Source organism: Enterococcus devriesei, assembly GCF_001885905.1.
Classification (GTDB): domain Bacteria; phylum Bacillota; class Bacilli; order Lactobacillales; family Enterococcaceae; genus Enterococcus_A; species Enterococcus_A devriesei.
In genome coordinates this window covers 1-57,671 of record NZ_JXKM01000010.1, presented here as the reverse complement: position 1 = coordinate 57,671, position 57,671 = coordinate 1, and the positions used below count along the sequence as shown (strand labels likewise).

Sequence of the window (57,671 nt, the reverse complement as noted above, 5' to 3'; positions counted from 1 at the left end):
AATCCGGCCAACTTCCTGGTTCAACGTTCGCAGCTCCGAGTAATCGACATGGACGATCTCGCCGGTAATCAACATGATTCGAGCAAAATTTTGAAAATTATTGTACGGACTTTGGTCTATTTTATTTTTCAGATAGCCCCATTCTTCTTGACTAAAGCGGACTTTTTTTTGAATTGGTCTTTTGCGTTTAGGTTCTTTTTCCATCTTCAGTTCTCCTTTTCCTATTGACTCCGCAAATCTAGGAACGGTAGACTAACCCTTTTGCGAGCAGAGCAAGTGGGTACCCACTCGCTATATTTTACAAAAGAGCCGTCAATTTTGACGACTCCTTTCTAAATGTTTGGGGGTTCCCCCAATCCCCCTTTTGCTGAACGACTGACTTTCACTGACGTTCATTTGACCATTTTTGACGTATTTTTCCGCTTCACTGAAGCGAGTGTCCATTCTAAACAGACGACCGTTTACTTTTTTGTTTTTCTTGTGACTCGATTTCTTCCTTTTTCGTCATCTCTTTGACGATTTTCAGTTCGTTTTTCCGTTCGATCGTTACACCAAAGTCCGGATCATAACTATCGACGACTTCTTGAATCAACTCATTGTATTCATGAGTCGCTTTAATTTTTTTCAAGTGTGCGATTGTCTCTTTATATTCAGTAAGATCGATTTCGATTTCTAATTCTTCCATTTCTTGAACCAGCAACTCTAATCTTAGAATCAATTGTCGCTTAGAAATAGATTTCCTTTTATTATGGATTCTCGGTGTTTCACTTGCAGGATCAACTAATAAAATTTGCGAAAGCGTGTGTACGATCGTTTCGTTTTTCATTGGCATTTTTTCTTAATTCTCCTTCTCAGGTTTCTTTATTTTGTCTAAAAGCGATTGGTTTGTCGTCCTCAGCCGTCCATTTAGCGAGTCAGTCGAAGACTCTTTTCTTTTGGGTTCGGCGGCTCGACCTCCTTGGTTTCTTTCTTAGCCGGCACTTTTTCAACTTGCTTCTCTTCTGCTTTTTTAGGTTCCACAAATCGTCCTTGTGCCCTGGCAATTCGTTCTTCAAACTTGTTGGCTGGTTCTGCCATTGCGAAAGATAGAGCTAACGACTTGTCCAATGACTCGATGATTTGTTGCGCTTCTTTTGTAATTCTATCCAACGACTCAGTAAAAGAATCAATCGTTTTTCCTTGTTCCGTCCATGAAGCTAGATAGCCAAAGGAGTAGCTGCTTGTGTCGATTCCCAAATGGTTGCTGACGATATAGGCGACCGATTCCGCTTCGAATTCTTGTTGGCTATACGTTGGATCTCCAAACGAACTTGTTGAATCTGCATGAAGTTTTGCGTGAGTGATCTCATGAATCATTGTCTTCAATGTCATATATTCGCCTAGTCCAGTATTGATAACAATTTCCTTTTCGACCTTATGATAATAGCCATTCGCACTGCTAGGGAATTCCTCAATTTTTAGCGGCACCGGTGAAATAGCCTCAACCGCTTTGAACACCTTGACGAATTGCTCCGGCGTTTCAAAGTTGCCTTCCAATTCATGAATCGGTTTTGGTATCGGTTCGCCGCTGGTCTGGCTAACATCAAAAACCGGAGTAAGAAAGAAGTAGGTTTCCTTCACAACTTTTCCATTTTCATCTTTGATCGGCTTTCCATCTTTATCTTTCTTGATTGCTGAAGCCGGAGCATAAACGTACAACGCCTTTGATCCTTTCTTAACTGTTCGCCCTACTTCTTTCCACTTATTGAAACCAGCAACACGAGAAACAGCGGGATTCTGACTAAGCAATAAACGGACATTCTTTTGAGAATATTTATGGAATTTCGAAACGAAATTCAAATAGTTTTTGAAGAGATCGGTTTCTAAATAGGAAGAAACCCTCTCCTTCAAATGAGCGGACAGGGCTTTGTAATCTTTTGCTTTGATAATCTCTTGAATTGATTTTTCGTTTTGAACATCGGGGATCTCAACAACAGTAGAACCATTTTCTTCTTTCTTCGCTGCCACATCATTCAAATGATTGAAGAGTGTCTCTTGTTTCATTGTTCCTTTTTCTGATGTATTGTTCATTGATTTCTTCACCTCGTCTTGCATCTTTTTGATTTGTTGTATCCCCTCCGGAAAAAGCGGCACGGTTGAAAATTGATAGTTCGTAGATTTTTTATCGAGCCGATCCAAGCTTAAAACATATGATTCGAACGACTCTCTAATTTCGTCTTGCTTCGAAAAAATGAGAGCAGATTGTTCTTCTGGCAGCGTGTTTCTGATCTCTATCGTGTACTCAGCTGGAACAAAAATCGACTTTTGATAGTCTAATCCCGGTCGCTTGAAGTGAGGATTGTTAGTGGGGAAATGTGTTTCAAAGTATGCCCCTTCAGGTTTTTTGTTTCCCAAATTTGCCCGTAAAGGAATGTACCAGTTTTCATCCTGGCTATACAATCCAACAAAACTTCGAGCGACTTTATCTAGTAATTGCTCGCTTCCAGTCCGAGCGATCGTCTCAGCGATAAACCGCTGATTAATGGTAACTAGCTGGTAAATTGACATTGTTTTCTCCTTTTGCTATAGTTAGGTTGCTGAAGATGTACAGGCAGAACAGGCCTTGACTGTTCCATTAGGTAAGGCATCTTCAGGAGCGAACCTTTTAGGTTCGCTTCTTTTTTTTCTTTAAATCCAACAAAAAAAGTACGCGTGAGAGACACACGTACTCATGAATAGTTTTAGCTCATTGTCCTTATTTTATGTGATAAAATGAAGCGTCGCCTTCCTACAAGTCTTAGCGACTGAAGGAGGTGTTTTGAATGTTCGACGTGTTCGTTTGCCCCCTTCTTGTCGGAATAATCGTTTCCTTATTCAGTTATTGGCTGAATAACCGAAGCAAGAAGTAAAACTAAAAAAGGCGACATCAGCCCACGAAAAAAGCCCTGGAGAATCCTACCTCTCCAGGGCTTACGTGTTTCAAATGTTCGATCGTTTGCCCCTTCAGTATAGCACGAATGTAGTTAATTCTCAATTATAGGATTTCTATTTCATCCTTGGGCTTTCATTAACCGCTCGTTTGTCTGTTGACTTCTCAACGTTCTTTTCGATCAACTTATTCAACTCAGTTGCTTTCATGACTCTTTCTTCAAACTTATTCTTAGGCCTAGAACTTTGTTGTTCATGCGGCAAAGGTTCGTCTGAAGGAGGACGTGTAAGCTCTTCCGCTGGTGCCTGTTCATTATGAATCGGTTGTTCCTTTGCCCCAACTTCATTGGTCAAATTTTCTTGCATGGCTTTGGCCATATGATCATCATAAAGAGTCTGAAATTTCTCCACTGCTGCTTCTGTATATTGTAATGGCGTACCATCCTTTTTCATTGCATCGTATGCTTCTTTTCCGCCTTCGTAAAAGAAATCATAGTATTCTTTCTCCCAAGTTTCGGTAAGTTCTGAACTTCCAACAAGTGACAAATTATCTTTTATCCCCCAGGCATCCTTCAGAAAGACTTCCCAGGCTTTATCCAAATCTTCCGTTCCGAACCGCTTAGTATGTGCTTCCCAATTATGCTCTGGATCGGCCGCTCGTTTATTGAAAGCAACTTCAGCGACATGACCAAAATCAAATAGCCTTTCCGGGCTCTTTGAAGAATTTTGTGTTTCTTCCTCTTTAGCTTTCTCATTATTCGTGAGATTGATGTCTTTTTGACTAATGCTCTGGTTATAAATTTCTTTTACGCTCTCTACATCGATATTGAAGTGGCCCTCGTACTCATTGTCTTCAACTACTCTCTCTCCATCCATTTCATACTCTCGTTCAACAGGTTCAAAATCCTTTAATGTTTGTATGTTTCTTTCTATCACTTCGATTATTGGTGTTGTGACTTCATTCAGTTCTATATCCTGTTTATTATTTGAGTAAAATTCTTTCAAGTTAGCAAATTCAATATCGGCATAATACCCGACTGCATTTTTATCCCAATCAATATAAGCATTTACGACTTTTTCTATTTTCCCTACAAATTCATTTGTCTTGCTGGAGTTTTCATTTCGAACCTTTTCAACTTCTTGCTCTCCACTTTGTCCTCCTTGTTTAGCAACTCGTGGATCTACTCTGACAACTTTTTCTTCGATCGCAAAACGTTTGTCGATTTTAGCACCTAGATTTTGCATTTTCGCACTAACATTCAAGAATTTTTGGTTGATCCCGTTTTTGATAGATAGGCGTATATCGTCCGTTGTGTCTGCAATCAAATATTTCACAACAGCATTAAATTCACTAAATGCTTCCTTTATTCTAGTTAAGAATCCGTTGGACTTCTTTTCAAGCTCTTCTTTTGTCGTTGCTTCAGGCAGTCCATCTATCTGCTTCTCATAGTTGCCAATAAGAGCCTCGATTTTAGAAAAATGGGAAGCTAAAATTGAATCGATTTCCTCTTTCGTCACATATGTTTTCGGTTCTTCAGCTGTCAGATTGTCAATCGGGGAAGCTTGCTGCTGAACCTCTTTTTGCTCGATGACTTTGTTTAGTGCTGACACACACTCTGAAGCTGCTTCCATATACTCTTTTTGTTTGGGTTCCATAGTATCGCTCCTATTTTTACTTATTTCATTCGAACTGAACGAGTGATTCTTTCTGTTGATTCTGTCTCTCCACGAGGCACAGTCCGGTTGATTCTCGGCTTCTTTTTTTCCCTATTCGCTGTCACTGCTTGTTTGATACGAGCATTAAAGATTTTCTCTTCAGGCTTTTTTATCCGTTGCAACACCTGGTTCCAATCCGATTTCGTTTCGCCTTCCAGCAGCGCCGGCACCTGTGGCGTAACTTCAAATGACTGAACGCCAAAAGCAGAAATGAAATTCTTGCCGGCTCGATCATTATCGACAGCAAGCACAATCTGTATGAGTTTATTTGGTTTACTCTTCTTGCTTAAATCATCCAAAAAGTCCGGTTTGTCTGCTTCTTTCATTTCTATTCCTAATTGATTGACTATACATTTTGATATTGTGCCTTTTCTTAACCCGTTCATTGAAACCAAAATCGCATGATCAATCGTGTTTTTGAATAGCTCATAATAACTCATTAAATCTATCGGCCCTTCAAAAGCGATTACTTTTAATGGGCGTTCTTCAGACAATTCATTCGCTTTCGGTGGCTGGCCAACTTTCATGATGAAGCCTGAAAATCCGTCACCATGAGTTCTCTTTAAATAAGGTCGTTCTTCACCTTTTTGTTCCCAAACACCTTGAACAGTCATTCCTTTGATACGATTCTCTTGATCCATTGATTTAAAAACGATCACAGGTTGAATTTTATTCGTTTTGAAATCTCTGTAAGTTGCTTGAGCGAGTGCACCAGCGGACAGGAATTGATCAATCGTTTCGTTTGATAGCAAACGTTCTTCAGTAAGGTACTTCCGGCCAGTCGAAAAGGTTTTATGATCCTTTAAAAAGTAGCTGAAGGGTTTCTGTGGCGAGTTCTCAATCTTCGCCGCTGCTATATCCGTTCCAGTAAGATAATTGACTGCTTCTTTAAAGCTGCATTCTTTAATCGTCTCAACTAATTTGATAGGATCTCCACCAAAACCTTGCGAATTCCAATAGAAGAAATTTTTCTTGGTATCGATCATAAAACTATCGTGTTGATCCCAACAGTAATTTCTTCCTTGCCGCACTAGCCCCATTCCTAAACTTGTGGCCACATCGACAATATTTTTCCCTTTCGCTTCAGCAAATAGTTTTTCTCGTTCAGCATGGGATCTCATAATTTGATTTTTCTTCATTTAGTTCACCTCTGCTTCTACAAAATTAAAAAGCAGCTTGTTTAAGCTGCTTTCTAATATGTTTATGCTGCATCAGAATAAATCACTCCGTGATCGATGAGTTGGTCTGGTGTGATCTTATCCAACAATTCTTCCGCTTCGTTTCTATATCGCTTGTAGTTATACCAGTTAGGATCTCCTGGTTTATCACCTAGCAAATGTGCTTTCGGATGATTTTCCAACGGATATTTTCTATCCTTAAAAACGTATTCCTTAGATACAAACAAAAGACACTCCATACCATTCATTCGGCCTATTTCGTCCGGTGTCAACAAATCTCGGCCTTGCTTTTGTTTACTGATCGATCCGCCAGATGTTCGGCTATTTTGTTCTGTCGTATTTCTGATCGTGATCGTTTGTTTTCCGGCTCGTTGGGAAAGATACTTCATTGTTGCTTCCTCTTCTCCGCCCAGGAACAACAAGCTCGCACAAAGTGTAACCATCGAAGCCCAGCCTTTCTCATACATCTTCTTCAGCTGATCTAACGCTTGAAGAATGATCACGATTGACATATTCCGACTCCGGAACGTTCCCAGGGCTTTATCAATATTAGGAATCCTCCCAATATTGGCAAATTCATCTAAAATCCAGCGTACATGCAGCAAGGATTTACCTGGTGCCAAAGATTGCGCGCCGGATAAAATGTTATCGACTTTATGCCGCAGAGTTTCCATTGCCGTAGCAAGGAAAATAGCTGACAGGAAGTTGTAGGAATCGCTGGTTTCTGGAATCGTGATAAATACTGCTGTTTTCTCTTCGTTCCAGCTCTCAATATCCATCGTATCTTCTTTAACCATATCCACGACTTGCTCGTGATCAAATACGGAATACCGAGCCGCAGCGATCGCTAGAACGCTGGCCCTTGTTTCTGATTCGTACAAGTCATTAAATAGTGACCATTGATTGTAAGCATAGTTGTTCGGATGAAGTTCATTTTGTTCTTCAAACCATTGTTCGACCGGACTAGGTATTTTAGGGTCTTTACGCTTCGTAAACCGCAGCATATCCCCGATCATTGATAAGTTGGGTAAATATTCGTTGTCTTGGCCGTCGAACCACAGATAGGCAATGAACGCCCTTGAAAGCAGCGCTTCCGCCTTGACCCAAAAATCCTCACCTTGCTTATCTCCTTTTTTGGTTCCTTCAGTTATTGCTTCTAGTACCCTATCAACATCAAGCTCCGTTTTAATGTATTTAAACACGTTAAAATGATCACTGTTAGCAAGGTTAGCTAGATCAAATATTTTTATCTTATATCCGGCATCCTCTAACGCTTTCCCCGTCTCACGAACAAGCAGGCCTTTAGGATCAGTAGTAATGTAACTGCCTTGCATTTGAAGCAAGTTCGGCTTTACATAAAAGCGTGTTTTACCGGAACCTGGATCTCCGAAGATACAGGTATTCTTATTTCGTTGAACCGCAATTGGAAGACGTTCATTCAAGATCCCCATACGCGCGTGTTCAGTTTGGATGATATTGTATTCCTCTTCTTTATCAGCGTATTTTTCCATATCTTCAACCTTGGCAAATCTCGCTGATCCGTGTTCTTCCTCGTTTCGATAAATACCTTTATCATTCTTGTAGACGTAACCTAGCAGACCACAAAAAAATCCCGTTAAGCCAGCAGCTAACGAGATTGGTTTAAACATCAATAGGTAAATATGGAAATTACTAGCGAGATCATTCAAGCCATCTAAAGAAAAAGCAAAATTGATCACTTCAATTATATCAGCATTCGTAAAGGAAAACAGCCAATTACTGATTGTATAAAAAAGAACGAACAAAACTGCGGATAGGATCAAATAGGGGGTTAACGACTTTTTATATGTTTGCATATTCCACCGCCTTTATTTTGTGAACTTTTTCAACATTCATTCAACGCTATGGCTTTTGTTATTTCCTTGCATGGGAAACAATTTGTTCCATTCTCGTCAAAATCGTTCGTAATATATATCGGAGTAAGATTCCCATTTTCTTCATGAATCGTAAAATAATCCTCTTGGTTTTCTCTACACACAATGTAGACACCCAGCGCTGGATTTTCCCTAATGAAGAATTCATCTGATTCAAAACCCTCTTCAGACAACATTTCTCTGATTCTAAATAAATGATCTTTTTCCAAACAATAAGGGATACTATTAATTCTTTCTTCAGTCAGTGATCCCTCAATCTTTCTCCAATCATCTAAGTAATTCTTCATTTAATTCCCTCTATTCTTTTTTTAGTAGTTACAATATTAGATCCTTTTATTCCAATTTTTTGAAAGTCGATGAATCAAACCCTAGATTTTTGATTCTTTCTCGGTAAAATCTATGCACTTCCGCATTTTGGTGTTAGTATCAAATCTTAGACAACTTTTCGTGGAGACAGAAATAAATTAAACTTATCTACGAGAGGATGAATTTTATGAACCGATACGAAGAAAATTTCAAACAGATGATTGTTGATCTGAATCAAACTGGACGTTCTGTTCGAGGGCTAGCGAAAGAATATGGCTTATCTGAAGCAACGATTTACAAATGGAAGAATTTATATTTACCTAATCAGTCCACAGGACTGACTGGAAAAGAAGTGGCTGAATTGAGAAAAGAAAATGCTCGTTTAAAAGAGGAACTTGAAATCTTAAAAAAAGCCGCAGCCATATTCTCTCGAAAGACCTAAATTCGCTTGTTCAATTTATAGAAAAATGGTGTAAGGATTACACTGTTTCTTTGTTGTGTCGGTTATTAGAAATTCCCAGAAGTGTCTATTATTTCTATAAAAATAAACCTTTAACTGCTACGCAAATAAAAAATAATTTCTTGAAACGGAAAATTACTGATATCTTTTTTGAAAACAAACAGCGATATGGTGCGACAAAAATCTATCATGTATTGCTCAAAGAAAACATTTCAGTTTCACTTAGACACGTACAAAAACTAATGCGACAACTGAGTTTACGTTCTATTACTATTAGAAAATACAAACCACAAAGTAATAAACAAGCAGTGGTATCCAGAGTAAATATCTTAAACCAAGATTTTTCTACTAAAACGATTTGTGAAAAATGGGTGGCTGATATCACTTACATTCCTACCAAGAAAAATAGTTGGTGCTACTTGTCTTCAATCATGGATTTACATACTAAAAAAATTATTAGCTATACATTTTCAAAACGAATGACTGTAGATTGTGTGATCCAAACATTGAATAAAGCAAAAAAGCATTATCCCATTCCAGAAGGAATGATTCTACACACTGATTTAGGCAGCCAATATACAGCAATTGACGTGGAAAACTGGCTTAAATCCAACAAAATAAGACATTCCTATAGCCTAAAAGGAACGCCTTATGATAATGCGGGAATCGAATCTTTCCATGCCTCATTGAAAAAAGAAGAAGTATATACGACTACTTACTCAGATTTTGAAGAAGCAAATCGGTCGTTATTTAGCTACATTGAAGGATTCTATAATCGAAATCGAATCCATAGTTCGATTGGTTATCTAACTCCACAGGAGTTTGAAGATCTGTCAAGAGAGGAAATGGCATAGCCGTCTCTACTAAAATTTGTCCAAGATATTGACTCAAATCCATATATTCATGATTATTTCCAATCCAACCTCTTTATCTTGTCTATAATTTTTCGTTAGAATATAGTGATAACTAATATATGAGACAAATATTGCTTGCGTTAATGCTGTTGTTCCGTTATTTTGAACCACCTTAATGCCTCTATTTACTAACCAATTGTTGAAGTCCTTAAAAGTAAAACTCTTACCAAAGTGATTGCTGCAATACTGATCTATTAGCCTTGTGTACCCTCTGCTATCTGTTTTGATTGTTTTAACAGATACCTCGTCTTTGGGATTAACCATTAATACCCTTTTATCATTTAGTAATTCATTATTCGATTGGACAATACTTTCTTGTTTCATTCTTTCCCTCCTTGAAGTTTTACGCTTGCTAGCTAAGTTGATAATTCATCTAAGTTTTTCAATATTTTTTCCTCTACTAAATCAATTTTATATCCAAGTAACTGAACTATCTCTACAAACTCCCTATCTCAGCCTTCGGGCATCAAAAACTGTTTACGATTTTTGTCGATAATTCCGCTCATTTTCTCTATAATCTCTTGTCTCTTAATTTCATCTCTAGTTTGCTGATACAATCGGTAGTAACCTCGTAAATAGAGTAATGGATGACCCTACGTGGATCCAACTAGACTTTTCATTGCTAAATCTCCTTTCCTCCGTTAGCGGACGTATCCTCTCTGAACGTTAAAATTCCACCTCAAAACTGTGTTAGACTTAAGATGTACGAAAACAGCCTCATGAAACATTTCTCTGAGAACAAATCTATACAAAAACTAAAATTGAAATGGAGTTGGAATTATGAAATTAGGTTTTATAAAGTCAAATTTTCCAAATGAGCGTCGCGTCCCTTTGTTACCTGAACATATCAAGCAATTCGCCAATTCAATTTATATCGAGAATGGTTTTGGTGACTCGCTAAGTATCCCTGATGATAATTATCGAAAAGCAGGTTGCACTATTTTAACCCGTTCTGAAATTTTTGCCTCTTGTGAGGGAATCTTCTCTCTCAAACTCCTCCAACCATCTGATTACGACTTGATTCGTCAAAATCAGATGATTATTGGTTGGACTCATCCACTGGGATCAGGTAAAGAATTTATGGAGACTCAAGCAATTCCTAAAAATCTCTATATTCTTGATATCGATAATCAAAGACCCATGATGTACTATCAGGAAAATGCTTATCCTACACAGTTGATTCCTAGAAACTTCGTTTATCAAAACAGCTTCTATGCTGGTTATGCCGGAGTATTACATGCTCTCTTGAATTTTGGCTTATTACCAAATAGTAATTGTGAGATTGCTATTTTAGGGTCCGGAAATGCAGCTCAAGGTGCTTTCCATGCGATCTCAAAAATTTCTTCTTCTGTCCGACTTTTTTATCGAAAAACACTTCCGCAATTCAAACAACAACTTTCTAAATACTCGATTATCATTAACGGCATTGAAGTGGGCGATTCGGGTAAGCCCATTATGACTATTGCAGAGCAAGGGCAGTTAAAAACGGGGGCCTTTATTATTGATATAGCAGCGGACGCTGGAAATGCAATTGAAGGAAATCAGACAACGACCGTACCTGATCCGATCTATCAAAAAAATGGTATTTATTACTATACTTTACCTAACACGCCTACCTTCGCTTACCGAAATGTCAGCCAAATCCTAAGCGAACAATTTAGTAAGTACATTTTCAAAAATGATATTTCAGTCTTCATTGATGAAATTGAAGACAAATAGTAATGTTGAACAATAGTTCAACTCCACTGGCAATATTTTTCAAATCTTATTTCAGATATTATTGCTAGGTTGAGTAGCCGACTCATCTGATGTTCGTTAGAACATTTATAAACTTCTCAAAAATATACGTGTTATACTAATGCAGAGCTAAAGAAACAGTCGAAGTACATCATTTTAGCTCTAAGCCAGTTGCGGAAACAGCTGGTTTTATTCATCCTTCATGGTCCTTATTACGTTTTACTTACGTTGTTCCTCGTATTCACATTAAAGGGCTTTTTAATGTTATGGTTATTGAATACCACGAGGATGTGAAAACAATGATTAACTTTTATCCTGTACACGTTTATGTTTCTAATTACCGAATGTACTCTTCCCTAGAAAAGGCCCACTTCAATAATTCTAAATCCAAAAATATTACAAGTATATTTGCCGTTTTAAATTTGAAGGAAATCAAATCAATGAAAATGAATCTGTTTATCTACGACATTGATATCAATAGTTTTGATACAATGAAAAGCGCTGTGAATAATTGTAAAAAAATTATGAATAAATAGGTCCTGTCTTTTACACTGAGTTAACTGCTCAGTGTTTTTTCTTCAATAAACTGAGTTAGTTGGTTTATTAAAACTATCTTTTTACCCCTTTAAAAAAATTGCTTGTGGTAAAAATAATTCGCAGAAGGTGAGTATCTGTGTCCATTGAATTAGAACGTTCTCTTGAATTAAGAAAGATGCACTTAGAAAAAGAAGATCAAGAGTGTAATCATGAGTATGAAAAAGAGGTTTTTAACGATATTCCCACTGGAGATTACGCTTGTAAAAAATGTGGTAAATCTATTTCTAAATCCTTTTACATTGGACTAATGAAGGTTAAACAAGCACTAGATTAGTTTAATGCTTCTTCTTTATTGACTTGGGTTACCGGATAGTTCCAGATAGTTCTATTCAATTATGTTACACTCAACAGAAGAGGTGATTTTTATGTTAAGAACACAAATTGATGTTATTTCTTTAATGAAATCAGTTTCATTGCGCATAGCTGATTCTTTCGACAGCGCTTCTGTTATTGCAGAATTTAAAACTCCTGAAGAATTGCTAGCATATTCAGAAAAAAATTTTGATTTCTTTTCTGAGGAATTTCTAAAGTCCTTCCGTAAAGATTTTCAAGACGCTTATGTCACTGAGATAATCAAACAATTAAAAGAACAAAGTGTGTCCTTTAATTAGACTCTAAAGCAGAGTCTTTTTTATTTATGCAACTTCTGCCTTGATTCCCGTCGTTACTAGACTTTTTATCCTAATTTGTATAACCTTATTTAAAAGGGAGTGATTCCGTGTTAAAAAGAGTACTAACATCAATTTGGGTAACATTCATCTATCTTTTTGTCTCCAACCTTGGCAATTTGTTCTTCGGAGTTAGCAAAACTTTCAGTTGGACGACAACTCTGTGGGAATCTCTATTTTTCTTTATCTTTGTATTTTTACTTTTGCAGTTTAAAAAGAAGTGATATTCTCCTATTCTCCGTTAGCATACTTTCCATTTAATTTCTGATATCATGTTAGTGAAGGTGTCAATGTGAATTTTTTTATGTTTTTTTCAGCTTCTTGACTAGTTTAGGTATTCTACTAATGATTTATGCTTTTTATCGTGACTTCAAAAATTTAACTTTACTTCAAAAGATTTCACTCATAATCATTACTATTGGCGGGACAACTTTCCAAAGCTTTGACACTAAATCGTCAAATCGTTCAATCAGATACGCTTCCGTATCGTTTTCTAAAAGCCAATCAATTTCTATTTTCCAAACTGCTCCTTTTTTCGCTGCGTTAAAGATGTGCCCTTGGAAATCTTGTGGAATAGCTATGAAACATTCTTTGAGCTCAACAACAATCGCTGTAAAAACTGTTTCATCTATACCGCAATTCTGTTCATAGAAAACAATTCTGATAATGTCTCCTGACTTAAGTTGTTCACTCTTCGTTAACGCCTGCTGCATCATTCGATTTTCTCCCTCAAATAAAAATCCGTAATTTCTATTTGTAAATGTTTCTCAAACTTCAGCTGAACATAAATCTTGTCAATTTATTTGTGATCTCATAAGAGCACTTTCGATAATCTTTGCGAAAATATAGGACAGGATCGTACAAAAAGCAGAAACTATATAACCCGTGCCGACAAAATACAAACCAATAGTTAAAACAGCGCTAAATACTGATAAAAACTTTGCGTTTCTCAAATCTTTTCTTAACTCCCTCATAGAAACACGATTGATCATTTGAACGAGTTCATGTCTTTCCGAAGGCTTTTTGTATGATGTATGCATTTTCTATCAACTCCTCTACAACTTCATATGGATAAACTTTTTTCTTTGAATTCTTATTCTGTTGATCTACTAACCAATCAAGCTTTTCGCTCGTTCCTTTTTTGAAGACAAATTTCCTTCGCGGATTCTTAGTAGGCAAGGTGGGCCCTCCTTCACTATAGGGTGGCCCCTACTTTTTCTTCTTCATACGAGGTAACACTAATTCGCCACGATTGATATTCACGTCATCAGTGACGTAGCAGCGATAGCTGCCGTCAACTGCTAAAACAACCTGCTTAATAGGGATTTCTGTTTGCTTTTTGTACTTTGTAACTAAAACAATCCTCTCTAAGTTATAAATGGATTGACCGTCTAGTACCTCATTTTCAAATAGTGACAAGCTCATGTTTGGCATGACTTTGATTGCTACCATGATATTCTTTTTATCCCAAATCGGATCGACTGTTTTTCCGATTGGAAGTGTGATCGTTTTTCTTTCTCGCATTGGTATGCTCCCTTCTTAGTATCCTGGATACATAGTGTCTAGTTAAACGTTTATTGTTTACTAAATAATTGTGTATTCGTAGAACAAAAAGCTTTCGCAGATTTTTACAACCGGAGAAATCTAACTCCTATTGAGGCCGGATATTCGCTCAGTATCGATTATACGTCTTCGCAAATCCTCAAATGTTTGGTGGCTCACCATTCCTTTTGAATGGTTACTCCAAATCCCTTAGTAGCCATGCTGATTAATTTGGAGGGGGTTCTACTTCCCGAACTTCATCTATTCAGTTTTGGTTCCGAAAGCCCTCGTCATCAGCGCTTTTCGGATAATGTGTTAGAAAGATAATTGCTAGTGGTTATCTAGCAAACAATAAACGTTTAACCTTGATTCTTTAATCTTGTTAAGCGATCAATCATTTTTTACTGTAATAATGTGCTAGCATTTGCTTTGCATACTCCGTATCTTCAATCCGCTGGATCATTTGATAAAAATACAACGCACGATTGTTTCCAGAGCCATTCCCTACTGAAAGCCACTTATTTTTTCTAGTCGTTCGTAGCCTTGTGTCTGGACAAGCTCTCTCAGCGATCACTTGATTCTTTTGATCAAAGATAAAACGAATCTTGGGAAATATTTCCTCGACGCTCACACGATCTACCTGAACAGGTACTTTCCGTCCATGTTCAAAGAAATAGCAATACTTCACCGCAAATCCTTCTTCCAAAAACCAAATTTGATTATTCAACAATTTAATTTTTGTACTGACTGTTTCTAAATCTTTTGCTCGTACCTCAATCCCAATTGCACCCATAGGACACCTCCAACTATTTTTTATTAAGAATCAGCTCTTGTCTAAAACAACAAAAAAAGGGATACGTAGTCTACACTACGTATCCCTTACTCGACTCACGGGGCATTTATCCAACATTCGCATTTAAAAAATATCAATAGAAGTCCTATTACTCGAAAATTCGTTCCCTTTTGGGGTGAAATATTCTAACAATACTATTCTAATTTTGATATAATGACGAATGTCTGGAGAAATCCATGACAGCCGAGGGTTAACGTAGTAAGGGTCTTGTCTTACTACCTCAGCTGATCGCTGACGGAGCCTGAGAAACTCCCGAGATCAGTTGAGCCTTTTGTTATTTTTTTCAAACAATATAGCATCCTGCTTGAGAGGCAAGAACTAATTCGCTTTCAGTTTAAGCCTTTCATTCCTGTTAAGTCAAGAAGTAGTTCTAAAAAAGAATCATTCTAACAAACTCTCAAGTATAAATTACTTAGCCAAGCATACTAATTCTCTGTTTTTTTATCCCCTTTCTTTCTGTTCTCTTATTCGATACTTCACATGATCAATTCCTACATAAAACGGCATATTCATCCAATCAACTAGCAAGTCAACGTTATTTATATTTAACCTCGTAACTATATTAAGCACAATAAGAATTTTGAAAAATAAATTGTCAGAATAGTTGCGAATCAGAATATTTTTACATAGACAAATAATCAAAATAGCTTTCAAATGAGATAGACGTCTTAATCTCACAGATAATTATAACAGAGTTCTAACCGAAAGCGAACACATGTTCGGTTTATTTTTTTACCTTTTAGGATTGAAAAACACCCGTTCATGATATTTTTGGAATATCCACGCAAAATGTGCTAAAATCCCGCCTCTCAAAAAAGAGTTATCAGATTCAATTTCACGCCTAATCTTTTCGTTTTCGAATCACAAAATCGTGGACTTCTCGATTGAACTCTTTATCTGCTCCGTCCCTGGCTTTTCCTTTTTTAACGGATTCAGACTGTCTGTTCTCCTTTGGCATGGTTGGCGATTTTGTTTTCTTGACTTCTTTATGCTCCTTGACTACATCTGCGTATTTCATTTTCTTATAGCCCTTTTCCGTCTTTTTATACAACCAACTCACGGGTCTTCGTCTTGTATTCATGAATCGCTGTTTCTGTGACGCATTCTCAATAATCCGTTGAACTAAAACATATAGTTTCTCTTTCCGGCCGTCCTTCGTATGCAATATGATAGGCACAATATCCCCTTTAGAGATCTTGTCATTGATCTTCTCTGAAGACTTGAACTTTAAGTTTTTGTCAGTCCGTTTGAATTTCTTATCAACCAATTCAACAATAATTCCTGTATAAACAACCTTTTCAAAAGCTGACCTTTTTTGCTGCTCGATGGCTTTTTCACCTGACTTTATGGCCGGATCTTCATCAAATATTTTCGTCAAGACCCCAGTGTATGCAGCTTCTTCTTCAGGCGTTCGATCATCGATTACTTCGAGAACGTAAACAAGCTGTCCATCTGAAGAAAAAGCGAGCGTTCCAGGCTTCAAATCCTCAGCAATCTTCTGTTGATCCACTCTAAAATAATATTCTGTATTTCTTAATTTAACGGCTCCATTGATCTTTCTGTCTTCAAGAACAACGTGTACAGTTTTTGCTAACACTAAAATCACTCCCCCATAAACTATTTTTAAACCACTCTGTCTCAACCCTACCCTAGCGATCGCCAGCAGTAAAGCTTAATCAAAAAGTCTAGATATGTTCACAACGACGAAAAAGTACACGGAACGTCCTTGGGCTAAGGCCCAGCTAAAAATTAGTAACCCCTGGTAACTTAGGACAGTCCAAATAGTTGCTAAGGCAACCAGCGCTAAGGCGCATACTCAAACGTGCAAAAATCCGAGGACACGTATCATAGATATAATGTATAGGCAGTTTGCGGGTTTAACTTTTAGCCTGATTCTAAACTGATTAGTTCGATTTCTGTGTAAGCTTTTTTAGCTGGTAACAACTGATAAAATACCTTTTGAACTAACGTACCTGGCACAAGGAAAGCCTCTCTAATCGCCTCAAAATAAGCCTCACGTACTTCTTTCTTCGTTAAGATGATCGTTCTCATAAGAGCCTTGACTGAAGCGATCATAATTCCGCCGCCGCGGCCACGAGTCACACGATAAAATACCTGGTTCTTTTCCTTCAGCGTTTTAAGCGCTGCGTCGAAAGATCGTTCTGGTACTCCGATTTCTTCGCGGATCTCTTTCTTTGTAGAATAGACAAACGGTTTATACGTATAACTTTGGCTCGACAAATAGGCAAGGATATCTTGTTGCCACTCTTTTGAATGAGATTTCACACGTTCCTTACGATCCTTTTTGAATTTATACCAGCCTTTTGGTTGTGAAAACAACTGATCATCAGTCAAACTCGAATCAATCCAGATATGGCAGATTTCCCTAATATAGTCTTTTGATGCTGCTTCGTATTTTGATGAATACGCGCTCTTAATAATCCGTTTGATCTCAGACTCTTTGAGTGGATTTTTTAAACGATCATTCAGCATGATCATGTTGTATTCGCATGTTTCAATTGGTGACTTTGAAGCGTAGTAAGCCAAAGAAAGGGTAAAAATAGCGTTGTTTCGACCTAGTACACCCTTTGAGCCGATTAATTTTTCGGAGTTCATCAATAGATCCACCCACTTTTCATCTAGCTGGCGGATCTCATTTTTTTGATGGGGAAACGGAATGACTTCCGCTTTGTTATCTTCAGCTTGAGTCATTGACCAATTCAACCACTCTTGAAACGAATAAGAGTACGACTCTTCGAAAAAGAGAACATTGTCATTTCGCGGAATTCTAGCGATTCCAAAATGATTACACCCTACATCGATGCCTGGAAGGTCTTTCGCTAATTCTTTGCGGATATTTTCAGAGATACGTTTTGCAACGTTGATCACTTTAAAATTACTCTTTTTAGTCACGTACGCAGCGTCACGTAAAACGAAATAAACCTGATATCCTTTTGGAGTATCTAAAATCATTGTTGGCAACAAGCCCAAACGATCATACGCCGCAAGAACGATTTCACCGTGATTAAATTTTTCGCCGGTAATATCAATATCAACAACAAAAGTGTTGATTTGACGCAGATTATTTTCATTGTGTCCTTTGACGAATTGACGGTCGCTGTTGGTGTACGTGCCATAACTGAAGACGTTTGGCGTCCAATGAGTGAACTGATCCTCGTTTTCACTCAAGCCCTCTTCTGAAGTAATCACAACACCTCGCCCCTGGATCATGAGATCCTTCGATCGATAACCGAAAATCGCGCCTTTATTACCTTCAGACGAACCTACAGGTTTTTGTTTGCTATTTCTAAATTTATATTTTCTTAATCCATTTTTCAGGGTATGATTAATCACTACATCCACATCACTCATGAAATCACCAACTTTCAACAAGATACAAAAAAGAGCGTAACTTCAAAAGTCACGCCCTACAATAATTTACTCGTTTTTGGGTACAACAAATAAGCCTAAAAACATTGAATTTTTAGCGAAATTTTGCTATATTTATCCCAACATAGTAATAAGACGTGAGCTATCGAAATTCGAGGTCAGAGTTGAATTTTTTGATTAGCTCTTTTTTTGTTCACTATCTAATCCATGAAACAACAATTGTGCTCCTAGACTGATTCATATTTAAAATACACTTCCCAAAAATGAAAAACAAGTTAAAAAAAAGGCAGCACACATTGTGTACTACCTTAATAACTTATTAAAAACTACCTTAAATCATGATAATCTACTACCTTAATTAAGTTTAAATATATTTACCAACTACCTTAATTGCAGATTGAAGTAGTACATAATTAATTAATCAGGATAGTTTATTACTACCTTTATTCAGCAATAGATACTACCCTAATAACAATTACAATTCGAATAGGTACTACCTTAAATCCAAATTATCTACTACCATTATTAGAACTTTATTGTCTGTTCTTTTTTTTAATATGATCGGTGTTGAAAGCGGAATTACGATTGATTACTAACAAATCAGCTTTTTTCAGTTTTGAATAGCATCAGCTATTAATCATCTGATCAAATTAACGACTACTTTAATTCGTTTTTAAGTTTATTAACAACTACCTTTATAGATAATTGTACACTACCATAACCTAGGTATTTTTATGATTTAACGACTACCTTTATTGCTGATTATCTACTACTATAATTCGAAATATAAATGAAATGTCTACTACTATAATACCTAATTATTGACTACCTTAATACTGAGACTCAGTTGATTATTGACTACCATATCGTTCAATTATGGTAGTTTATTATTGGCTTTTTAGTGAATAAAAAACTACCTTAATTATTAAGGTAGTCGTTAATTATTAGTTATCAATTCCCCATCGTTTTCGTAGATCACTCTCGGTTTCATCTTCAATCTGCTTCGCAGTCTTAATTACATTTCCCTCTTCATCTACTATTTCAATAGTAGGATTCTTCTCACGAAAAATATCTAGATCTCTTGTTACGTCTCGCAATAAATCGATTTTGTCTTCTTTAGTAAGATTTTGCTTTATATAAAAATCCAAAGCTTTTCTAAGCAATTCATCCTTATTCAAACTCGTTTCATATTTTTCGACCATTGACCGAGACGTTGAGTTGAGAATAGTCGATAATTTGATGGGTTGCTTTGAAGCATGGGTGCGGTCATAGTTCTTAATTGGCGCTCCAACGCTTCTTTTTGCTCTAGATTTTGTTTTTTCTTTAGGGATTGTTACTCTTTGAACTTCATGTTCCTTTTTCTCCTCACTTGGAGTAGGGGAAGGGGGTAAAGAACTTTTTTGACCCTTAGCATCTTTGATTGCCTTCATTCCATTGTTGGTGTTGTTGAATATACTCAAACCTTTGATATCAGCCATCAATAATTACCACCTTTCTAATCAAACCAAGTTTTATGGATCTCTAACTCATCATAAATATCTTTGAAAATTTTGTGAGTACGGCGATCCCAATATTCAGTCTTACCAGTTTTAGTTTTCTCTAAAGTAATTCCAGATCCATCATAACGCTTGAGCCGGGCATTTTTCAGCACTACAGTATTTAAAAGATGCTCTTCATATATTTCTTGTGCTTGTGCGTACATCTCTTTGTCAACAGCATCTGCAGCTTCAAGCATGAATGGGATGACTCCTACTACTTTTAGATTGGTATTGAATTCATTAACAAAGTATTCCATGTATTCCATGTACTGGAGTCCATTACGCATTGACTTGACTTGTGTCTGCAGTATGACAATTACCCAATCAGCCATATACATAGCTGCCTTAGTATAAACAGAAATTGATGGTGGAACATCGAAATAAATTCTATCGTATTTATTAAAAAGAGGACTTAATTTTTCTTCGATATATTTGAATTGGTCCGTAGATTCTGGAAATTGCTTTTTTACCCACCCATCAAACATTTCAAAAGCTATGTTTGCAGGCAACACATCTAAATTATTGATTATCGGATAAACAGCTTCTTCTACGGGAATATCGTACATTAGAACATCATTGATTGTCTTATCGAAGGTAAGCATTTCACCACCGCCGTCTTCCTCACTATAATTCATGTGAGTAAGATTCAGAACATCAGATGTATTTCCCTGCATATCTAGATCGACTACTAAAGTTTTCAAGTTACGAGCAAATGCAGATTCGAAACTAAGCATCTGTACAGTGGTTGATTTTCCAACTCCACCTTTGAAATTTCCAACAACATATTTTTCAGCACTTTTATTTACTGCCATAGTTTTACCTCCAATAAATATATTATGTACTACCACAACAAAAATAATAATATACTACCTAAAATAAAACAATGGTTTAATTACGTACTACTACAATTATTCGACTGTCAAATATCTATAAATCAATGATGATTTAAGTTGTTTACATACTACCTTATTCAATCATTTGTAAACTACCTTAATTATTATATTCTATCTATTAGCTTTTAGACAAAAAGTTTACACTTTGTCATACTGCTAAACTCTTGCTAAGAAGGGGACGCTTTGTCGCAAATGAGGTTCAGCTAAACCTATTGTGTTATACTAAAAACGCATCAAATTTAAGTACATCAGAAAAAGGCCAACTCCTGATCCTGGGGTTGGCCTTTTTTCTTGGAAGATAAAATGGCTTTCATGTCCTCAATTTTTTTTGTTACATTCGCTAATTAGAGAATCTCGATTCAAATCATCACTAACTATTATACAATTTTTTTGCATGCTTGAAAGATTGAGTCTAGTTCGAGTTTATGCTATTATTGTATTGTAGATAAGAACAATGTGTACACAAAACCCCTAGAGAGGTCGGATTCTCTAGGGGTTCTTTTTTTGGCTAATGCCGCCATAATTGTTTTACTTCTTGTTTTTCGTATTTAGCCAATACTCAAATAAAAGGCTATTATTAGCCCAAAAGAAGGGGGCAGATAAATGAATAGAACAACATGTACACCTCCTTCCAGTCGCAAGACTGTCGGATAGGCCGACTATTTATTTTAGCATTTCATCTGTCCATTATCTATAAAAGTAAGAATACAATCATTAGCTGTACGTCTATTATCACTATTTTACTTCCAATTTATTTAAGTATCTATATATGGTGGTACGAGATACATTCCATCGTTCAGCTATGGTTTTAATAGGTGTTCCGTTATCAACCAATGTCTTCAGTAACTCTAAATCCTGGGCAGTAAGTTTTTCAGGTCGACCACCGAATCTACCACGTGCTCTTGCCGCGGCTCGACCAGCCGCGGAACGTTCTAAAATTAGATTACGTTCAAATTCTGCAAACGCAGCAAACAAATGAAACATCAACTGGCCAGTAGAACTTGATTTGTCCATTGTGATATTTTCTTGCAGGCTATGAAAACCGACTCCTCGTTCATTTAATCTATTTACGATAGAAATTAAATCTTCCATATTTCTTCCCAAGCGATCTAATCGCCAAACAACTAAAATATCTCCAGCTCGAACAAAATCAATTGCAGTTTCTAAACCTGGGCGATTATTTTTTGCTCCACTCATATGATCGGTGAAAATTTTATCGCAACCAAATTTTTTAAGGCTATCTTCCTGTAAATCCAAATTTTGTAATCCGGTAGAGACCCGGGCGTATCCTATTTTCAAAAAAATCACTCCATTCTCAAAATTATTGTAACATAACTTTAGAGTAGGGGTATTAGTTGAACATAGATTTTGCTACGGGTTTATGAACACGAAATAACTATTTTTTATTTGATAATGGGTAAAAAAAGAAAGTGTACAGAAATGGACCATTTTATGTACACTTCAAACCAGAATATATATATTGCGTGACTAAATGTTGCGTGATATAATATATCGATAGAGGTGATACTATGATTATTACAAAATCTAGATTACAAGGTAGTTCTGTAGTGATAACTCTGCCCTCGGATAACGGTAAGAAACCTTCGGAAAATAAAGAATATATTGTTGTCTATTCTGATGACGGGACAATTACGTTAGTTCCAAAAATTGAAGATCCATTTAGTGGTGGAGAAGAAGCGGAGTATTACGAAAAAGATGAGTGGGAAGATTTATCTCCTGAAGGAAGAGAGATTTTATAATGAATGAAGAAAGAAATTACATTCCCAAAAAAGGAGATATTGTTTGGATTGATTTTGATCCTTCCGCAGGAAAGGAGATTCAAAAAAGACGTCCTGGATTAGTCGTTTCTAAATATGATTTTAATCGCAAAACAATGTTTGCAGTAATATGTCCGATTACTTCTACGATAAAAAATTTACCGACACGCTATCCATTACCCGATGAATTAGACACTACAGGACAAATACTTGTTTCTCAGTTGAAATCACTCGATTTCAAAGTGAGAAAACTAAAAAAAATTGAATCCTTGCCTATACAAAATATGGCAAAAATCGATCAAATTATCGAATATATATTTTAATCATAGTAACGAGCTGTTGTTCTTAATGCAACGAGTTCATTACTATGATTTTTTTGGATTTGAGTCAATATCCATTTATATTAACCCAGTGTTTTGTACTAAACTAAATCGATTTTAGCAATTACCGAATCATTCGTTCGCATTTTATTGTTCGTATTATTGACATAGGTGCCTTGTTCAGTTGATCGATTCATACCTACAAAATTATCCTATATGTAATTTTTTTAATGAATCTTTTATTAAATTTATATACTATCCGCAAGCACAACACTACTGGTATCGATAGCATATTTTAATCCGCGCATGGATTGATATTCATAATAGTGTTTGTTAATAACTATTAAGTCCTGGATGTAGGATAGAAGTTGAGACAGATTTTGAGAGAGGGTAAACTAATCTCAAAGGAAGGTGTCTCGTCATGCCAAAACGCTACACGAAAGAATTTAAGAAACGATTTTAGAGTTGCACAAACAAGGAAAATAAGCACGACAATTATCCTTAGAATACGAAGTTGGATATTCTACTATACTAAAGTGGGTTCAAGGTACAACCAGAATAAGTCCGGGCGGACTTACTCCGGACGAAGCTAAAGCTTTAAAAAAGCAATTAAAAGAAAAAGACGAGGAACTCCTCATCTTAAAAAAATCACTCGGCCTGCTGGCAAAGAAATAGAAATCATTGAATTCATCCGTCAAGAAAGAGAAGCAGGCCATCACAGTGTGTCAAAAATGTGTCGTCTGCTTGGCATATCTAGAGCTGTGTACTATCGTAAAATTAATCCGACCCCATCCAAAAGAGCTAACGAACAAGTTTTGTTGGATCGTCGAGTCCTCCGTGTCTACCACGAAAGTGGTCGTGTCTACGGTGCTGGGAAAATTCATTATATACTCGCACAAAACTATTCAGACTATCGAAAAATCAGCATGAAATGTATTCAGAGATCAATGAGGCGTCAAAAGATCCGATCTATTGTCATTAAGAAATTCAAAGCAGGCAAGCCTGCCAAGAAACTCTTGAAAAACTATCAAAATTTATTGAAGCAAGATTTTTCTACTACTAGGTTGAATCAGAAATGGGTAGCTGATATCACATACATCCATACGTTAGACGATGTATGGTGCTATCTCTCAACCATCATGGACCTTCATTCAAGAAAAATTATCGGTTATCACTTTGATCGTAATATGACGACTGTTATTGTAGAAAAAGCCCTTGAGGACGCTGTTTCAAATAGAAATGTTGAAAATGGGCTGATTTTGCATACCGATTTAGGGTCGCAGTATACAAGTAATGAATACGAAGAACGGCTGAAAGAATTAACTATCACCATTCCTACAGCCGTAAAGGCTGTCCCTACGATAACGAAGGAATCGAATCATTCCATGCATTATTGAAGAAAGAACATGTGTCCCAACGACCAATATATCAAACTTTTGAAGAAGCAAGGCGACAAATTTTCAGTTACGTTCAAGGATTTTATAACAACCACAGAATTCACAGTGCTTTAGCATATCTGTCTCCGGTTGAATTTTAGAAAAAGATACTGGCTGCTTAACATAAAAAATCTCTCGTAAAAAGTGTCTCAGCTATTGACTCTAATCCAAAAAGCATTATCACATTCCAGGAGGAATGGTTCTACAAACGGATTTATGCAGCCAGTATACAATAATCGAATCTTCCTATGCATCATTGAAAAAAGAAGAGGTCTATACGACTACTTACTCAGATTTTGAAGAAGCCAAACGAGCGCTATTTAGCTACATTAGTTCGATTGGTTATCTAACTCCACAGGAGTTTGAAGACCTGTCAAGAGAGGAAATAGCATAACCATCTCTATNCTTACTCAGATTTTGAAGAAGCCAAACGAGCGCTATTTAGCTACATTAGTTCGATTGGTTATCTAACTCCACAGGAGTTTGAAGACCTGTCAAGAGAGGAAATAGCATAACCATCTCTATTAAAATTTGTCCAAGATATTGACCCAAATACATATTATCTGCAATATTTACTTAATAACTGTAATTGAGATTGGAGAATTTTTAACCATATAAGTAGCATGCGAACCAAAATATCCTTTAATCCCATGCATTGATCGCGATCCAATGATTAAGATATCTGCAGATGTTGCTGGCAAAATCGTCTTAGTAATTTCCTCGGCCGGATCACCTTCTCCACTGTACAGCTGAATGTTTTTTACACCGCTATTTTCTGCATATTGTTTGTACTTTTCCAAATTAAGTAACAATTGACTTTGTTTCTGGCTCAAGTACTCAGGGTCTAACGCTTCATAAACATTCAACTCTTCAATTTCTAAAATTGAGGCAATCAGTAATGCGGCTCCAGTTTTACTCGCTTGCTTTACAGCATATTGAAAGGCTTTTTGAGCTCCTTCTGATTCATCTACCCCAACTAAAATATTTTTAAATTCATCAAATCCTTCCATAGTGCATCTTACCTTTCATTAATTAATTGATTATATTTTTTATTTCCTTTATACAGTTCAATAATTGTCCACGCTAACAGTAGTAATACTGCGACGATAATGACATAGGCAATAGAATCAGCTAGTACAAGTTGGCTTGATGTCACCTTTTCACCAAAAAAACCTTCAATTTGGCCGGGCAATCCAATCAAATTTAAATATGTCAATCCAATTACTGAACCCCATCCTAGTATCCGAATAACTATCGAATTTTTAAACCGGCTTCCCATTTCCACCTCACTATTGGTCATCATTAATAATGGTACCATCGAAAATGGTAACGCAAAAGCTAAGAAGACTTGTGAATTATTCATTAGTGTATTTAACGCTGTGTGCTCCCGAATCGTTCCTTGCCTGCTTGTAATAATTACACAGATTAACACTGGGATAACTGAAATCAAACGCGTAATTAAACGTCTTAGCCAAATTGGCATTCTCATATGAATGAATCCCTCCATAATTACTTGTCCAGTTAAAGTTCCGGTAATCGTTGAATTTTGTCCAGAAGCTAGTAACGCGACTGCGAATAATGTAGAAAGAAGACCTGATTTTGCAACGGTGATTAAAATTCCGTTACTCAATGTATCCGGATTTGATAAAGCCTCATACAACCCAAAGAATGATGGATCTTTCACTGCCCCTGTTTTAAAAACAGCAACTCCCATTATGAGCAATAAGGAGTTAACAAAAAAAGCGAGAGTCAATTGAATGTTAGAATCCCATGTTGAAAATCGTACAGCATTGGCGATTTCATCTTCATCCGTACGATTTATCTTTCGAGTCTGAGACACAGCCGAATGTAGATATAAATTATGAGGCATAACGGTTGCACCAATAATTCCTAATGCACCAGTTAAAGGCGTTTGACCACCAATTGAATGTGTAGAGGAGAACGTTTCACCAGTCGGAACCAATCCTTTAAGTACATCCCCCCAATTAGGATCAGACAACGCTACTTGATAAACAAACACAAAAAGAATTACAAAAATCAAACAGACAACTATTGCTTCAATTTTTCTAAAACCAACTTTCGTTAACAACAATAATAATAAAACATCAAATACCGTAATAAAGACTGCGACGACAAGCGGAATATTAAAAAGTAAATAAAGAGCAATTGATGCGCCAATTACTTCCGCAATATCTGTTGCCATAATCGCTAATTCCGTTAAAATCCATAAAATGATTCCTAGTTTTTTACTCGTTCTCGCTCGAATTGCTTGAGCTAAATCCATTTGACTAACAATTCCCAATTTAGCAGCCATATATTGTAATAGCATTGCAATTAAACTAGACATTAAAATGACCGACATTAATAAATACTGGAAGTTTTGCCCACCCGTAATCGAAGTAGACCAGTTGCCTGGATCCATATATCCCACAGCAACTAATGCTCCCGGTCCAGAATAGGCGAACAGGATTTTCCAAAAGCCTTTGCCTTTGGGTACCTCGACAGTTCCGTTAATTTCCTCTAAAGAGGGACCATTCGCATGCTGAATTAATCGAGGTTTGTGCTCTTTACCGGACTGACTTGTTGTATCTTTCAAAATATTTCCACCTTCCTTTAAAAACATCATAAGCATACACCTCTTTTTTATTAAATTAAAGCAAAATATTAGACAAACCTAAAAAAAAATAAACATTCGCCTAATTTAATATTATTTGCCTTCATTTCATTTGTATCGGAATGAATCAATTGTACACGTTAAAAATATATCTATATGATAATTACCATTGTTAATATTCACGATTTTTTGTTGAAATAGTCGAGAGAAAAAAATAAGGTTGACCAAAATATTTTTAGAGGTTAAGCTAAAATTAGAAAAATTTAGTTTTTAAAGGAGGTTTTTATTTGTTAACTGTAAAAAAATTATCTGTTGCGTACGGCGATACACCGGTATTCAATAATTTATCCGTCCATTTTAATGCAGGGAAGATTACTGGCATTATCGGACCTAATGGAGCTGGTAAATCTACTTTAATCAAGGCAATATTGGGTCTTATTCATCCAAAATCAGGTAGTAGCGCGCTTGATGGTCATTCAATGGCAACAGTAAAAAAGAAGGTTGCCTATGTAGAGCAACGAAAGGATTTAGATCTCAGTTTTCCAATCAATGTCTATGATTTGGTTTTAACTGGTAGTTATGGAAAACTGGGATTGTTTAAGACTCCAGGAAAAAGCGAACGTGTTGCTTGTGATGCAGCTCTTGAGCAAGTTAAAATGACTGACTTTGCTAATCGGCAAATAGGTAATTTGTCAGGCGGACAATTACAGCGGGTATTCGTAGCTCGAGCAATTTTACAACAGGCAGAAATTGTTGTCTTAGATGAACCTTTTGTTGGAATTGATGTGGAAAGTGAGCGTGCCATCATGGCTATTTTAAAACAATGGCGAGACGAACAAAAAACCATTATCGTTATCCATCACGATTTAAATAAAGTTTATGATTACTTTGATGAATTAGTCATTATGAATCACAGAATCATTGACTTTGGGCCAACTCAAGAAGTCTACAATTCGAAGAATATCAGTAAAGCATTCAGTGCTGACTTATCTTCAGTTCTATTTCAGGAGGTAAATTGAATGACTGCTCTCTCGGATTTTTTTCAAGCGTTAGGAAAATATGATTTCCTTCAAAGTGCATTAATCACTGCAATAATGGTGGGGATTATGTCTGGGATTATTGGGAGTTTCATCATTCTACGAGGAATGTCTTTGATGGGGGACGCTATTTCTCATTCAGTATTGCCAGGGGTTGCTGTTGCTTATATGTTAGGTATAAATATCTTGATTGGAGCATCTATTTTTGGTGTACTAGCTGCAATGTTAATCGGCTACGTGGCTTCTCATAGTAAAATCAAAGTAGATACTGCAATAGGGGTTGTCTTCAGCTTCTTTTACGCATTGGGATTCATTTTAATCTCTATGGCCGAAAGCTCAACCAATCTACACCATATTTTATTTGGAAACATTCTAGCTGTTAGTAATAGTGATATGATCACAACGGCAATTGTTTTAGGAATTGTGATTATTTTTGTACAAGTATTTTATAAAGAATTGTTAATCACTTCCTTTGATCAGACCTTCGCTAAAACATATGGATTAAATACCCAACTAATCCACTATAGCCTTATGCTCGTCTTAACGCTAGTAACCGTATCAGCATTACAAACTGTCGGAATCATCTTAGTAGTGGCCATGTTAATTACGCCAGCTGCAACAGCATACTTTTGGACCGACCGCTTGTCCGTGATGCTTGTTTTCTCCGCTATATTTGGTGTTGTCGCATCAATTTGTGGTTTGTACTTCAGCTACACATTCAACTGGGCTTCTGGTCCAGCGATTGTTATTGTCGCAGCAGGGTTATTCTTAATTTCCTTTATCTTCTCACCAAAACAAAACTTGTTACATATACACAAAAATAGAAAAGAGGCGTAAATATGAAAAGAATATTAGTAACCATCGTAGTAGTGATCGCAGCCGTCGCCGGAGTAATCTTTTTTGTCAACGGACGAAGTGGAGATTCCAAACAATCAACAGATTCCAAAAAAATCAGCGTAGTAACTACAAACTCGATTTTGGAAGACATGGTTAAAAATGTGGCTAAAGATCGCGTTGAACTATATAGTATTGTTCAACGCGGCGTGGATCCCCACGAGTATGAACCTAAACCGGAAGATATCTCAAAAGCAACAGATGCAACAGTTTTATTTCACAACGGACTGAATTTAGAAACTGGCGGTAGTGGTTGGTTCAAGAAGTTGGTAAGCACTGCTCATAAAGAATTCGATAAAGATGTTTTCGCCGCCAGTGAAGGTGTAACACCGGAGCACTTAACAACCAACGTCGAAGAAGAAGATCCTCATGCCTGGCTTGATTTAGCCAATGGTGTTCAATACGTCAAAACAATCACCAAAGTCTTAAAGGAAAAAGATTCAAAAAATGCAGATTATTACCAAACTAATTCTGATGCTTATATCAAAAAATTACAAAAGTTACATGAGGAAGCGCAATCAAAATTTCTCGATATTCCTGAATCACAGCGTTTATTGGTCACCTCAGAGGGTGCCTTCAAATACTTCTCAAAAGCCTATCATGTTGCGCCAGCTTACATTTGGGAAATCAATACCGAATCTCAAGGTACTCCCGAACAAATGAAAGCTGTGTTAGCTAAAATAGAAAACTCTGATGTCAAACATTTGTTCGTAGAAACCTCTGTTTCATCTAAGTCAATGAATAAAGTTGCCGATGAAACGGGATTAGAAATTTATTCCAAAATTTTTACTGATTCATTAGCAAAAGAAGGTTCCGAAGGCGATACCTACTATACAATGATGAAATGGAATCTAAACAAAATTCATGATGGTCTAGCTTAGCAATGTTAAAAACATATTGATATTTTAAAGTTTCCCTCTAAGTAATTATTCTTGTAGTTTATTTAGAGGGACGACTTTTGATGATTGAGCGGTCCTCAGATATCTCATTACGATAAGATATCATCAAAAGACAAATTATTACTTAGCTAATTTTTTTCTTAGGATTATTTTTAGATATGTTACATAAAGACACCCCGGTTTAATAACGTAGGATGCTACTGATTTTACTTGAAAGGAGAACTAACATTGACACCAACCCAAGAAAAGTATCTGCTAGTTATTGACAAACTTAGTAAAGATAAAAAGTTGGTAAGAAATAGACAGGTTGCTGATATCCTAGAGGTCAAGCCTTCTTCTGTTACAGAAATAATGGATAGACTGGTAAATCAAAATATGATTCAGCACATTTCTTATCAAGGTGTTTTTTTAACATCCTCGGGTGAGGAACAAGTAGCTTTACTTAAAGAAAGACGTCTCATACTCTCAACTTTCTTAACATCATATCTCGGCATTTCTAGAACTGAGGCACCAGAAATTATAAATGAACTCCTACAAATTCATAGCTCTCTATTTTTTGAAAGACTTAAATGTTATATAGAACAGGAGACTATTGAAAGTCGTATCCAATATGATAAATACTTTTCATAAAATAAGTTGGAATGGCAACAGTTTTTTTGACAAATTTTATAAGGTGCAGAACTTCTTTCCGTATGCTATTCCGATTGTCCTTGACAATGAGCCCCTCCTCGGATGTGACGATCTTCGGCAGGAGCTAACAGTTAAAGTTAGACTGCCTCGCTAGCGTTAGCACATCCGAGCTCATTATCAAGGATTCGCTGCGCCAATCTCTGGTTACGGTAACCAACCGGTGTCTCGTAGCCAAGTGTACCGTGCAACCGAAGGTGGTTCCACCAATTGACATAGTCAAATAACTCCAAATCCAATTGTTGTAAGGTTTCAAATGTGTATTGATAGACAAATTCTACTTTCAGCGACTTATAAGTTGATTCAGCTACGGCATTATCAAAAGGACAGCCTTTATGACTCAATGATCGATTGATGTCAAAAGTTGTTAATAATTCATCAATAGCTTGGTTATCAAACTCTTTTCCACGATCAGTATGAAAAATCTCAACCTCTGTCAGAGGTTGTTTGATACGGCTAAATGCTTTTTTTACTAGAACGGCATCTTTATGTTCTCCACAAGAATAGCCGAGAATTTCTCGATTGAACAGATCCAAAATGAAACAGACATAATTCCATTTTTTCCAGACTCGTACATAAGTCAAGTCTGTAACGATCGCTTCTAATGGGTTGTCTCTTAAGAATTTACGATTCAATACGTTTGTCGTTTTGGCTTCATTGCAAGTAGAATGATGTACTTTAAAATAAGCAACAGTATAGCTCGATTTTAATCCTCTATTTTTCATGATTCTACTAATTTTTCGTCGGCTGATCTGAATGCCTCATTTTGATAAGGCTTTTTTTATTTTTCTTGAGCCGTAGGCCTTTCGGCTGCGGATAAATTCTTCAGCGACTGCTTCTTCAAGTTCTGATTCGTCTTTCTTTGGTTTTGATTGATAATAATAGGACTGACGTGATAGACCTAATATTCTGCACATCGCTGATATAGGGTAAAGATGCTTATTCGCATCGATTACTTGTCTCTTCGTCCGAATATCAGCGCTGCTTGCTTTAAAATATCATTTTCCATTTCTAATTGCTGGTTTCTTTTATGTAGTTCTAACAATTCTTTTTGTTCAGGCGTAAGATTATCTTTTTCTTTGAATGAACCACTCGTTTTAGATTGCTTTACCCATTTGTCAAATGCTGAAGCCGTTAGTTCATATTCTCGAATGATTTCTACACGTGGCTTTCCAGCTAAGTAAAGATTGACGATTTGTTGCTTGAATTCTTGTGAAAAAGTTCTTCGTGTTCACTTAGACATAAAAATTCCTCCTGGTATATTTTCTTCTAGTCTACACACCTTAATTTTTCTGTCTAGTTAATTGTAGCCTATCCACTTTTCCTTTTTTAAGGTTTAAATACCTGGAAGTTTAGGTGTTTTGGGTATTGGTGGTGTAGGTGGCTGCAAGCTTTCCATTTTTTGTTGAATTACTTTAAATTCAGAGGTTTCTTGGTGTTGATTTTGAACCATTTTTTGCTCTATTCTCTCCAAAGTCGGTTGAATTTCTTTCCCTGATACTTTACGATTTAATTCTCTTTCTAAGGTCTCTTTCGGACTAATGGAAGGCGTTTCTAAGCTTGAATAGAGTTTCACTCCTTCTCTATTGTAAAGCCTTATATCGCTAAATAAGCCCGTTTTATGAAGGGTTTCTAAATTGGTCGGCAAGTTTTTGACAACAATATCATGCGCTTGTTTTGGTGTTGCCCTAGCTGTCATTGGATCATCTGCATACATGGTTTCATATCGTTCAATCGTTCCTAAGTATGATTCAATTTTCGGTACTGCCGTGACGTACATTTTTGTTTCATAACCTTTAGATTGAAGCATTGTGGCTGTTTGGATAGGAACGTCTGTTGTTCGTCCTGTTCCTTCAATCACTAAATTATAGCCTTGATCGCTTAAACGGCTAATAAGTGCTTCTGTCATACGAACATAGTTGATTTATTCACCATACTTCCCATTACATCGTAAAACGCTATATTTAAGATTTCAAACAACTATATTAATAGGAAGAAAACTTCATTTTTCCTCTTAGTTCTATAAAAAGTGTGGCTAATTTGAGGCAAAATATTAAATTAAATTTGCCACAAATTAATGGCTCCACTATTATTTTAAATCAAGAAGTAGTAAATAATCTTATTTTTTTACTACCAGACTGTCTTTAGATATTAGCTTTTCGTCACCCACTACAGTTGACATAGACCCACAAAAAACTTAAAAACCTTGCAATGTAAGACTGGCACGGAGAAGACCAATCTATCATCACAAGGTAAGAGTATTCAAATCTTATTGAAGACTCAAATAATAACAAATTTTAATTAAGGATAGTAATATCATAGATTTTTCTAGAAGTTTCTTGAGGTGAAATTTTCGTTACCTGTCTTTTATCTTCTAAGAAATTACCTTCTTCAAGTGAAGTGGAGAGACCACTCCAAGGTTCCAAAGCAATGAATGGACTTTTATTAGTTGTAGACCACAGAATCAAGTTCGGAAAATCATCAAAATCTACTCGAAGACCTTTACCAGACTTCCTTGACCGAAGCGTTACGCTACGAGACTTGAGCTGGTCAAGTGTAATGGCATCATGGGAAAAAAGTGAGTAGTCCAAATCGAGAATCTTTTGATTTTCCAAAAAAGGTGTCCGATCTTGCAAATCTAATAATCCTGTCTCAGGAAAACTCTTTGGTATCGAGCAAGACTCAACCTCACTAAATTCAATATAATAATCCTCATAGTTTTCACCTTCTACTAAAGGACAATTGAATGCTGGATGGGCTCCAATAAAGTAAGGCATTGTTTTTTCCATTTCCAAGTTCGTTACCTGAAATTCGGTTCTAATTGATTTACCATTCAAGGTATAAACAACTCTCAGTTCAAACTGATATAGGTAATTATCAAGCATCTCAGCATTTGGTTTAATACTAAAGGTCACGCTATTATCATTGACTTCTTCCAGAATAAATTCTTCTTTTCGAACAAAACCATGTCTACGAATAAGACCTGTAAAAAAGGGTCTTTCTTGAGGTCTATAAATAGCCCAATCATTTCGTAAACTACCACAGATAGGAAATAGAATAGGCGCCTGTCCATTCCAATAATTTGGATCAGCTTGCCAGAGATACTCTATCCCATCCTTGTCTTTAATCGAAGTCAGTTGACCACCAAGTGTTTTAAACTGAACAGTAAGATACTCGTTTTTTAATTCGATAGTCACAACTAATTCCTTTCTTTTTATTATTGGAAAGGCAAATAATTTACCTCGAAGTGAATAGTCTCACGTATTTCTACATCGAGTGATTGTAAAAATTCCCATTCAAATGCTGATAACTCTAAATCAGAATGGCAAATCCACTCTTTTCCAGTTGAAACATACCATTTACCACATTTTAGCAACGGGGTAGCTTCAAGCTCAGGAATCATAGGACAATCTTCGAAACTAACAATATATACCTTTTCAAAGCCTGGTCTAAATAAGTGTTGTACTTTTTCTAAAGTATCGGATAACAATTTTTTACATTTTCAAGTAATATTACTCTATCACTTGAGTTTCTGCTACTTTCTTATACCAATGAGCTGATTTCTTAGGATAGCGTTCTTGCGTGTCAAAGTCTACATAGAATAGTCCATAACGTTTTTCGTATCCGTTTGACCATGAGAAGACATCCATAAGTGACCAGATGAAGTAACCTTTAACATTTGCACCATCCGCAATTGCGTCTGATAAAACTTCCAAGTGTTTCTTCACGTAATCAATACGACCATCATCATAAACGGTATTATCTACAAACTCATCTTTGTATCCAAGACCGTTTTCAGTGATGTAAATCTTCTTATAGTTTGGATAATCATTTTTCACTCGCATGATTTGGTCATACAAGCCTTCAGGATAAATTATCCAGTCCCAATCCGTTCTAGGCACATAATCTGGTGCGATTCGGCGACCAACACCTTTAATCTGGTACTTAGAACTTCCTTTTTCACCCTTACCATTGTGAATGATTTCAGTCTCACCATCAAAGGCTTGCATCCAATCACTCATGTAGTAGTTGATACCAAGGAAATCGTTCAAATCTTTAGCTGCTTCAAGTGCTTGGAAGTCTTCATCACGAAGATCAAGTTCTCCACCATTTTCAGCTAGGATGTGGTTGACCCCTTCCATCGTTTTATCTGAATAGTGTCCAAGGTAGGTTGCATCCAAGATAAATTTGTTATGGATGATATCTTCTAACTCAGCGGCACGAACATCTGCTGGATTTTCTGGATCATAAGGGTATTTGGTTGGCAACGCATGTACTACACCAATCTCGCCTTTATAACCTTTATCTTTATACAATTTCACAGCACGTGCATGAGAAACCATCATATTGTGGTGTGATTGGAAGACTTTGGCAAGATCATATTGAATGCCTGGAGGGAATTTACCAACCAAGTATTGACCATCTCCAATTGGGCCAATTTCATTGAAAGTTGTCCAGTAGTTTACTTCTGGGAACTCTTCAAAACAGAAAGCGGCATAATCTACAAAGTGTTCTATATTTTCGCGGTTTAAGAAATCTCCATCTGAGTGAAGAACTTCTGGTGTGTCAAAGTGGTGCAAAGTCACGAATGGCTCAACATGACGTTTGTGGCACTCGGCAAAAAGATTATGGTAGAATTCAACACCTTTTTCATTTACTTCGCCATAGCCAGTTGGGAAAATACGAGACCAGGCAATTGAAATACGAATACCATTAACGCCATATTTTTCAGCTAATTCTAAATCAACAGGATATTTATGGTAAAAATCACTTGCAGGCTCTGCTGTGTACCAATAATTGTCTTCAAGATACTTATCCCATGCAACTGGGCCTTTACCATCCGTGTGAGTCGCACCTTCTGCTTGATAAGCAGCTGTAGCACCACCAAAAATAAAATCTTTAGGAAGTTTTTTAGTCATAACTATAAATCCTTTCAAAAAAAGCATTTGAGACGATATTCTGAGTTCCGGAAACCAAGGAAATGAAATGAAATGCAATGATATGGTTAACAATATTATAAGGAACTGAAAGAATAATCTCGTCTCAAATAACTTTTACAAATTTATTAATCAAACTGTTGTTGAACAAATGCAAGAGCACCTTGTCCATCACGTGTCAATTTGATATATTGAGCTCCTTCAGTTTTTGCAAGTTTAATGCCCAATTTATCTGTTTCAGCCTTCATATCATCGAAGTTTGAAGCGACCTGTGGAGCCAAGATAACCAAGTCAAACTCTGGCAACATTTCACGGTGAGCACCATAACCACCCGCTGCCGCTTTGACTGGAACATTGTATTCTGCTGCTGCTTTGTTCAAGGCATTGGCAAGCAAGCCACTTGTACCTCCACCTGCACAAAGAACAAGGACATTAGTTTCTTTTGTGATATTATTGTTTGCTGCTACATCTTCTTTAGCAACGCCTGCTTTTCCAAGAACGGCATCTGCTTTAGCAGTATTGAAGTTTGCAGCTACTTTTTCTTTAAGAGCATCGTTTGTTTTACCAGAACGTTCTTCTTCAAGAATTTGTTCATCGTATACCTTAACAAATGGGTAATAAATGATAGTATCAACAACTACCAAGAGTCCGGCTAAGATAAATGATAGAACTTGGAAGTTAGTACCGAGTACAATTCCCAACGGACCAGGAGTAACCCATGGAAGGTTGGCAGAGAATGAGTTCATGTTCAATGTGTCAACAAAGAATTTAAAGATCCAAACGTTGACAATCGGAGCGAAAATGAACGGTACAAAGAAAATCGGATTCAATACGATTGGTGCACCAAATAAGATTGGCTCATTAACCCCAAAGAATGTTGGAACAACTGAGGCACGTCCGATGGCACGGTTACGTTCTGATTTACAAATCCACATGAACAAGAATGGAACAATCAATGTAGCTCCTGTTCCACCCATGGTAACAATAAACATTTGAGTACCAGAAGTGATAACTTTGTCTGCATGTTGTCCAGCTTGGATAAGATGCAAGTTGACATCGATATTGGCATAAGTGATAGCAGCGATTGCTGGTTCGACAATTGAAGGACCGTGGATACCAACAAACCAGAAGAAGGCATAAGCACCAAAGATAAGTGTAATTCCAAGGTAACCATCTGCAGCTGAGAAGAGAGGAGCAAGAAGGGTACCGATTGATTCTGCAACGGTTACACCAAGAGTTCCCTTAACAATGAGTTCAAGTCCATAAAGGAGAACAACCGATACAGTGAATGGAATCAAGTCTTTAAATACTTGAGAGATATTTGGTGGAACCTCTTCAGGCATACGAATAGTAACATTATTTTTCACACAGACCTTGTAAACATTAACTGTCACAAAGGCTGCAATAAATGCTGTCAAAAGACCTTTTGTTCCCATGAAGGCTGTCAAGAAGCCTCCTTCTTTTGCAGGCTCAGCTGCCATCAAAAGGAACCCTACCATAGACGCTAGCATCGTAGATAAGAAGTTAATCTGATTGGTCGCAGGTAGGTCACGGTTCATTGAGTCCGTCAAAGCTTTAGCGGTAGTACCACCAACAAAGAATGCTAGGATACCCATCGAATAGCTATAAGGAGTCATCAAGAAGGTCTCAATGTCTTTTGACCAGTGGAATCCCCAAGCATTTGGGACATAGGCAATAAGGATAAAGATAGATGAGAAAAGGATGACTGGCATACCAGCGATAAATCCATCACGAATAGCACGAAGATAGATGTTTCGAGAGATTTTCTCAAAGAACGGTTTCCCTTTCTCAATAAGTTCAATGAGTTTATGCATTATTTTGCTCCTCTTTTATAAAGTTCGATGAGGTGATGAATCACATCTTTTAATAAGACAGTAGTCATTAAGTGGTCCTGACCATGCATCATGGTAACGCTGTATGGAAGTTCCTCCCCAGAAGCTTCTCGAGCCAACATAGCTGTCTGAGAATTGTGAGCCTCTGCAATACAGCTTCCTGCTTCTACTACAAGACTATCTGCCTTAGCGAAATCACCATTTTCAGCCGCTTTAAGCGCTTCTAAAAGTTTAGAGCGAGCATCTCCAGCATAAGCAACAATTTCAAACCCTAAGAGAGTCATCTCTTCTCTGTTCATAACAATATCCTCCGTTTTATGTTTTTACTATACTTTATCAGTCCATGGACTAGCTGTTTTAACAAGAACTTTGTTAAGTTCATCAATATTTTCGAATCCAGTAGTACGCAACCATTCACGTGCTGCTTTTTCACCTTCTTTGATGTAAGGTTCTACAGATCCTGCCCAAGTAGCACGTCCACAAAGCACACCATTAAACTTGGCACCTGAGTCGTGAGCAAATTGCAATGTTTCTTGGAACAATTTAGCAGATACACCTGCACTTAGGTAGATGTATGGAAGGTTAGTCGCTTCTTCTTGTGCTTTAAAGAAGTCAGCAGCTTCAGCTTTACTGTAAACCACTTCACCATCAGCAAAACCTTCGACATATTTAACGTTAACTGGTACTTCTACTTTAAGAACATCAATGTTAAAGCGTGGATCAGAGAAAACTTTCATCGCTTCAATGACTTTGCGAGGTTTCACTTTTGCATATTCAACAGAACCTGCATCTGAGATTTCTTCATCATAAGCAAGGATTTCCAAGAAGAAAGGAATATCTTCAGCGACACATTCAGAACCAACACGTTCAATATAAGCTTGTTTTTGTTGGTTAAGTTCATCTGAGCTGTCTACATCATAGTAAAGTAAGAACTTAACGGCATCAGCGCCTTGCTCTTTGATACGTTTTGCAGACCAAACATCCAAGCAGTCAGGCAAACGTTTTGTACTTGATGTATCATAACCTGTTTTTTCATAGGCAAGAAGAAGACCTGCTTCTTTATCCAATGCTTTTGTTGCTGGAAGTCCATATTCAGGGTCAAGCAACATTGAAGAAGCGTATTTTGTAAGTTCATCAGCAACCAAAACCTTTAGTTCTTCCATTTGAGCTACAGTTGGTTCTGTATCTTGATACTGTGCCATCAAACGTTTCAAAGCACCACGTTGGTCAAATGCCAAAGCTGAGATAACACCGTTTTTATCTGAAATTTTTTCCAAAGATTTGCGTTTCTGTTCTGTAAGTACCATTTTTATACCTCTTTTACTCCAATTTGTGAGTTTAGTGTTTCGTAATTAGTCATATTCACATGCCCTGTCATTGTTTCTTGAGCATTTAACATACCCAATGTCATCGCATGTTTTAATAAGTCAGCGTCACTTTTTTTACTATTTAAAGCTGATGCAATACCAGCTACCGTTGAGTCCCCTGATCCGACTGGATTAACAACTGGGATATCAGGAATATCTACCTTATAGAAAACATCACCATGTTTTGCAAAGGCACCGTTTCGACCTAATGAGACCACTATCCATTCGATACCACTAAAAAGTGACTCTTTAAGAACGTCTTTGAGTTCTTCAATATCTTTTGTTACTTCTTTTCCAAGCAACTGTGAAAGTTCCTCATTATTAGGTTTGATGGCAGTAGGTTTAGCCGACGATTTTAGAACTGTTTCAAGAGGTGCACCTGAACAATCCAAAACGACTGCTACTCCTTCATCCGAAGCAAGTTGGATAAGTTTTTCATAATAATCGTTGGGAAGTCCTGAAGGTAAACTTCCTGAAATTGTCACAACTTCTGATTGTTTAATAAGATTGCTATAGTGGTCAAGAAAGCCTTCTGCTTCTTCATGAGAAATTGTTGGTCCTTGTTCCAAAATTTCTGTTTGGTTACCCTCGTGTAAGATAGCAATACAGTTTCTAGTGTTTACTGAGATTTTATAAAAAGCTGGACTAACAGGAGATTGTTCTAATTCGCTTTCAATAAATTCACCAATTTTACCACCTAAGAAACCTGTAGCAGTAACTTTATCACCAGATTCATACAAGACTCTAGTAACATTTAAGCCTTTTCCACCAGCTGTCTTACTAACATCTTTCACCCTATTCACTGTATCAATTTTCAATGTTTCTAGAGGATAAGAGATGTCTACTGAAGGATTTAGTGTGACTGTCAGAATCATTTGTTATACCTTAATCGTGGTAGTCACCACGGTCCCATTTTTCAAGGAATTCTGTAAAGAAATCTTCATCTGCTTGATGTGCATTATGTGTTTCAACGTGTTCGATTTTTGCAATCAATTTTTTATTTACTTCTGTTGGTTTGTACTCAGCTTCAATGAAAGCTTCAATGATGTCATTCATAAGAAGACCACCAGTAATCATTCCACCGAAACCGATAACATTCGCATTTAACTCTTCTTTTGCATACATAGCTGATGTCATATCACGAACCAACGCTGAGCGAACACCTGGAACTTTATTGACTGCATTGTTAATGCCGACACCTGTACCACAGATACATACTCCCAAGTCTGCTTGACCACTTACTACTGCTTCACCGACTTTTTTACCATAGATAGGGTAGTGAGTACGTACGTGGTCATATGTCCCGAAATCAAGGACCTCATGTCCTTTTGATTTCAAGAATTCTGATACTGCCATTTTTTCATCTGTGACAATGTGGTCACATCCAATTGCGATTCTCATTCCTTAACTCCTTTCTTAACACATCTTGTTAAGCATATCTACTCGGATTTGATGACGTCCGCCATCATATTTACCACTGACGAAACCTTTAGCGATGTTTTTAGCAAGCTCATCACCGACGATTTCAGCGCCAACCGTAATCATTCGTGAATTGTTATGTCCACGTGTCATATAAGCTGAGCGTTCATCTGAAACTTCTGCTGCAACCATACCTTTAATTTTAGTTGCTACCATGAATGGACCAGCTCCATAAGCATCAATTACAATACCTAAGTTTTGCTCATCTTTATTTACTTCAGAGGCAACTGCCAAGGTAACATCAACAAAATCTTGTCCGTCCTTAGTCACATCAATTACCTCAAAACCTTCTTCTACAAGAAAATTTTTCACAACATCTTTTAATCTCGTACCTTTGAGATCTGCACCAACAACAATAGCCATTTTGACTACCTCCTAAATTTTAGAAAGAAATGCTACGTAGAAGTAGAAAACATTTTGCAAAATGTTCGAAATAACGTTTTCATCATTTCTTTGTTTATATAATATCAAACATTCAAACAAAAAGCAACGCTTTTTTGTTTATTTTTTGTTTTTTTTATTTGTTTTTTTAAAAAATAGATAACACCGTTAAATTATTGTTCATTTTTGTTCATTTAATCCATCACAAAATGGACGTGAAATATCTATTCAAGTATTACAAAAGTCTTTTACTTTCTATAACTTACTGATTAAGAGGTCCTACTTTATTTTCGTCTTATACAAAATCTGACCTAAGCTAATATACGTCAATCCTCTGTTCTTATTTCATCATCTAACATTTGTTTTTGTTTGAAATTGTTTGTTTTACCTTGAAAATATTGTCTTTTATGATACAATTAAAAGAGAATTATCTTTGGAAAAAAATTACTTTATGAAAGAAGAGTTTTCATATGAACAAAAAACGACGATTAGAAAAAATTTTAGATATGTTAAAGATTGATGGGACCATAACCATAAAAGAAATAATAGATGAACTAGATATTTCCGATATGACAGCCCGTAGAGACCTTGATGCTCTAGAAGCTGATGGACTTTTAACACGTACTCATGGTGGTGCACAATTGCTTTCCTCTAAAAAGCCACTTGAAAAGACACATATCGAGAAGAAAAGTCTAAATACAAAAGAAAAAATTGACATTGCTAAAAAAGCCTGCTCTTTAATCAAAGATGGCGATACTATTTTTATTGGACCCGGAACTACACTTGAACAACTGGCATTAGAATTGAAAGGTCGTAAAGGTTATAAAATTCGTGTCATTACAAATAGTCTCCCTGTGTTCTTGTTTCTAAATGATAGCGAAACCATTGATTTATTGCTTCTTGGCGGTGAATATAGAGAAATAACTGGAGCTTTTGTAGGTTCAATGGCTTCGACAAATTTAAAAGCAATGAGATTTGCCAAAGCTTTTGTTAGTGCAAATGCTGTTACCCATAATTCTATTGCTACATATAGTGACAAGGAAGGTGTGATTCAACAACTTGCCCTAAACAATGCTGTAGAAAAATTCTTATTAGTAGACAGTACTAAATTCGATCGATACGATTTCTTTAACTTCTATAATCTAGATCAACTCGATACCATCATTACAGATAACCAGATTAGCCCTCAACACTTAGAGGAATTTAGCCAGTACACTACTATTTTAAAAGCGGACTAGAATTATGACTTATAAAAATATTGTTTTTGACCTTGATGACACTCTTTATGACCATCAACTCCCCTTTAAACGTAGCGTTGAGAAATGTTTTCCAACGATTGATATCCAACAAATAGATAACATTTGCAAACGTTTCAGATATTGGTCTGATGTTGCTTTTCCTAAATACACGAAAAAACTCATCAGTATTGAGCAGCTTAGAATTTTTCGCTGTCAGAAGACTATGGAAGAATTTGGCATCGATAGTATTTCTAGGACAGAAGCTCTAGACTTCCAAGCTGACTATGAATATGAACTCGATCAGATTACGATGATTCCTGAGATACATCAACTACTGCTGGCTCTACATAAAAACCACATCCCAATAGGTATTCTAACTAATGGCCCTGTTGACTTACAGAGTCGAAAACTCCAAAATATTGGTGCCTATCAATATTTTGAAAAGCAAAATATCATCATTAGTCAGTCCACTCACGGAGGAGCTGCAGAAAATAGCTATGAAGGTAATGTAAAAAACTTACAAAGTTACCGAAATGTCCAATTATCTAAAAGGGCTATAGAAATTCTTAAAGAGGAAATTGAGTTAAATCACCAACATATAAGATTCAATCCTGATTATAAAGATAATGGATGGATTTTTACTTCCAAAAGTCGTCATAAACCCGACTATAATGGAACACCTCTTCATTATAGTGTCCTTAACAATTTCCTCAACTCACCTGAAAATGGAAAATTAAATCGAAAAGGTAATCCAAAACGAGCAGGAATTGATATTGATAATAAACTTAGTTTTAATAAACATATTACGGCCCATATATTCCGTCATACGCATATTAGTTTCTTAGCAGAGCAAGGAATACCCCTAGAAGCAATTCAAGACCGTGTAGGGCATTCTAGAGGTAGTCGTGTAACAGAAATTTATTTGCACATCACTAAAAAAACAAAGGATCAAATTATACCTATCCTTGATACTCTTACACAATAAGTGTGGCAAATCTGTGGCAAAACATAAGAAAAAGGCTTGTCCATATTGGACAAACCCTTTATTTTCAAGCTTATATAACCTAATTAAGCTTTACCAGCTGATTAGAATAGGATGTTGCATGTTTTACTACGTCTTTTTCATAGAGTTTCACTAATTCGTCAAAATTTGGGTGCTGTTGTTTGAACGTATCGTTATCAATGATAACAACATTTCCTTGTGTTTCTTCGGAAATTGCCGATCGTAAACTAGTTTTCCCTGATCCTGGTTGCCCACCAAGTAAAAAAGCGGTTGGCGATTCAACCGCTAGTCTATTTTTAGTTAGTCGTTCAACATTCTTTTCTAAACGATCTTCAAATTGCTTTTCGGTGAAGTCAGTAATATTCGCCATGTTAAGCCACTTTCTCTTTTGTCAAAATTTGTTTTGAATATTGATTCATTGACCGCCAATACTCATGAATAGCTTGTAATTCTTCAAATGGTTGTTGAAATAAATCAACTTCTTGTGCCACTTCTAATTGATTTAAAAGATTCACTTCTAGTAAACGAGTATTTTTAGTATCTAGTTCATGATTCAAAACATAATTTAATACCCGATTATAAACACTTGCCGATAACTCATTAATGATTTCAATTTCAAATATTTTTTCATACGTAACTGCCATTTCATTTTCACTCCTTTTAAAGTTTGTCAGGTAAATATTTCCGTATATATTCTTCTAAGGCTTGATCCATAACTTCTTTTACGTTTCCGCCATTCTTTGCTGTTTCGATTTTTATGATATGGTGCAAGTCAGCACGAACACGAACCGTCTTATCCCCCATTATATCTTTTTTTGCGCTGATTGGCGTATCATTTCGTTTTGCTTTCTGTGCGCCTAAGTTTCCCACAATCACTCACTTCTTTCTATTTCTTCTTATTCTTATTTTATCATCAACAATCACAAATCACAAGTGATTTGTGATTTGTGATTCTATTCTTTTTCATTTTCTAACTGAATGATTCGCTCAACCATTTCAAAAAATACATTCTCATACATAGATAAAACTTTTTTGTCATAGCCTTTATGTTCTGTAATGCCGTTCTTAGACCAGGTACTTACTTTATTACTTCGCTTGATAATATTTTGGAAAACCAAATTATCTTCTTCATGTTCTTTGTACAGTTCTTCCAGGTTTGATTTTATCGTTGCGCTGTCCGTATCAACTAAATAAGGAACAAAACCGATCATATCTAGTCCAGGGTTAAACTGTTCTTGTAAATCAATCAAATAGGAAATATAGTTTTGAATGTTGTTTGTACTTTCTTCTTCTGCTTGTAAAGGGATCATGACGTAATCACTTGCCACGATTGCATTATTTGTATAAACGCTTGGCGTTGGTACAGTATCAATAATAATGAGATCATAGTCACTTTTTAAAGGTTCCAACAGAGTAGCAAGCAATCTACTTTCATTTTCAAACGTCCATGAGCGAGTTAATTTTGGTAATAACATCAAATCAAACGTGCCAGGAATCAAGTCTAAATTATCAGTCAAATGAATAATAGAAGAAGCTAAATTTCCGTTTTTCAGTCCTTCATAAAAATTGACACGTGGCAATTCAACCTTAAATGTTTTTGCTAAGTCTTTTGTCAATGTTGCTTGTAAGTCCTTATCGATCATTAAAACTTTTAAATTCAATTTGTCTGTCAAGTAAGCAAACATAGTCGATAATTTTGACTTTCCAACACCACCTTTAAAGTAATTATTCAAGATAACAATTGCTTCATTTTTATTGCTTAAAATACGTCTTAATTCTTCAAGTATTTTGAGTTCTTCCTTCTCCATAACTACGCCCCATTCTTTTTTTGTATAGTAATATTGTATCATTAAGAATCACAAATCACAAGTGATTTGTGATTAATCACTTGTGATTTGTGATAAGTGATTTGTGATTAATATATAAAAGCCCTATTTAAAGGGCTTTTATATTTATTTTGAGAAAGATATAAAATCAATATATCCCTTTTCCCCAATTTTTACAACGGCATTGTAGGGCTTTTTCTCTTTGTTTTTGATTCCTTTTACCAGAGTTTCTTTTCCCTCTAGTAATTCTTTTACATTTGTTTTGGTTAGTTTTTTCTTTCTAAAATGTTCAGCTAAAGTAAACTTACATTCAGGATAATTTGAACAACCATAAAACGATTTTTTTAATACAATATTGTTGCCACACTTAGGACATTTGCCTACAATACTTTTTTCTGCTTCTTTTTCTTTCTGTTCCTGGTAATCAGAAAAATTTAGTTTTTCTATATCGTTAGGTACAGCTTCCAGTAAATGAACAATGAATTTTTTGATATTCGTAATAAAGTTCTCTTGATTGCCTTCTCTTTTACCGATTTTTTTTAAATACGTTTCCCATTTAGCCGTCATTTCAGCACTCGTTAAAAGGTGCTGACTTTCAACTGCCTGGCACAATAATTTTCCTTTTTCAGTCACAACAAGCTTATTCTTAATCACTTGGATATATTCTTTTTGTTTCAAGGCTTCAATAATGCTTGCTCTTGTCGCTTCTGTTCCAATCCCCTCAACTTCTTGTAAAATCTTGATTGCTTCTTCATCATCAACCGTTTTATTCGCCGTTTTCATAGCAGTTAATAATGTACCCTCTGTAAAAGCTTTCGGTGGTTGTGTTTCTTTTTCGGCACTCTTAACGTCAACTTCGGCATGTTCTCCAATGATAACCAAGGGTAACGTTTGAACGTCCTCTTTTTCTTCTTTATTTTGTTGTTTGAAAAGAATTTTCCACCCTTCTTGTTTTGGTGTCTTTCCGATCGATTGAAACAGCAAATCAGCTACTTTCGTTTGTATCTTGGTTTCTTCATACAAGTAATCAGGTAAAAACATGGCAACGGTCGTTTTAACGACTAAAGCATAAATTTTTCGTTGTAAATCGTCCATTTTCGCTAATGCAGATTCGGTAGGTACTTGTTTTGTTGGGATAATGGCGTGGTGTTCCTGTACCTTACTACCGTCCACATAACGCTTTCTAGGCTCTGTTTGAACCATTTCAAGATCAAGTCCTAAAAATCCGCTATATTTGCCAAAATTCGCTTTTAAATAAGCAAATTCGTTCTCTGTAATAAATGGTGTATCTGTTCTTGGATAACTCAATAATTTTGCTTCATACAGCCCTTGCATAGCTTTTAAAGTTTGGCTCGCTGTCGCTTTATAAAGCTGATTGACTTTTGATTGCAAACTACTTAAAGAAAACAGACTAGGACTATTCGTTTTTTTCTCTTTGGTTTGCACGTCAGCGATTCTGCCCTCTTGATTGCCTATTTTAGCTTGTTTAGAAGAAACAAAAGCTAAAAGCTCCTCTTGGGTTTTAAAACGCTGTGTGGGGCTTAGAACGCCCTTAAACGAACCTTGGTTTACTTTTATACTAGCTTCCACCTCGAAAAAAGGTTCTTTTTTAAAATTCTCTATGGCTTCCTGGCGCTGAAAAATAAGGTATAAGGTGGGCGTTTGAACACGTCCTAGTGAAAATGTACCTTGTACGCCCTTCTGTTGTAAATTTAACGTATACAAAGGGCTTGCGTTCATGCCGATCAACCAATCGGCAATTTGACGTGTTTGCGCTTCTTGATAAAAGGGATAGTAATTCATTCCAGGTTGCAAATTTTGAAAACCGCTTCGGATCACATCTTTTTCTAAGCTATTGATCCATAGTCTTTTAAATGTTTTATCTTTTGAAAAGGCATTTGCTTTATGGATAATCGACCAGGCGATATTTTCACCTTCTCTGTCGCTATCTGTTGCAACAATAATTGTATTTGCCTTTTTGAGAAGTTCTGCAACAATTTTAAACTGCTTTCCCTTATCTTTTGCAACTTCAAAATCGTATCGATCAGGAAAAATCGGCAAAGATTCAAGTTTCCAATTTTGCCACTTTTCGTCATAATGACCTGGTTCTGCTAATTCCACTAAATGCCCAAAACCAAAGGTGATAAACGTTTCATCTGTAAATAGTGGGTCTTTGATCTCAAAATAACCGTCTTTTTTGGTGCTTTGTTTTAAAGCACTTGCGTAGGCTAATGCCTGGCTTGGTTTTTCAGCTAAAATAACCGTACTCATTAACTATCCCTCTTTTCATTGTTTTTTCTTTGATCTACTGTCACGTTATATCTTGCTCGATACCTTCTAAACGTTCGGCGATTAATTCCAGTTTGTTCTTCAACTTCTTTATCGGATAAACCATTCAAAAACAAATCGAAAGCATGCTTTAAACGTGGATCATTTTTTTTAAATTTCAGTTGCCGACCTTTGAATTTGCCTTTTTTCTTAGCAATTTCGATTCCTTGTGCCTGACGTTCCTTAATTTTTTTTCGTTCTGATTCTGCTTGATACTTGTACAATTCAATGACAAGGCTATTAATCAAACGCCTTAAATTTTCATCTTCAATACCATTCATTGAGGGTAAATTTAAGACTTCCAGGGTTGCCCCCTTAATTTGAATTTGATTCATCAATTCTGTTAATTCTTTATTATTTCGTCCTAATCGATCTAATTCAGTAACAATAACAATATCCCCTTCACGAATATAGTTAAGCATAGCTTGTAATTGTGGGCGTTCGACCGATTGACCGCTTAATTTGTCTGAAAAGACCTTAGAAACGCCCTGTAACGCTTGTAATTGCCGATCTAAGTTCTGTTCTTTGCTACTTACTCGTGCATACCCTATTTTAGTCATTAATATCTTTCCTTTTTTAAAAAAAGTTTTTTTAAATTCCACAAGCAAATATATAAGCTAAACTTACTTATTTAGTAGCTTTCCAAAAATAAAAAATGAAATTATCCATAAAACAACGCCAACTACCAAGAAGATCGCCAATAACTTTAAGAAATCAAAGATATTTGACAATGGAAACCACCCACTAATTATCAAACAAGGAAAAACTGTTATCAGCATTACAAAAAAGTGGATAATAGATTGCTGTGTTAAAGTTAAATTATCAATCTCATAAATCACGCTAGCAGCTGAAACTAATGTAATAATTATTCCTACTAGGAAAGTACTTTTTATTTGAAATGAGTTCAACTTCTGATAAACCATTATTAAAGATATTCCGCTCATAATTACAAAGGGAATAATTCCCCTTATGATTGCATCTATAATATATTTCATTTTTGACACCTCCACTCTAATTTTGCCCAACTTAAATGTCCTATTTTCTAATCCCAGTATACCACAAAAAATCAATACTTACTAAAAAGGACAATCAAGTATACCCTAGTGGCCGTTTTTGATCCATTATCAATGGCTTTTTAAATTAGGGCCTAGTACTTTTGGAATGGAAATACTTTCCAACACCAAAAATTCTAGACCCGATTATTTTTGTTAAACGAGATTTCTATATATAATGGAATTATAAATTTACTGTTGGAGGTTTTTATGACTGATTTATTTGCAGATGGGACTATCTCTATCCATGGAGCTCAAGAAAATAACTTAAAGGATGTCAGTTTAGATATTCCTAAGCATAAAACGACTGTATTTGCTGGTCTTTCTGGGTCTGGTAAATCCTCTTTAGTTTTTGATACATTAGCCGCTGTTTCCCGACGTGAATTGAATGAAACTTTTCCTAGTTTCACCCAACAATATTTGCCTAAATACGGTCAACCTGAAGTGAACCGAATCGACAACTTACCAGTGGCAATTGTGGTTGAACAGAAGCCTATTGGTCGTAATTCTCGATCTACTCTGGCAACCTACACCGGCATCTATTCCGTCTTACGTTTGATGTTTTCTCGAATTGGACAGCCTTGGGTTGGGTATTCTGAATGGTTTTCCTTTAACCTACCTCAGGGAATGTGTCCAAAATGTCAGGGATTAGGCTTTGTTGACGACGTAGATGAACGTCAATTAATTGATCCTAATAAATCACTCAATGAAGGTGCAATGACTTTTGCCGGTTTTCAACCGGGAACTTGGCGTTGGAAGGAATATGGCAACAGTGGATTATTTGATTTAGACAAAAAAATTAAAGACTACACCGATGAAGAATATGATTTATTCATGCACGCTCCGCAACAAAAATTAAAAAATCCACCGGCAAATTGGGGCCGTACGGCATTATATGAAGGACTAGTTCCACGTATGCTTCGCTCTGTTATTCATAGTGCCTCAGGTCGTCATCATGAAGCTGCCTTATCAAAGATTGTCACTCGAAAACCTTGCCCAGTATGTCATGGAACACGTCTGAACAAAAAGGCTCTAACTGGTAAAATTGCTGGCAAAAATATTGCAGAAGTCAGCGATATGGATTTAGTAAGTGTCCTAAAATTTTTGGATAATATCTCGGACCCCAAGGCTAAAACAATGGTGCGTGAACTACATAGTAAAGTTCAAGCTTTGGTCGACATCGGTTTAGGTTATCTTTCCCTTGGCCGTGGAACTGATACTCTATCTGGTGGAGAAGCTCAACGAATTAAAATTGCCAAATATTTGACGAGTTCCCTATCCGATTTAGTTTACGTACTCGATGAACCAAGTGTAGGACTCCATCCTCACGATATTAAATTAATTACCCAATCCTTAAAAAAGCTCAAGGAACATGGCAATACCATTATCCTAGTTGATCACAACCCTGCCATTATTTCGACAGCAGATTATGTCGTGGAAATGGGACCACAAGCCGGCAAAAATGGTGGTCAAGTAACTTTCACTGGTACCTACGACGAACTATTACGGTCAGATACGATTACGGGTAAAATGTTACGAGAAAAAATCACTTTCCCAAAGCCTCGTGAACCTCAATCTTGGCTAAATGTTAATCATGTAACTTCTCATAATTTAAAAGACGTATCTACCAGAATCCCTCAAGGTGTAATGACCGTGATATCTGGACCAGCAGGTTCTGGAAAAAGTACTTTAGTCCAAGCTTTCAAACAACAAGTTTCTGATCAAGACTATATTGATTTGAGTCAGGATTCTGTAGGTTTGAATATTCGTTCTACACCTGCAACTTACTTGAACATTTTAAATCCTCTACGAAAGCTTTTCAGTAAAGCCAACAATGGCGTTTCAACACAACTATTTAGTTATAACGGTAAAGGTGCTTGTCCCCGTTGCAAAGGTAAAGGTGTGATGATCACCGAGATGGCATTCATGGATCCAATCGTTCAAGAATGTGAGTTGTGTCATGGGAAACGTTATAGCCAAGAAGCACTACAATACACTTATCATGGCAAAGATATTTCTGAGGTTCTAAATCTTTCTATCAACGACACTTTAGAGTTTTTCAAAGATGTGCCAGATATCTACAAAAAGGTTAGTCTACTCCACCAAGTTGGACTTGGTTATTTGAATCTTAGCCAGTCGATGACCACTTTATCTGGTGGTGAAGTGCAACGTGTTAAGTTAGCAATGGAATTGAATCATACCGGCCGAATCTATTTCTTAGATGAACCAACAACCGGATTGCACTTACAGGATACTCAACAATTGATCGATTTATTTGAAGGATTGGTTGATAAGGGCAATACATTAATTCTGATTGAACATAATCTGAAATTAATTTCACGAGCCGATTGGTTAGTCGATATGGGCCCCGATGCTGGTAAATTCGGCGGTCAAGTTTGTTTTGAAGGTCATCCAAAAGATAGCCTAAACGATAAAAACTCTCGGACTGGTGCTGCATTAGCAGCTATAATTTCTTAAAAGATTCAAAAAGATCACCTCATTTAAAGTGCAACACAAAATGCTCTTATACTAAAAAAATGGACTATTTTTATTCAGTCCGTAAAATGAAAGTATAGGAGTATTTTTATGTCAATTCGTTATTCACAAGATTTCAAAGATTCATTGGTTAAACTTCACCAAGAAGGCCCTTCACCAAGAAGGCCGTTCACTTAAATCATTAACAGAAGAATTTGGACCTTCAAAAGATTCTATTGCTATTTGGGGCAAGCAAGCTACCCCAGTCATGATTCAGGGTCAATCAAAGACGTTAAAGGATGTCAAGCAATTAGAAAAGCGTCTCGCTATTTTGGAGGAAGAAAATAATTTTTTGTGAGCCCTTTTGTAATGAAATTCACTGATTTACTATTTTATAGCCAATAAAATGACAATCCAATACTATGGTTATGGTTGACCGTAATTGCTTTAGTTGAAACCTTAAGGCTTACATTAACTTTTACCAGAATTTCCACCAACGTTTAATAGCTCTATTTGTGTGTATGCCATCTTTATTACTACCAGATTTAACAATCTTCTGTTTAGCTATTTTGCTTTTTTTATCTTGGATGTTAAAAAGATCATTTCCGGTCGACAAGTTGTCGTTAGTTTTTTGAGTTAGTTGCCCACTTAGCTTTTGTACATGATCTTTTAATCGACGGTTATCTGCTACTGTTGCTAATTGTAATTGTTGCTGCTGATCCACCAATTTTGTTAGATGATCTATTTGTCGGTCTTTGGTAGCAAGCTGTTTGTCACGTTGAGACTTTAAATCTTCTATTTCTCTTCTTAGAGTGGCAATTAGCTCATTATTTTCTTTGCTAGTCTTTGTCACTTTTTTGCTACCTGTTTGTTGGGTCTTTGCTACCAAAGTCTTTGCTACCTTGTCCCTAATAATCCTTTCAGCTGTAAGGCTGATCATGTTTGTACCTTGACTATCTTTTTGTCGGTTCTTTGTTGGTAGTCTTTGGTAGTGGTATTGAATAGTTTGTTTAGAGACCTTCAATTCGTCAGCAAGTTCTCTAATTGTTTTAGGCATTATTTCCAAACCCCTTTCGGAGTTCAGCAAGTGCTTCTTGTCTTGCTTGATCTCTTATTTTTTTATCATGTTCAGCCTGTTTATCAGCCAATGCTTGTTTTTCAGTGGATCCTAGTGGTAATCCTTTAACTTTATCAGTAGCGCGCCATTTTTCCTGTTCTGTTAGTTCACTATTATGCTGAATATTGAAAAGTTTTTGTCGTTCATCTTGTAATTTACCTTGTGAGAAGTCATTAGCGCCTTTCTTTTCTGGTTTCCAGTTAAATGAATACCCTATTACTGGTTTTCCACGTCCCTTGCCATATTTCTTTCTAATATCTAGGCCTCTAAATAATGGTGTTAACTCTTCTTTGATGGGCTTTATAACATACCTATCAATATCTCCTGACTTTTTCCAATAGCTTTTAGGAATATCATGTAATTCAAAAAAGTCTTCTTTTGATAAAAAAGCATAACCTGTTGTTCTAAAACCCTTTAACAATCTAAAGGCAGTTTTGGCGTAACTGCTTCTAAGATCTCTAAATTCCGCTAAATCAATTCAATAACAAAAAAACTGGTTTTGTGGCTATCAGCAGACCGAGTAAAACGAGGTCAATGCGCACTTACACATCACTCTAAAAACGAGTGATGTAATGGCTAAAAATCGTGTATCAGAAGTTGCTTATCGCAACAACAAAATTTCATGCTAGTAGCGTCTCTTAATTGAGTGAGTCTTTGTTTAAATTTGTGATACATTTTTCTGATCCATCAATAACTTACTCAAATATAAAATCATAAATACTGCAAGCTATCACATTGTAATACAAATTACTACGTTCTTGTATTACAATGTGGCTTGAAAAGGGGGCAGTTTCACTTTCCCCTTTTATCCCCTTTGGATTCTGTCGATTTGCTTTACGCAAACGCCACCTACCCATTTTATAAAAATAAAATGGGCAAAAGATCTTTCTTTTTGTCATACAAAAAGAAGAAAAAAAAGAGACGATTTTCTTCTTCCGAAATCGTCCCTCTTTTTCCTAAAACCATGGATGAACGAACAAAAAATCTCTCGTATTTTGTTTGTTCATCCACTAAAAATATGCGAACAGTATGGCTTCATTCAATCCTGTTCTTACAAGTCAAAAGCATTGAATCGTCCGAGGACGATTCAACAAAAAAAGTAGTCGTTTTTGGACGACTACTAAGTTCTAAACATTCATTACCCAAAATCAATTTGGTCTAACATCGTTTCTCGACTAGCTTGATCTAATCCAAGATACGTTAAGGTCATAGCTTCACTTGAATGGTTTAATAAATGCATCACTAAACCAATATTATAGTTTGACTGCGTATAGACCCGATAAGCGCCTGTTTTACGCATGGTATGCGTTCCTAGATAGTTAATTCCTAAAAGATCACCAACTCGTGCCATAATCTTATAAAACTGTTTCTCAGTAATAGGACGATCAGGACGAGAGGTTGAAGGAAATAACCACTCTGAATTCATATTTTGTTGGATGAGCCATGCATGATAAAGCGTTAAATCTTGTTGGACAGGTTTTAAATATAACGTATTTCCCTTACCTGTTTTTTGATCATGAATAAATGCAGTTTGTTTGACTGTTCCATCAAGATTAAAGACATCTGTTTTTTTTAATTTCATGACGTCACTCACACGTAGCAAGGTCGCTTTCCCAACTTGGAAAATTGTATAGTTGCGACGACCAGCACGAAAACTATCAAGTAGTGTATCCTGCACCATTTTTAAGATATTTGAATCTTTGATATAAAGATAAAGAACGCTCCATTGATTTTAGTTTTAAAAATCGATTAGAAGAAAAACTAAGTGATTACGTCGTAATTTTAGAACCTGGAAAATTGGCAACAATGGGAATTATTAATGCTCATAAAGAATTAGCTATAATTGGAAGTGACGTTAAAGACTGGTCTACTTACTCTTCCAGTAATTTACCTGAAATAAAATTCAAAATCGAAACATTTAAAAAATTTGTAGAATTAAACCTAGCATTTAAACAGTGTAAATTTACAGTAAACTTCATTGATATATAAGCGTTTGTGATGATTTGGTTTACAGTTAGATGAAAATAAAACAAAATCAAAACTATATAAAAAGTCACTAAAAATGAGTTCAGCAGGCAAGAAATGGCACCTTAAGTGGTGCTTATTTTTTTAAAAATTTTTGTACATTTTTGAAGTTAGGTCAAGTAATACTCCAAGAAGTTCATTATGATCACCAATCATATCAAATAATTGGTCTTCTGTTAAAACACCACATTTTACTGGGATTTTTTCAATTTCCATATATTCAAACCATTTTTCACTACCATAAAAATTTTTTAATTCAATATAGTTATTGTAAATTGAGTTAAATTTTTCAACACTATCAATTAAATTAGTTAAGACTGGCATAAAAGTGTCATATTTGTTTTCCATTTGTTGAATCAGCTCTATATCTTTGTTATCCATTTGAGAATCCTCTCTTTTTTAGCAATTATCTCAAAAAGCAATTTTTAATGCAATCATTAGTATTTAATAAAGTTATATTTAATGTTGAGATTGCCATTCTAAGCACGTCTAGATCACTGGAATGAGTGATTGCGCTTGATATTGTGCCAATTGGAAGAGATTCAAAAAATTGTATTTGTGATTCTTCGTTTTGCGAAGAATCAACCGACGTCGGTTGATATTGGTGTTATCTTAAATTAGAGTATGTATTCTATTTTTGATATGTTGGTACGTACAAACATTTGGATATTTCGAAACGTTACTAAATTTGTGTACGTTCACAAATTGGAAGTCGACTTCTATTATCTGACAACGTTATCATATTTGACTGTTGTCCAACGATTGGACAAGTATATAGCGCTCTATTACTTAAATGTTGACAATTGGCAACATTTGGAAGCTCCTTAGCAACTTTCATAAATCTATGGGCTTCGGTTCTTTCAATATTTATTTTTTTGAGCCAATTTATAAAATCACCATGTGCCAAATCATTTTCTTTAACATGATTTAACCTGCGACCAATTTCCCAAATTGATTGCCTTTAAAATGATTCATTACTCTGTCCTCTCTGTCTTTTTTCTCAATTTTACACTAAAATAGATTTTTTGGAAAACTTTGCAACAGAACCGGGCACAGTTTTAAATTTTGCTTCTGATGCTATGCAAAGAACTGAAATCTATCAAAATGATAAGGTTCAACAACAAAATCATTTTTTATACTAGGACACAGTTAATGATATGTTTTGTACTATTCGGTACAAAATGTTTGTATTTCAAAAAAGAAGATGTTAATATAATTATACCAAGTGGTACAAAACAATGTTGTTAGATACAATCTAATCTAACCATTTGTTTCTAAAAATATGGAGGTGTACAATTTGAGAAATACGAAAGAAAAGATATTGACGGCTACAGAACAGCTTATATATAAAAAAGGTTATACAGGGACTTCTATTAATGATATTTTAGATGAAACTGCGACAGGCAAAGGGCAATTCTATTATTACTTTGATTCAAAAAAAGAAGCTAGCCTAGCAGTCATCGATAATCATGTTAAAATTTGGCAAAAACATTTGCTAAATGGAATCCTATCGAGAGATGAAAGTCCACTGGCAAACTTGAAAGAGATGCTGGATTGGATTTACAGTGATCATGCGCCAAAAAAAATATACTACGGCTGTCCTGTAGGCAATCTCGTTATTGAGCTTTCCGCCCTAGATGAGGATTTTAGAAAACCTCTTGAACAACTATTTTCAGATTTACAAAAAAAAATTGCGGAAAATCTATCAGCTTTAACAGGACTGCTGGTGAAACAAAATCTTCCTGCAGCACATGCAATTATTGCTCAAATTCAAGGAAGTCTTCTACTCTTGAAAGTGACTCAAGATTTAAATGTTCTGGAATCAAATTTTGATTTATTAAAAACTAGTTTTGAAAAAATGGGAGAAAAATAATGAAAAAATTGGATATGATAGTTATCGGATCAGGTTCTGCCCCGCCTACTGCTGTGATACGACGTAAATCTTTATGTCAGCAGTTGAATCTAAAGAAAAAGTCAAGATTTTGCAGGCCGATGCGATTCGGAGAGAATATCCCATTGCCGATGTTCAAAAAAGATGGCAAAGTTGTCAAACATTCATAGACGTTCTTGGTAAGGGGATACTTAAGCAACTCATTACAGAATTATCATAAAAATTTTATATTTAAAGGAGAACAAAATGTTCAATAACAAAAATACAGCATTCGTCGTTACAGACCCACAAGTCGAATTCCTCAAACCAAAAGGTGCAGGCTATGGTCTAACAAAAGATATCCTCAGAAAATATCATACCACTGAGAATCTTACAGAACTCTTCAAACATGCTAAAGCAAAAGGCTATAAAATCTTTATTTCACCACATTACTTTTACGACCATGACCAAAACTGGAAATTTGGTGGTCAAGGCGAACAAATGATGTTGAATAATAAAATGTTCCATCGTGAACACCAGTATCAAGAAACAGTGAAAGGTTCAGGAGCAGACTTCGTGGAGGAACTCAAACCTTACTTGGATGAAAATACTATCATCACAAGCCCCCACAAAATCTTCGGTCCCGAATCAAATGACTTGGCGCTTCAACTCCGTAAAAACGGCATTGATACTGTTATCTTGGCTGGAATGAACGCAAATCTCTGTGTGGATTCACACTTGCGTGAACTTGTAGAATCAGGTTTTCACGTTCACGTTGCAGCTGACGCAACAGGAGCACCTGGTCAAGAAGCCTATGATGCAGCAATAACAAATTTTGGATTTGTTGCAGATCGCACCATGAGTACAGCAAAAGTTCTTGAAGAGCTTTGAAGCAATAGGTAAACAGGCAAATTAAATGAAAATAATATTTGATGAACTAGCTACTAAAAAAATTAAAAGCTTCGGTACTGTGGTAAATCTATCGTGGATAATAAGTTAGTTCAAAACTAAAATTTGGAGGTTTTTAAATGAAAAAAATAGACGTAAAAAATATCGTTGTTGGTTTTGGTAAAGGTGGAAAGACCTTGGCCAAATTCCTTGCTGTAAAAGGAGAAAGTGTCGTCGTTATTGAACAATCACCTCGAATGTATGGTGGGACTTGTATCAACATCGGCTGTATTCCATCAAAATTTTTGATTGTCAACGGTGAAAAAGGTTTGAAATTCACAGAAGCTGCAGAAAAAAAAGCGATGCTTACAGGTAATTTGAATCTAAAAAATTATCACATGATTGCAGATGAAGCAACAGCTGAAGTTATTGATGGCAAAGCAAAATTTGTCTCTGATCACGAAATCGAAGTGATGGATGCTGAGGGTGAAGTCATTGCACAACTAATTGGCGAACGTATCTTTATCAATACTGGCGCGACACCTGTCTTGCCACCAATTCCCGGACTTGTGGACAGTAGAAATGTTGTGACTTCAACTGAATTAATGGATTTGAAGCAGCTTCCTGAACATTTGACGATTATTGGTTCTGGTTATATTGGTCTTGAATTTGCTTCAATGTTTGCAAGTTACGGATCAAAAGTAACAGTTCTTGATATTTTCGATAACTTCCTTCCTCGTGATGATGAAGATATTTCGAAGTTGGTTCGTTCCGACCTTGAATCTAGGGGGATTATCTTTAAGCTTGGCGTGAAGATTGATGCTATTACTGACAATAGCGTTGAAATAATAAATAAAGAAGGCAAAAAAGTTTCAATCTTATCAGATAAAATTTTGGTTGCAACAGGTCGCAAACCCAATACTGCTGGACTTGGACTTGAAAACACTAATATTCAACTTGGTCAACGTGGAGAAATTGTGGTCAACGATAAACTTGAAACCACTGTTCAAAATGTATGGGCACTTGGGGATGTGCATGGCGGTTTACAATTTACTTACACTTCCCTTGATGATTTCCGTATTGTAAGTAATAACCTTTATGGAGATGGTAAGCGGAGTCTGTCTGACCGCAAAAATGTACCAACCTCTGTTTTTATCACACCTGCCTTGTCTAAAGTTGGCCTTAATGAAAAAGATGCTAAAGCAGCGGGCATCGATTACCGTCTCTTCAAACTTGCTGCGACAGCCATTCCAAAATCAGCTGTCTTGAATCAGTCTAAAGGATTACTCAAAGCTTTGGTTGATCCAGAGACAGACAAAATTCTTGGTATTACAATTTACGCAGAAGAATCTTATGAAACAATTAATCTCATAAGTCTTGCGATTGAAGTAGGCTTGCCTTACACATTATTGCGTGACAAAATTTACACTCATCCAACCATGACTGAAGCATTAAATGATTTGTTTGCCGCTAAAAATGAAGTAAAATAAAATAGTCAAATTTGATGGAAATCGAGTATGAGTTACTGACATACGGTTCTGTTGCAAAGCGTCTC

At 36.1% G+C, this 57,671-nt stretch carries 58 protein-coding genes and 4 pseudogenes (1 of these 62 running past the window's edge); 21 read left to right on the top strand and 41 right to left on the bottom strand.

What is annotated here, in order from left to right:
- The 3 genes from RV00_RS12655 to RV00_RS12645 all read right to left on the bottom strand — a co-directional run.
- A protein-coding gene (locus tag RV00_RS12655; RefSeq protein WP_010742431.1) for a plasmid mobilization protein crosses the window boundary here: on the bottom strand, positions 1–204 show its 5' portion. The gene continues 147 nt to the left of window position 1, outside the view; the window shows 204 of its 351 coding nt (coding positions 1–204); the start codon lies at positions 202–204; its stop codon lies off the left edge, out of view.
- Positions 205–445: 241 nt separating this feature from the next.
- On the bottom strand, positions 446–832 hold the full coding sequence (locus RV00_RS12650; protein ID WP_084133303.1) for a hypothetical protein: 387 nt from the start codon (positions 830–832) through the stop codon (positions 446–448).
- A 74-nt stretch (positions 833–906) separates the two neighbouring features.
- Positions 907–2,547 carry an ArdC-like ssDNA-binding domain-containing protein gene (locus RV00_RS12645; RefSeq protein ID WP_071862927.1) on the bottom strand — a complete coding sequence of 547 codons (1,641 nt, stop codon included), beginning with the start codon at positions 2,545–2,547 and terminating at the stop codon, positions 907–909.
- A 254-nt stretch (positions 2,548–2,801) separates the two neighbouring features.
- Between RV00_RS12645 and RV00_RS16290 the strand changes: the two genes are divergently transcribed.
- Positions 2,802–2,888 (top strand): type I toxin-antitoxin system Fst family toxin, encoded by an 87-nt coding sequence (locus RV00_RS16290; protein WP_114526121.1) that lies wholly within the window; start codon positions 2,802–2,804, stop codon positions 2,886–2,888.
- A gap of 136 nt (positions 2,889–3,024) precedes the next feature.
- On the opposite strand, the gene RV00_RS12640 is transcribed toward RV00_RS16290, so the two are convergent.
- The 4 genes from RV00_RS12640 to RV00_RS12625 all read right to left on the bottom strand — a co-directional run bounded on the left by RV00_RS12640 (position 3,025) and on the right by RV00_RS12625 (position 8,001).
- The gene (locus tag RV00_RS12640) at positions 3,025–4,563 is read right to left on the bottom strand and encodes a hypothetical protein (protein ID WP_071862926.1); all 1,539 of its coding nucleotides are present in this window, start codon (positions 4,561–4,563) and stop codon (positions 3,025–3,027) included.
- A gap of 20 nt (positions 4,564–4,583) precedes the next feature.
- Positions 4,584–5,762, bottom strand: coding sequence for a toprim domain-containing protein (locus RV00_RS12635; protein ID WP_071862925.1), 1,179 nt, complete (start codon positions 5,760–5,762; stop codon positions 4,584–4,586).
- A gap of 62 nt (positions 5,763–5,824) precedes the next feature.
- On the bottom strand, positions 5,825–7,636 hold the full coding sequence (locus tag RV00_RS12630; RefSeq protein WP_071862924.1) for a VirD4-like conjugal transfer protein, CD1115 family: 1,812 nt from the start codon (positions 7,634–7,636) through the stop codon (positions 5,825–5,827).
- A 29-nt stretch (positions 7,637–7,665) separates the two neighbouring features.
- A complete protein-coding gene (locus tag RV00_RS12625) occupies positions 7,666–8,001 on the bottom strand; it encodes a hypothetical protein (protein ID WP_010742434.1) in 336 nt (111 codons plus the stop codon).
- Between the two features lie 206 nt (positions 8,002–8,207).
- On the opposite strand from RV00_RS12625, the gene RV00_RS12615 reads away from it, so the two are divergent.
- Positions 8,208–9,334 (top strand): IS3 family transposase gene (locus tag RV00_RS12615; protein ID WP_143141796.1). Its coding sequence is split into 2 segments (ribosomal slippage): positions 8,208–8,436 and positions 8,436–9,334, totalling 1,128 coding nucleotides; the frame shifts between segments, so codons are not numbered across the junction.
- 33 nt (positions 9,335–9,367) lie between these two features.
- Here the strand turns inward: RV00_RS12615 and RV00_RS12610 are convergent.
- Complete coding sequence (locus RV00_RS12610; protein ID WP_071862921.1) at positions 9,368–9,718, bottom strand: hypothetical protein; 351 nt, start codon at positions 9,716–9,718, stop codon at positions 9,368–9,370.
- A 456-nt stretch (positions 9,719–10,174) separates the two neighbouring features.
- On the opposite strand from RV00_RS12610, the gene RV00_RS12605 reads away from it, so the two are divergent.
- The 3 genes from RV00_RS12605 to RV00_RS12590 all read left to right on the top strand — a co-directional run bounded on the left by RV00_RS12605 (position 10,175) and on the right by RV00_RS12590 (position 12,339).
- Positions 10,175–11,113, top strand: a complete 939-nt coding sequence (locus tag RV00_RS12605) for a Rossmann-fold NAD(P)-binding domain-containing protein (protein WP_010742453.1) — start codon at positions 10,175–10,177, stop codon at positions 11,111–11,113.
- Between the two features lie 691 nt (positions 11,114–11,804).
- Positions 11,805–12,002, top strand: a complete 198-nt coding sequence (locus tag RV00_RS12595) for a hypothetical protein (RefSeq protein WP_010742455.1) — start codon at positions 11,805–11,807, stop codon at positions 12,000–12,002.
- A 91-nt stretch (positions 12,003–12,093) separates the two neighbouring features.
- Complete coding sequence (locus tag RV00_RS12590) at positions 12,094–12,339, top strand: toxin-antitoxin system, toxin component (RefSeq protein WP_071862920.1); 246 nt, start codon at positions 12,094–12,096, stop codon at positions 12,337–12,339.
- 446 nt (positions 12,340–12,785) lie between these two features.
- On the opposite strand, the gene RV00_RS12585 is transcribed toward RV00_RS12590, so the two are convergent.
- From RV00_RS12585 to RV00_RS12550, 8 genes are all read right to left on the bottom strand, one after another.
- The gene (locus tag RV00_RS12585; protein WP_010742457.1) at positions 12,786–13,112 is read right to left on the bottom strand and encodes a hypothetical protein; all 327 of its coding nucleotides are present in this window, start codon (positions 13,110–13,112) and stop codon (positions 12,786–12,788) included.
- A gap of 493 nt (positions 13,113–13,605) precedes the next feature.
- Positions 13,606–13,920 (bottom strand): hypothetical protein, encoded by a 315-nt coding sequence (locus RV00_RS16710; RefSeq protein ID WP_010742459.1) that lies wholly within the window; start codon positions 13,918–13,920, stop codon positions 13,606–13,608.
- A 412-nt stretch (positions 13,921–14,332) separates the two neighbouring features.
- Positions 14,333–14,731 carry a hypothetical protein gene (locus RV00_RS12575; protein WP_177184086.1) on the bottom strand — a complete coding sequence of 133 codons (399 nt, stop codon included), beginning with the start codon at positions 14,729–14,731 and terminating at the stop codon, positions 14,333–14,335.
- A gap of 901 nt (positions 14,732–15,632) precedes the next feature.
- Positions 15,633–16,388 (bottom strand): hypothetical protein, encoded by a 756-nt coding sequence (locus RV00_RS12570; protein WP_071858792.1) that lies wholly within the window; start codon positions 16,386–16,388, stop codon positions 15,633–15,635.
- A 287-nt stretch (positions 16,389–16,675) separates the two neighbouring features.
- A complete protein-coding gene (locus RV00_RS12565) occupies positions 16,676–18,163 on the bottom strand; it encodes a primase C-terminal domain-containing protein (protein ID WP_071862919.1) in 1,488 nt (495 codons plus the stop codon).
- Between the two features lie 962 nt (positions 18,164–19,125).
- Positions 19,126–19,659, bottom strand: coding sequence for a hypothetical protein (locus RV00_RS12560; protein ID WP_071862918.1), 534 nt, complete (start codon positions 19,657–19,659; stop codon positions 19,126–19,128).
- A 17-nt stretch (positions 19,660–19,676) separates the two neighbouring features.
- Entirely contained in the window at positions 19,677–20,531 is an 855-nt protein-coding gene (locus tag RV00_RS12555) for a ParA family protein (protein ID WP_071862917.1), read from the bottom strand.
- Positions 20,532–21,347: 816 nt separating this feature from the next.
- Complete coding sequence (locus tag RV00_RS12550; RefSeq protein WP_071862916.1) at positions 21,348–21,920, bottom strand: recombinase family protein; 573 nt, start codon at positions 21,918–21,920, stop codon at positions 21,348–21,350.
- 221 nt (positions 21,921–22,141) lie between these two features.
- Here RV00_RS12550 and mazE point away from each other — a divergent pair, with 221 nt between their 5' ends.
- The 5 genes from mazE to RV00_RS12525 all read left to right on the top strand — a co-directional run bounded on the left by mazE (position 22,142) and on the right by RV00_RS12525 (position 24,540).
- The gene (gene mazE, locus RV00_RS12545; RefSeq protein ID WP_071862915.1) at positions 22,142–22,372 is read left to right on the top strand and encodes a type II toxin-antitoxin system PemI/MazE family antitoxin; all 231 of its coding nucleotides are present in this window, start codon (positions 22,142–22,144) and stop codon (positions 22,370–22,372) included.
- A complete protein-coding gene (locus tag RV00_RS12540) occupies positions 22,372–22,713 on the top strand; it encodes a type II toxin-antitoxin system PemK/MazF family toxin (protein WP_071862914.1) in 342 nt (113 codons plus the stop codon). Before mazE ends, RV00_RS12540 begins: the two co-directional genes overlap by 1 nt.
- 605 nt (positions 22,714–23,318) lie before the next feature.
- Positions 23,319–24,107, top strand: a complete 789-nt coding sequence (locus tag RV00_RS16285) for an IS3 family transposase (protein ID WP_211272394.1) — start codon at positions 23,319–23,321, stop codon at positions 24,105–24,107.
- Entirely contained in the window at positions 24,008–24,247 is a 240-nt protein-coding gene (locus tag RV00_RS16895) for an integrase core domain-containing protein (RefSeq protein WP_087060386.1), read from the top strand. Before RV00_RS16285 ends, RV00_RS16895 begins: the two co-directional genes overlap by 100 nt.
- 95 nt (positions 24,248–24,342) lie before the next feature.
- Positions 24,343–24,540 carry an IS3 family transposase gene (locus RV00_RS12525; protein ID WP_002297837.1) on the top strand — a complete coding sequence of 66 codons (198 nt, stop codon included), beginning with the start codon at positions 24,343–24,345 and terminating at the stop codon, positions 24,538–24,540.
- A gap of 178 nt (positions 24,541–24,718) precedes the next feature.
- Here the strand turns inward: RV00_RS12525 and RV00_RS12515 are convergent, their stop codons facing one another.
- Both RV00_RS12515 and RV00_RS12510 read right to left on the bottom strand, forming a co-directional pair.
- On the bottom strand, positions 24,719–25,156 hold the full coding sequence (locus RV00_RS12515) for a universal stress protein (RefSeq protein ID WP_005879133.1): 438 nt from the start codon (positions 25,154–25,156) through the stop codon (positions 24,719–24,721).
- Between the two features lie 8 nt (positions 25,157–25,164).
- Positions 25,165–26,772 carry an Nramp family divalent metal transporter gene (locus RV00_RS12510; RefSeq protein ID WP_040366370.1) on the bottom strand — a complete coding sequence of 536 codons (1,608 nt, stop codon included), beginning with the start codon at positions 26,770–26,772 and terminating at the stop codon, positions 25,165–25,167.
- Positions 26,773–27,047: 275 nt separating this feature from the next.
- Here RV00_RS12510 and RV00_RS12505 point away from each other — a divergent pair, with 275 nt between their 5' ends.
- The 4 genes from RV00_RS12505 (at position 27,048) to RV00_RS12490 (ending at position 30,220) form a co-directional block, all read left to right on the top strand.
- A complete protein-coding gene (locus RV00_RS12505) occupies positions 27,048–27,779 on the top strand; it encodes a metal ABC transporter ATP-binding protein (protein WP_071862913.1) in 732 nt (243 codons plus the stop codon).
- A complete protein-coding gene (locus tag RV00_RS12500) occupies positions 27,780–28,634 on the top strand; it encodes a metal ABC transporter permease (RefSeq protein ID WP_005879136.1) in 855 nt (284 codons plus the stop codon).
- A 2-nt stretch (positions 28,635–28,636) separates the two neighbouring features.
- Positions 28,637–29,572, top strand: coding sequence for a metal ABC transporter solute-binding protein, Zn/Mn family (locus RV00_RS12495; protein ID WP_067626998.1), 936 nt, complete (start codon positions 28,637–28,639; stop codon positions 29,570–29,572).
- Between the two features lie 246 nt (positions 29,573–29,818).
- Entirely contained in the window at positions 29,819–30,220 is a 402-nt protein-coding gene (locus RV00_RS12490) for a metal-dependent transcriptional regulator (protein WP_071862912.1), read from the top strand.
- 137 nt (positions 30,221–30,357) lie between these two features.
- On the opposite strand, the pseudogene RV00_RS16145 reads toward RV00_RS12490, so the two are convergent.
- The 11 genes and pseudogenes from RV00_RS16145 to lacA all read right to left on the bottom strand — a co-directional run bounded on the left by RV00_RS16145 (position 30,358) and on the right by lacA (position 40,276).
- Positions 30,358–31,472, bottom strand: a pseudogene (locus RV00_RS16145) (IS3 family transposase).
- A gap of 141 nt (positions 31,473–31,613) precedes the next feature.
- Positions 31,614–32,189: pseudogene (locus RV00_RS12470) on the bottom strand (zeta toxin family protein); the annotation flags it as partial.
- A 385-nt stretch (positions 32,190–32,574) separates the two neighbouring features.
- A complete protein-coding gene (locus RV00_RS12465) occupies positions 32,575–33,474 on the bottom strand; it encodes an aldose 1-epimerase family protein (RefSeq protein WP_071862908.1) in 900 nt (299 codons plus the stop codon).
- Positions 33,475–33,494: 20 nt separating this feature from the next.
- A complete protein-coding gene (locus tag RV00_RS12460; RefSeq protein WP_002305107.1) occupies positions 33,495–33,767 on the bottom strand; it encodes a DUF3884 family protein in 273 nt (90 codons plus the stop codon).
- Between the two features lie 22 nt (positions 33,768–33,789).
- Positions 33,790–35,196: a 6-phospho-beta-galactosidase gene (lacG, locus tag RV00_RS12455; RefSeq protein ID WP_010051937.1), complete on the bottom strand. Its 1,407-nt coding sequence runs from the start codon at positions 35,194–35,196 to the stop codon at positions 33,790–33,792.
- Between the two features lie 146 nt (positions 35,197–35,342).
- Positions 35,343–37,049: a lactose-specific PTS transporter subunit EIIC gene (locus RV00_RS12450; protein ID WP_071862907.1), complete on the bottom strand. Its 1,707-nt coding sequence runs from the start codon at positions 37,047–37,049 to the stop codon at positions 35,343–35,345.
- Positions 37,049–37,366 (bottom strand): PTS lactose/cellobiose transporter subunit IIA, encoded by a 318-nt coding sequence (locus RV00_RS12445; RefSeq protein WP_002290550.1) that lies wholly within the window; start codon positions 37,364–37,366, stop codon positions 37,049–37,051. The genes RV00_RS12450 and RV00_RS12445 overlap by 1 nt, the downstream gene beginning before the upstream one ends.
- Positions 37,367–37,393: 27 nt before the next feature.
- Positions 37,394–38,374, bottom strand: coding sequence for a tagatose-bisphosphate aldolase (gene lacD / locus RV00_RS12440; RefSeq protein WP_002290551.1), 981 nt, complete (start codon positions 38,372–38,374; stop codon positions 37,394–37,396).
- A 2-nt stretch (positions 38,375–38,376) separates the two neighbouring features.
- The gene (lacC, locus tag RV00_RS12435) at positions 38,377–39,309 is read right to left on the bottom strand and encodes a tagatose-6-phosphate kinase (protein WP_067627794.1); all 933 of its coding nucleotides are present in this window, start codon (positions 39,307–39,309) and stop codon (positions 38,377–38,379) included.
- Positions 39,310–39,319: 10 nt separating this feature from the next.
- Positions 39,320–39,835: a galactose-6-phosphate isomerase subunit LacB gene (gene lacB, locus RV00_RS12430; RefSeq protein WP_071862906.1), complete on the bottom strand. Its 516-nt coding sequence runs from the start codon at positions 39,833–39,835 to the stop codon at positions 39,320–39,322.
- Positions 39,836–39,850: 15 nt separating this feature from the next.
- Positions 39,851–40,276, bottom strand: coding sequence for a galactose-6-phosphate isomerase subunit LacA (lacA, locus tag RV00_RS12425; RefSeq protein ID WP_010740268.1), 426 nt, complete (start codon positions 40,274–40,276; stop codon positions 39,851–39,853).
- A 488-nt stretch (positions 40,277–40,764) separates the two neighbouring features.
- On the opposite strand from lacA, the gene RV00_RS12420 reads away from it, so the two are divergent.
- Together RV00_RS12420 and RV00_RS12415 are read left to right on the top strand one after the other, a co-directional pair.
- Complete coding sequence (locus tag RV00_RS12420) at positions 40,765–41,532, top strand: DeoR/GlpR family DNA-binding transcription regulator (RefSeq protein ID WP_010740269.1); 768 nt, start codon at positions 40,765–40,767, stop codon at positions 41,530–41,532.
- A gap of 4 nt (positions 41,533–41,536) precedes the next feature.
- A complete protein-coding gene (locus RV00_RS12415) occupies positions 41,537–42,517 on the top strand; it encodes an HAD family hydrolase (protein ID WP_071862905.1) in 981 nt (326 codons plus the stop codon).
- An 88-nt stretch (positions 42,518–42,605) separates the two neighbouring features.
- Here the strand turns inward: RV00_RS12415 and RV00_RS12410 are convergent.
- From RV00_RS12410 to RV00_RS12380, 7 genes and pseudogenes are all read right to left on the bottom strand, one after another.
- A pseudogene (locus RV00_RS12410) lies at positions 42,606–42,905 on the bottom strand (zeta toxin family protein); the annotation flags it as partial.
- Position 42,906: 1 nt separating this feature from the next.
- Complete coding sequence (locus tag RV00_RS12405; RefSeq protein WP_071862904.1) at positions 42,907–43,179, bottom strand: antitoxin; 273 nt, start codon at positions 43,177–43,179, stop codon at positions 42,907–42,909.
- A gap of 16 nt (positions 43,180–43,195) precedes the next feature.
- A complete protein-coding gene (locus RV00_RS12400) occupies positions 43,196–43,411 on the bottom strand; it encodes a peptide-binding protein (protein ID WP_001835296.1) in 216 nt (71 codons plus the stop codon).
- A 77-nt stretch (positions 43,412–43,488) separates the two neighbouring features.
- Entirely contained in the window at positions 43,489–44,385 is an 897-nt protein-coding gene (locus tag RV00_RS12395; protein WP_143141794.1) for a ParA family protein, read from the bottom strand.
- 102 nt (positions 44,386–44,487) lie between these two features.
- Positions 44,488–46,632 carry a type IA DNA topoisomerase gene (locus RV00_RS12390; protein WP_071862902.1) on the bottom strand — a complete coding sequence of 715 codons (2,145 nt, stop codon included), beginning with the start codon at positions 46,630–46,632 and terminating at the stop codon, positions 44,488–44,490.
- Positions 46,632–47,249 carry a recombinase family protein gene (locus RV00_RS12385; protein WP_048602915.1) on the bottom strand — a complete coding sequence of 206 codons (618 nt, stop codon included), beginning with the start codon at positions 47,247–47,249 and terminating at the stop codon, positions 46,632–46,634. Before RV00_RS12385 ends, RV00_RS12390 begins: the two co-directional genes overlap by 1 nt.
- Positions 47,250–47,312: 63 nt before the next feature.
- Positions 47,313–47,684: a DUF3021 family protein gene (locus RV00_RS12380; protein WP_012477193.1), complete on the bottom strand. Its 372-nt coding sequence runs from the start codon at positions 47,682–47,684 to the stop codon at positions 47,313–47,315.
- Positions 47,685–47,951: 267 nt separating this feature from the next.
- Here RV00_RS12380 and RV00_RS12375 point away from each other — a divergent pair, with 267 nt between their 5' ends.
- The gene (locus RV00_RS12375) at positions 47,952–50,219 is read left to right on the top strand and encodes an ATP-binding cassette domain-containing protein (RefSeq protein ID WP_071862901.1); all 2,268 of its coding nucleotides are present in this window, start codon (positions 47,952–47,954) and stop codon (positions 50,217–50,219) included.
- Positions 50,220–50,694: 475 nt separating this feature from the next.
- Here the strand turns inward: RV00_RS12375 and RV00_RS12365 are convergent, their stop codons facing one another.
- The 5 genes and pseudogenes from RV00_RS12365 to RV00_RS12335 all read right to left on the bottom strand — a co-directional run bounded on the left by RV00_RS12365 (position 50,695) and on the right by RV00_RS12335 (position 54,301).
- Positions 50,695–51,273, bottom strand: a complete 579-nt coding sequence (locus tag RV00_RS12365) for a DUF536 domain-containing protein (protein WP_071862900.1) — start codon at positions 51,271–51,273, stop codon at positions 50,695–50,697.
- Positions 51,266–51,805, bottom strand: a pseudogene (locus tag RV00_RS12360) (replication initiation protein); the annotation flags it as partial. The pseudogene RV00_RS12360 and the gene RV00_RS12365, both read right to left, overlap by 8 nt.
- 666 nt (positions 51,806–52,471) lie before the next feature.
- Positions 52,472–53,014: a site-specific integrase gene (locus RV00_RS12350; protein WP_050884747.1), complete on the bottom strand. Its 543-nt coding sequence runs from the start codon at positions 53,012–53,014 to the stop codon at positions 52,472–52,474.
- 428 nt (positions 53,015–53,442) lie between these two features.
- Positions 53,443–53,739, bottom strand: a complete 297-nt coding sequence (locus RV00_RS12340) for a DUF4298 domain-containing protein (protein ID WP_003107891.1) — start codon at positions 53,737–53,739, stop codon at positions 53,443–53,445.
- A gap of 301 nt (positions 53,740–54,040) precedes the next feature.
- Positions 54,041–54,301 (bottom strand): DUF3102 domain-containing protein, encoded by a 261-nt coding sequence (locus RV00_RS12335; RefSeq protein WP_071862899.1) that lies wholly within the window; start codon positions 54,299–54,301, stop codon positions 54,041–54,043.
- A 339-nt stretch (positions 54,302–54,640) separates the two neighbouring features.
- On the opposite strand from RV00_RS12335, the gene RV00_RS12330 reads away from it, so the two are divergent.
- The 4 genes from RV00_RS12330 (at position 54,641) to RV00_RS12315 (ending at position 57,606) form a co-directional block, all read left to right on the top strand.
- Complete coding sequence (locus tag RV00_RS12330; RefSeq protein WP_071862898.1) at positions 54,641–55,231, top strand: TetR/AcrR family transcriptional regulator; 591 nt, start codon at positions 54,641–54,643, stop codon at positions 55,229–55,231.
- 73 nt (positions 55,232–55,304) lie between these two features.
- Positions 55,305–55,469, top strand: a complete 165-nt coding sequence (locus RV00_RS16455) for a hypothetical protein (RefSeq protein ID WP_155443410.1) — start codon at positions 55,305–55,307, stop codon at positions 55,467–55,469.
- 26 nt (positions 55,470–55,495) lie between these two features.
- A complete protein-coding gene (locus RV00_RS12320; protein WP_002355386.1) occupies positions 55,496–56,119 on the top strand; it encodes a cysteine hydrolase family protein in 624 nt (207 codons plus the stop codon).
- Positions 56,120–56,256: 137 nt separating this feature from the next.
- The gene (locus RV00_RS12315; protein ID WP_071862896.1) at positions 56,257–57,606 is read left to right on the top strand and encodes an FAD-dependent oxidoreductase; all 1,350 of its coding nucleotides are present in this window, start codon (positions 56,257–56,259) and stop codon (positions 57,604–57,606) included.
- Positions 57,607–57,671: the final 65 nt, after the last annotated feature.

Bases quoted from the DNA above. Each gene is read 5' to 3' on its own strand.
- RV00_RS12645 (WP_071862927.1), bottom strand. From the start codon at position 2,547: ATGTCAATTTACCAGCTAGTTACCATTAATCAGCGGTTTATCGCTGAG.
- RV00_RS12445 (WP_002290550.1), bottom strand. From the start codon at position 37,366: ATGAACAGAGAAGAGATGACTCTCTTAGGGTTTGAAATTGTTGCTTAT.
- RV00_RS12575 (WP_177184086.1), bottom strand. From the start codon at position 14,731: ATGGGTGCAATTGGGATTGAGGTACGAGCAAAAGATTTAGAAACAGTC.
- RV00_RS12395 (WP_143141794.1), bottom strand. From the start codon at position 44,385: ATGATACAATATTACTATACAAAAAAAGAATGGGGCGTAGTTATGGAG.
- RV00_RS12540 (WP_071862914.1), top strand. From the start codon at position 22,372: ATGAATGAAGAAAGAAATTACATTCCCAAAAAAGGAGATATTGTTTGG.
- RV00_RS12415 (WP_071862905.1), top strand. From the start codon at position 41,537: ATGACTTATAAAAATATTGTTTTTGACCTTGATGACACTCTTTATGAC.
- RV00_RS12380 (WP_012477193.1), bottom strand. From the start codon at position 47,684: ATGAAATATATTATAGATGCAATCATAAGGGGAATTATTCCCTTTGTA.
- RV00_RS12320 (WP_002355386.1), top strand. From the start codon at position 55,496: ATGTTCAATAACAAAAATACAGCATTCGTCGTTACAGACCCACAAGTC.
- RV00_RS12420 (WP_010740269.1), top strand. From the start codon at position 40,765: ATGAACAAAAAACGACGATTAGAAAAAATTTTAGATATGTTAAAGATT.
- RV00_RS12650 (WP_084133303.1), bottom strand. From the start codon at position 832: ATGCCAATGAAAAACGAAACGATCGTACACACGCTTTCGCAAATTTTA.
- RV00_RS12590 (WP_071862920.1), top strand. From the start codon at position 12,094: ATGTTAAGAACACAAATTGATGTTATTTCTTTAATGAAATCAGTTTCA.
- lacA (WP_010740268.1), bottom strand. From the start codon at position 40,276: ATGGCTATTGTTGTTGGTGCAGATCTCAAAGGTACGAGATTAAAAGAT.
- RV00_RS12565 (WP_071862919.1), bottom strand. From the start codon at position 18,163: ATGAGTGATGTGGATGTAGTGATTAATCATACCCTGAAAAATGGATTA.
- RV00_RS12385 (WP_048602915.1), bottom strand. From the start codon at position 47,249: ATGACTAAAATAGGGTATGCACGAGTAAGTAGCAAAGAACAGAACTTA.
- RV00_RS12625 (WP_010742434.1), bottom strand. From the start codon at position 8,001: ATGAAGAATTACTTAGATGATTGGAGAAAGATTGAGGGATCACTGACT.
- RV00_RS12405 (WP_071862904.1), bottom strand. From the start codon at position 43,179: ATGGCAGTTACGTATGAAAAAATATTTGAAATTGAAATCATTAATGAG.
- RV00_RS12365 (WP_071862900.1), bottom strand. From the start codon at position 51,273: ATGCCTAAAACAATTAGAGAACTTGCTGACGAATTGAAGGTCTCTAAA.
- RV00_RS12525 (WP_002297837.1), top strand. From the start codon at position 24,343: ATGGTTCTACAAACGGATTTATGCAGCCAGTATACAATAATCGAATCT.
- mazE (WP_071862915.1), top strand. From the start codon at position 22,142: ATGATTATTACAAAATCTAGATTACAAGGTAGTTCTGTAGTGATAACT.
- lacG (WP_010051937.1), bottom strand. From the start codon at position 35,196: ATGACTAAAAAACTTCCTAAAGATTTTATTTTTGGTGGTGCTACAGCT.
- RV00_RS12340 (WP_003107891.1), bottom strand. From the start codon at position 53,739: ATGGATAACAAAGATATAGAGCTGATTCAACAAATGGAAAACAAATAT.
- RV00_RS12350 (WP_050884747.1), bottom strand. From the start codon at position 53,014: ATGGTGCAGGATACACTACTTGATAGTTTTCGTGCTGGTCGTCGCAAC.
- RV00_RS12585 (WP_010742457.1), bottom strand. From the start codon at position 13,112: ATGATGCAGCAGGCGTTAACGAAGAGTGAACAACTTAAGTCAGGAGAC.
- RV00_RS12610 (WP_071862921.1), bottom strand. From the start codon at position 9,718: ATGAAACAAGAAAGTATTGTCCAATCGAATAATGAATTACTAAATGAT.
- RV00_RS12515 (WP_005879133.1), bottom strand. From the start codon at position 25,156: ATGGAAGGATTTGATGAATTTAAAAATATTTTAGTTGGGGTAGATGAA.
- lacB (WP_071862906.1), bottom strand. From the start codon at position 39,835: ATGAGAATCGCAATTGGATGTGACCACATTGTCACAGATGAAAAAATG.
- RV00_RS12635 (WP_071862925.1), bottom strand. From the start codon at position 5,762: ATGAAGAAAAATCAAATTATGAGATCCCATGCTGAACGAGAAAAACTA.
- RV00_RS12555 (WP_071862917.1), bottom strand. From the start codon at position 20,531: ATGGCAGTAAATAAAAGTGCTGAAAAATATGTTGTTGGAAATTTCAAA.
- RV00_RS12450 (WP_071862907.1), bottom strand. From the start codon at position 37,049: ATGCATAAACTCATTGAACTTATTGAGAAAGGGAAACCGTTCTTTGAG.
- lacC (WP_067627794.1), bottom strand. From the start codon at position 39,309: ATGATTCTGACAGTCACACTAAATCCTTCAGTAGACATCTCTTATCCT.
- RV00_RS12330 (WP_071862898.1), top strand. From the start codon at position 54,641: ATGGAGGTGTACAATTTGAGAAATACGAAAGAAAAGATATTGACGGCT.
- RV00_RS12390 (WP_071862902.1), bottom strand. From the start codon at position 46,632: ATGAGTACGGTTATTTTAGCTGAAAAACCAAGCCAGGCATTAGCCTAC.
- RV00_RS16290 (WP_114526121.1), top strand. From the start codon at position 2,802: ATGTTCGACGTGTTCGTTTGCCCCCTTCTTGTCGGAATAATCGTTTCC.
- RV00_RS12510 (WP_040366370.1), bottom strand. From the start codon at position 26,772: ATGATGTTTTTAAAGGAAGGTGGAAATATTTTGAAAGATACAACAAGT.
- RV00_RS12375 (WP_071862901.1), top strand. From the start codon at position 47,952: ATGACTGATTTATTTGCAGATGGGACTATCTCTATCCATGGAGCTCAA.
- lacD (WP_002290551.1), bottom strand. From the start codon at position 38,374: ATGGTACTTACAGAACAGAAACGCAAATCTTTGGAAAAAATTTCAGAT.
- RV00_RS12495 (WP_067626998.1), top strand. From the start codon at position 28,637: ATGAAAAGAATATTAGTAACCATCGTAGTAGTGATCGCAGCCGTCGCC.
- RV00_RS12605 (WP_010742453.1), top strand. From the start codon at position 10,175: ATGAAATTAGGTTTTATAAAGTCAAATTTTCCAAATGAGCGTCGCGTC.
- RV00_RS12500 (WP_005879136.1), top strand. From the start codon at position 27,780: ATGACTGCTCTCTCGGATTTTTTTCAAGCGTTAGGAAAATATGATTTC.
- RV00_RS16455 (WP_155443410.1), top strand. From the start codon at position 55,305: ATGTCAGCAGTTGAATCTAAAGAAAAAGTCAAGATTTTGCAGGCCGAT.
- RV00_RS12560 (WP_071862918.1), bottom strand. From the start codon at position 19,659: ATGGCTGATATCAAAGGTTTGAGTATATTCAACAACACCAACAATGGA.
- RV00_RS12640 (WP_071862926.1), bottom strand. From the start codon at position 4,563: ATGGAACCCAAACAAAAAGAGTATATGGAAGCAGCTTCAGAGTGTGTG.
- RV00_RS16710 (WP_010742459.1), bottom strand. From the start codon at position 13,920: ATGCGAGAAAGAAAAACGATCACACTTCCAATCGGAAAAACAGTCGAT.
- RV00_RS12315 (WP_071862896.1), top strand. From the start codon at position 56,257: ATGAAAAAAATAGACGTAAAAAATATCGTTGTTGGTTTTGGTAAAGGT.
- RV00_RS12630 (WP_071862924.1), bottom strand. From the start codon at position 7,636: ATGCAAACATATAAAAAGTCGTTAACCCCCTATTTGATCCTATCCGCA.